This is a genomic window from Kitasatospora sp. NPDC015121 (assembly GCF_055562955.1).
In genome coordinates, this window is the sequence record NZ_JBVHEH010000020.1 from 1 (window position 1) to 54,356 (window position 54,356).

Consider the following 54,356-nt stretch of genomic DNA (forward strand, 5'->3'; position numbering starts at 1 on the left):
CCCGGTGGAATTGCCCCGGTGAATTCCGGGCCGATTTCCGAGGCGGTGGAGCCGGGGGGGGGGGGGCGGGGGCGCCCCCCCCCCCCCCCGGGGGGGGGGGGGGGGGGGGGGGCGCCCCCCCCCCCCCCCCCCCGCCTCCGCCGTTGACGCGCCGGTCGGTGTCCAGCTAGCAGGGGGAGTCGGCGGTCACCAGGGGAGCGGTCACCAGGGGGAGGGGCGCGGCCTGGTGTCGTCCAGCAGCGGCGGGGAGAGCGGCTGCCACTCGATCATCATGATGGTGGCGTCGTCGGTCAGGTTCTCGTCCTGGTGCTCCAGGATCGCGTGCATCAGCCGCCGCAGCGTCTCCGGCGCGGTCTCCCCGGCCCCGGCGGCCCGGATCACGAAGTCGGTGAACCGCGCCAGCCCGAAGAACTCGTGGTTGGAGCCCTTCGCGTCCACCACCCCGTCGGTGTAGAGCAGCAGCCGGTCGCCCGGCTTGAGCGAGAGGGTCCGCACGGTCCGCGGCCCGCCGGTGTAGTGGCCCAGCCCCAGCGGCAGCTCGCCCGGACCGTCGAGCGCGCCCTCGACCACCACGCCCGAACGGATCAGCAGCGGGTGCGGGTGCCCGCAGTTGGCCCAGTGCAGGGTGCCGGTGGCGATGTCCAGGCGGAGGAAGACGCCGGTGGCGAAGCGGTCCGGGAACCAGTCGTGCAGGGCGCGGTCGATCGTGTCCACCAGGTCCGGCAGGTCGGCGCCGTTGCGGCGCGCGTTGCGGCAGGCCGCCAGCGCCAGCGCCGCGGTCAGGCCGGACGCCAGGTCGTGGCCCATCGCGTCCAGCACCGCCGCGTGCAGCACCCCGTCCGCGAGCGAGTGCTCGAACGCGTCCCCGCCCAGCCGGTAGGCCGGCTCCAGCACGGCCGTGGACACCGCGCGGTCGGTGCAGACCGTGCGCGGCGGCAGGAAGGCCCGGAGCATCTCGGACGGCAGGCTCATGGTGTCCGCGCGGGTGCCGTGCGCGTAGCTGTCGCTGGTGTCCCGCTTGGAGGTGATCACCATGGCCAGCACCGACGTCAGCAGCCGGCAGCGGCGGACCGCCTCCCGGTCCAGGGACTGCGTGCGCAGCCCCAGCACGCCCAGCCGCTCGGCGCCGTCGGTCAGCGGGAACCAGGCCACCAGCCCCGCCCCCTCGTCCTCGGCGACCCGCATCGACCCCGTCCGGAACGCCCAGCCGGCCAGCGTGCCGTCGATCGGCAGGTCCGGCCCCTCGGCCAGGGCGACCAACCGGTGCTGCTGGATGTCGGTCAGGTACACGGCCGCCGAGCCCAGGCCCAGGGCGTGCGCGTACTGCTCGGCGAAGCGTGGCGCGTCCCGCGGGTCCAGGGTGCGGCCGGCGGTCAGGAACTGCTCCAGCAGGCGCTCGCCGAGGTTCAGCGGGGGAGTCACGCTCTCGTCGTCAGGCATCTCTCAAGCCGATCCCCGGGAGCGGGCGCGGGCGACCCCGGCGCGCCGTTCCGTCCCCCCGGATCCACCGGACGGCGCAACGCCCCCGCGCGGGGCGGGGACGTCGAGCGGGACGGGCATGTCGAGCGGGACGGGCATGTCGAGCGGGACGGGGAGGACGAGGCCGCCCAGGTCGAGCTCGCGTTCGAGCTCGTCGATCCGGGCCGCGACCGCGGCCGGGTCCGGCCGCCTCACGACACCGGTTCGGCCGCGGTCCAGCGCCACCGCCCCGACCAGGCCGTGCAGCGCCATGGCCGGCAGCGCCACCGGCCACAGCGCGCCCGCGCACAGCGCGAACGCCTCGGTCTGCTGCCGCTCCTGCCGTTCGAACCGGTGCACCAGCCGCTCGTCCGCCACCGCCCGCCCGGCGGCCGCCCGGAGGAAGCGCTCCCGCTCCCGCCGGAAGACCGCCCGGGCCGTCAGCAGCCCGCCGAGCAGGTAACCCGCCACCGCCCCCAGACACAGCACCACCACCGCAGACCGCCTCCTCGAACGTCCAGAGCCTCCGGATACGTCGCACGTATGCCCGACATCCCGGCCCGCAACGGTCGGCCGTCGAAATCGACCGGCCCCGGACGACGGCCCGTCAGTGCTCGTACGGGCCGTTCGCGCCGCGCGGGGGAGCGGTCCGACCCGACTCCTCGCCGTCCGGCGTGCTCCAGGAACCGGCCCGCTCAGCGGCGGGACCCGGCGCCGCCGGAGGACGTCGGCGGTTCCGTCGGCGGCTGCCCCAGACGAACGCCCCGATCAGCAGGGCGACGATGATCAGCGCCGGAATGATCACCACCAGGAGGTGCGGACCGCTCGACTCCGCCTCCGCCAGCACCAGCGCGTCGACCCTCATGACCTGCTCCTTCCGCTCCGGTGGACCCGCCCGCGCGGGTCCACGACGCCCGGGCGCTTACCCCGTGCTCCGCGATGAATGCCCGATACGTGGAGATATGAGTGTGTTGTTCCCGGCGGCTCGGGTAGGCGGTACGACTGTCGAAGCGGAACGGCCGTCCCGGCCGGGTCCGACGCCTTCTCGCCCCATCGGGGAACTCCCATGAAGAATTCGAAACTGGCAGCCGCCGTAGTCGCGGGTTACTTCCTCGGGCGCTGGCGCAAGGCCCGTTGGGCGCTGGCCCTGGCCGGCATGGCGGCCGGAAAGAAGCTCAGTACCAATCCCGGCGTCCTGGTCGGCCAACTCATGGAGTCCTCCCCGCAGTTGCGCGGCCTGGTGGACGAGATGCGGGGCGACCTGACGGAAGCCGGCAAGAACGCCCTCGCCACCGCCGCGGGCAACCGGATGGGCGCCCTCACCGACCGGCTCCAGGAACAGACCGAGGCCATCCGCGACCGCACCGCCGGGCGCGGCCGGGACGAGGACGAGGACCAGGACGAGGGCGAGGAGCGCGACGAGGACCGCGACGAAGAGCAGGACGAGGAGCCGGACGAGGAGCAGGACGCGCCGGAGGACGACGAGGACGACGGGTCCGACGAGGACGAGTCCGATGAGGACGACGAGCCGGACGAGGAGGAACCACCGCGCCGCCGGCGGACGGCGTCCCGCGCGAGCAGTGCCGCGAAGAAGAAGGCAGCGCCGCGCAAGGCGACCGGAAGCAGCTCGGCGTCCGCCCGGAAGAGCACCAGGAGCGCCAAGAGCACCGGAACGCGGGCGTCGGCCCGGAAGACGAAGACGGGGTGAACGGCGATGGCCAGGCGGTCCGATGACGACAAGGGCGGTTCGGGCGGCGTGATGGAGGCGCTGCCCACCGAGCAACTGATGAGCCAGACCCGTGAACTGGTGTCGGCGCTGGGGGAGCGCGCGGTCGCGGCGGCGGGCGACAAGGTCGGCGCGGTGACCGAACGCCTCGTCGAGTACGTCGCCAACGGGGGTGGGGGAGGGGGCGGAGACGGCGGCGGTCCCTCGATGGCGAAGACCCTGCTGAAGACGGGCGCGTCCGGGGTGAAACAGGCCGTGACCGGAAAGCTCGGCGGCGGTGGGGGCGGAGGAGGGAAGGGCGGGGGCGGCGGCAAGGAGACCAAGGTCACCAACATCGTCGAGCAGATCGACGTCGGCGTGCCCGTCCGGGTCGCCTACAACCAGTGGACCCAGTTCCAGGACTTCCCGAAGTACACCAAGCGCGTCGAACAGGTCGACCAGTCCTCCGACAACAAGCTCAGCTGGAAGGCCGGCATCTTCCTCTCCCACCGCACCTGGGAGTCGACGATCGTCGAGCAGGTCCCGGACGAGCGGATCGTGTGGCGCTCGAAGGGCGAGAAGGGTTCGGCGGACGGCGTGGTGACGTTCCACGAACTCGCCCCCAACCTGACCAGGATCCTGGTCGTCCTCGAGTACCACCCGCAGGGCATGTTCGAGCGGGTCGGCAACCTGTGGCGCGCCCAGGGCAGGCGCGCCCGACTGGAGTTGAAGCACTTCCGCCGCCACGTGATGACCCGGACCATCCTCGACCAGGAGGGCGTCGAGGGCTGGCGCGGCGAGATCCGGGACAGCGAGGTCGTCCGCTCGCACGAGGACGCGCTGCAGGACGAGGAGGACGAGAACGAGAACGACAACGGGGACGAGGGCGAGGACGAGGAGACCGACGCGGAGGACTACGAGGACGAGGAGGAGCCGGAGGACGACTACGACGAGGAGCCCGAGGACGAGGAGGAGGAACCGGAGGACGACTACGACGAGGAGCCCGAGGACGAAGAGGACGAGGACGAAGAGGACGAGGACGAAGAGGGCGAAGAAGAAGAGGAGCCAGAGGAGCGCCCGGCGCGGCGCGGCTCCCGCCGGACGTCCTCGCGGAGGAGGTGAGCCCGGTGACCGTCTCCCCGCGATCCGGTGGTGGTAACTACATCTCCCGGCCTTCCTCGGCCGGCCTGGTCGACGTCGTGGACCTGATCCTCGACAAGGGCCTGGTCATCGACATCTACCTGCGCGTGTCCCTGGTCGGCATCGAACTGCTGACCGTCGACGCGCGCATCGTGGTGGCGAGCGTCGACACCTACCTGCGTTTCGCCGAGGCGGTCAACCGGCTCGACCTGGCGAACGACGACAAGAGCGAGGGGCTGCCCGAGCTGGTGAAGGACATGCAGGAGGGCGGCGCCCGGCACAAGACCCGCGGTGCGCTCGAAGGCGTCAAGGACAAGGTGTCCGGCCTGATCGGCGGCGGTGACGAAGACCGGGATGACGCGGACGAGGTCGACGAGGAGCGGGAGGAGCGGCCCCGCCGTCGCTCCCGGGCGGCCGGCACCAGGAAGGGGCGGGAGCGGTGAACGGCACCGACCCGGCCGAGCAGCAGGCCTGCTACGTCTACGGGATCGTCCCGGCCGACGCCTCCGGGCCGGACGGAGCGGTCGGCGTCGGCGACCCGCCCGCGCCGGTGGCCCTGGTGCGCCACCGGGAACTGGCCGCCCTGGTCAGCGGGATCGACACCGCCCGCCCGCTCGGTACGCCGCAGGACCTGATCGCCCACGCCCGGGTGCTCGACGGGATGGTGGCGGACGGGACCGCCGTGCTGCCGTTCCGGTTCGGCGCGGTGGTCCGCGACCGGGCGGCCGTCGTCGACGACCTGCTCGCCCCGCAGGAACAACGCTTCCAGGCCGCGCTGGAGGACCTGGCCGGCCTGGCCCAGTTCACCGCCCGCGGCGTCTACCGGCAGGACCGGGTGCTGCGCGAGATCGTCGGACAGCGCCCGGACATCGCCCGCCTGCGCGAGGAGGCCGCCACCCTGTCCGGGGAGGCCTCCCGGCTCCGGCAGATCCGCCTCGGCGAACTCGTCGCCGAGGCACTGGTCGCCCGCGGCCGCGCCGACACCGACCACCTGGTGGCCGCGCTCGGCCCGTACGCCGCGGCGATGACCCGCGCCGAGCCCGGCGCCGACCAGCCCGTCACCGCGTCCTTCCTGGTCGACGTCGACCGCCGGGCGGAGTTCGAACACGCCGCGGACACGCTCGGCACCGACTGGGAGGGCCGGATCGACCTGCGGCTGCTCGGGCCGCTCGCCCCCTACGACTTCGCCTCCCAGCTCATGGACGCACAGGGACGCCAGTCATGGGACTGATCACCGGCCTGCTCACCCTGCCGCTCGCCCCCGTCCGGGGCGTGGTGTGGCTGGCCGAGCAGCTGCACGAACAGGCCTGGCGGGAACTCCACGACCCGGCCGCCGTCCGCCGCGCCCTGCTGGACGTCCAGGCCGCCCGGGAGGCGGGCACGATCAGCGAGCCGGAAGCCGCCGCCCGGGAGGCGGAACTGGTACGGCGGCTGCTGCCGCCGACCGAGGGCTGGGAGGTGTGAGCCGTGTCCGCACCGCGAGCCCGCCGTCCGGACGACGACCGCCCGGACGAGGACCGTGCGGAGGAGACCCGTGCGGAGGAGAGCCGCCCGACCCGACGGCGGCGCCGCCCCCCGGACGGGGACGAACCCGCCGCCGCCCCCCGGCGCCCGGCGTCCCGTCGGAAGGCGCCCCCGCCCGATCCCGCCGAGAGCGAGCCCGACGAGTCCGACGAGCTGGACGAGCCCGACGAGCGGGACGAACGCGGTGGTGCCGGTGGCGCGCGGATCGGGGTGGCCGAGGCCGCCGGGCGGGCGGCCGCCCAGGTGCGGGCGATGACCGGGCGCAGCCCCGAGGGCGTCACCTCGGTGGAGCGCACCGAGGAGGGCTGGCGGGTCGGCATCGAGGTGGTGGAGAGCCGGCGGATCCCCGACACCACCGACATCCTGGCCCTCTACCGGGTGGACCTCGACCGGGACGGCGAACTGCTCGCCTACCACCGGGAGGACCGCTACGCCCGCGGCCGCTTCGCCGACGGAGGGGAGGGACCGTGAGCACCCCGACCCCGTGGCGCGGCACCGGCGCGGTGCCCGCCGCCGGACCCGGCACCTCCGCCGCGCCGCAGCCGGCCAACCTGGCCGACCTGCTCGAACGCGTCCTCGACAAGGGCATCGTGATCGCCGGGGACATCAGGATCAACCTGCTGGACATCGAACTGCTGACGATCCGGATCCGACTGCTGATCGCCTCCGTCGACCGGGCCCGCGAGATGGGCATCGACTGGTGGGAGCACGACCCCACCCTCTCCTCGGGCGAACGCGGCCGCGACCTCGCCGAGGAGAACCGCCTGCTGCGCGAGCGCCTGGGCGAACTGGAGGCCGCCCGCTCCCGGGACGCCGAACCCGGCGCCGGACCCGAAGCCGAATCCGCCGCTGCCGACGCCGAAGCGCCGCGCCGCCCCGCGCGGAAGGGCGGCGGCACCCGACGGCGGGAGGCACCGTGACCCGCACCTGGCTGTACGCGCTCGCCCCGGCCGGCCCCGGACCGGACGCCCCCGCCGGGGTGGCCGGCGAACGTCCGCGCACCGTCGGGGCCGACGGGCTGCTCGCCGTCGTCGGAACGGTGCCCGCCCCGGACTTCGACACCGACGAACTGCAGCAGCACCTGCGCGACCCGCAGTGGCTCGAACGCGCGGTGCGCGCCCACCACGCGGTGGTCACCGCCGCCGGCGCCCTCCCGGTGCGCTTCGGCACGGTCTACCGCGACGACGACCGGGTCCGCGCCCTACTCACGGCGCACGCCGACGCGTTCCGGGCCGCCCTGGCCCGCGTCGCCGACCGCACCGAGTGGGGCGTCAAGGCGTACCTGGACCGCACCACCCCGCCGGACGGGGACGCCCCGCCCGCCGACCAGCCGCCCGCCGACCGCCCGGGCACCGCCTACCTGCTGCGCCGCCGCGCCACCCGCGACCGTGCCGCCCGGACGCTGGAGGACGCCGCCGAGCGGGCCCGCGACATCCACCTCGCGCTGGCCGCGCTCGCCGCCGACAGCGCCGAGCACCCGCCGCAGCCGCCGGAGGCGACCGGCGTCCGCGACCCGATGCTGCTCAACGGCGCCTACCTGGTGGACCGCGCCCGGGAGGCGGAGTTCGCCCGCGCGGTGCTCGGCCTGCACGACCGGCACGCCCCCGTGCTGCGGCTGGAACCCACCGGGCCCTGGCCCCCGTACTCCTTCGTCGATGCCGTGGACGCCGTGGACGCCGTGGACGCCGTCGACCCGCCGGCCGGGGACGGCGCGCGGTGACCCCCGCCGACCGGCCGTCGCCGCTGCCGCCCGCGTTGCGGCAGCAGGACGTCGCGCTGGTCGACCTGCTCGACCGGGTGCTGGCCGGCGGGGTGGTGATCGCGGGCGAGATCACCCTCTCGATCGCCGACGTCGACCTGGTGCGGATCAGCCTGCGGGCCCTGATCGCCTCGGTCCGCACCCTGGCCGCCGAGTCCACCCGGTCCGTCGAGGCCGCCGACGTCCCCGGAGCGGCGCCGTGAGCGGACCGGCCCGGCGGCTCGACCTCGACCCCGAGACGGTCGGGCGGGACCTCGCGTCCCTCGTCCTCGCGGTGGTCGAACTGCTGCGGCAGCTGATGGAGCGCCAGGCGCTGCGCCGGATCGATCAGGGCGACCTGGACGAGGAACAGGTCGAGCGGCTGGGCCTGACCCTGATGGCGCTGGAGCAGCGGATGACCGAACTCCGCGAGCGGTTCGGCCTCACCCCCGAGGACCTCGACCTCGACCTCGGCCCGCTCGGCCACCTGCTGTCCACCGACTGACGCCCGACTGACCGACTGACGCCCGGCCGGAGGCCGACCGGGCGCCGGACGGACCGTCCCGCCCTCAGGAGGCCTTGCGGAGGGCGCGGCGCGGGCGGGCGGCGGCCTTGAGCGCGTGCTGCAACTGGTCGCGGGTCATCGTGGAGCGGTGCGGGACGCCGAGCGCGGCGGCCCGCCGGTACAGCTCGGCCTTGGTGAGCGAACCGAGGTCCTCCACGGCCGCCGCGGGCTCCGCCGGCTTCGCCCCGGCGCGCTTCCGGGCCGTCGCGAGGTCCTTCGTCCCGGCCGGGGCCTTCGCCTTCGCCCGCCCCTGCGGCCCGGCCTGCCCGGCTCGTCCGGCCTGCCCGGCCCGCCCGGCGGGCTTGGCCGCCTTGGCGGCCGGCTTCGCGGGCTCCGCCCGGCCGACGGACCTGCGCGCGACGGTCCCCTTCCCGCCGGAGCTCCGGCCGCCGCCCGCCTTCGGCCCCGCCTTCGCGCGGGCCTCGTCGAGGCTGCGGCGCAGGACGTCCATCAGCTCGGTGAGGTCGGTGGCCTCCGGCGCCGCGCCGGCCGACAGCGCGACCTCCCGGCCCTCGGCCTTGGCCTCGACCAGGGCCCGGACCCGCTCCTCGTAGGTGTCGTGGTAGTCGTCCGGGCGCCAGTCGACGGCGAGCATGTCGATCAGCTCCTCGGCGGCGGCCAACTCGGTCCGGTTGAAGTCCCGCCGCCGGCCGGGCAGGTCGGGCACCTCCCGGCGCGGGTCGCGCAGCTCGTCCGACCAGTGCATGGTGTGCAGTTCGAGCAGCCCGTCGACGGAGTCGATCGCCGTCAGGTACTCCCGGCCGCGCATCGCGAACACCGCCAGCCCGGCCCGGTGGGCGTGGCCGAGCGCCTCCACGACGAGCTGGTAGACCTTCGCGGTCTCCCGGTCCGCCGGGCCCAGGTAGTACGTCTTGTCGAAGAAGACCGGCTCGATCTCCTCCAGGTCGGCGAAGCCGCTGATCTCGATCGTCCGGGAGCGCCCGGGGGAGAGCTCCTCCAGCTCGGCGGGCTCCACGACCACGTACCGCCCCTCGGCGACCTGGTAGCCCTTGACCACCTCGGCGAAGGGCACCTCCTCGCCGGTGCGCTCGTTCACCCGCCGCTGCCGCACCCGGTCGGTGGTGCCGCGCTGCAGCTGGTGGAAGCGCACCGCGTGCGACTCGGTCGCCGGGTACAGCGCCACCGGCAGGCTCACCAGCCCGAACGTCAGCGTGCCCTTCCACACCGGCTTCACCATCGTGCTCACCCTTCCTCCGCCGGCCGGACGGCGCGGCAGCGCCGCCCGCGACCGGACCGCGTCCTGCCCGCGCGGCTGCCCGATCGGCTCCAGCCCACACCCCGCCCGGCCCACTCCGCACCCGGACGCGTTCCGGCGGGCCCGACAACCCGGGCCGGGCCCCTCCGTGCGCGCACGGCCCGGGTGTCGGGCCCGCCCGGCGGGGTAGGCGCGGCGCACACCGGCGAGGAGGGAGCGGGGTACGCCATGACCACGACCGAACTCCGGGCGGGCGGTCGCACCGTCCGGCTCGAACGCGCCGACAAGGTGCTGTTCCCGGCGGACGGGGGCGACGGCGGCGCCCTCACCAAGGCCGACCTCGCCGCGCACTACCGCCGGGTGGCCCGGCGGATCCTGCCGCAGCTGCGCGGCCGCCCGCTGATGCTGGAGCGCTACCCCGACGGCATCGACGGCCCCCGGCTGGTGCAGAAGGACACCCCCGGGCACTTCCCGGCGTGGATCCACCGCAGCGAACTGCCCAAGGCGGGCGGCACCGTCGACTACCCCGTCTGCGACGACCTGGCCACCCTGCTCTACCTGGTCGGCCAGGCCTGCGTCACCCCGCACCGCTGGCTCGCCCGGGCCGACCGGCCCGACCACCCCGACCTGCTGGTGATCGACCTGGACCCGGCCGGCGACGACTTCGAACCGGTCCGGCGGGCCGCCGCCGCGACCCGCGTCCTGCTCGACGAGCTCGGCCTCCCCGCCGACCTGATGACCACCGGCTCGCGCGGCCTGCACGTCCTCGTCCGGCTCGACCGCGCCGCGGCCTTCGACGAGGTCCGGGCCTTCGCCCGGGACGCCGCCGCCGTGCTCGCCCGGCGCCACCCCGACCTGCTCACCACCGAGGCCCGCAAGGCGGCCCGCGGCGGCCGGCTCTACCTCGACGTCCAGCGCAACGCCTACGGCCAGAACGCCGTCACCCCCTACGCCGTGCGCGCCCTGCCCGGCGCCCCGGTCGCCACCCCGCTGGCCTGGGACGAACTGGACGACCCCGGCCTCACCGCCCGCCGCTGGACCGTCGCCACCCTCGCGGAGCGCCTGGAGGCCCCGGACCCCTGGCGGCCCGCCCGCCGCGGCCGCTCGCTGGGCCCGGCCCGGCGGCGGCTGGAACGGCTGGGCTGAGTCCCCGGGAGCCGCGGGGCTTCACGGCCCGTCCGGGTGCCAGGCGGTGAGCAGGACGGTGGCGTCGTCGCGCAGCCGGTCGCCCTGGTGGGCGGTGATCCGCCGGACCAGCCGGCGCAGCGCCTCGGGGGCGGGCAGGCCGTCGGCCATCGCCCGGGAGACCACGTCGACCAGGCGTTCCTCGCCGAACGGGACGCCGGCCGCGTCCCGGCCCTCGGTCACGCCGTCGGAGTGGAGCAGCAGCCGGTCGCCGGGCTCCAGGCGCGCGGTGTGGACGGCCGGGGTGGTGCGCGGGATCCCGGCGGGCAGGCCCAGCGGCGGGTGCGGGGTGCGGGCCAGGGCGTGCGGGACGATCCGGCCCCGCCGGACCAGCAGCGGCGTCGGGTGGCCGCAGTTGATCCAGGACAGGGCGCCGGTGACCAGGTCCAGGTCGGCGACGACGCAGGTCAGCAGCCGTTCGGGGATCCACCGGGTGAGCGCGGCGTCGATCGCTTCGGCGATGTCGGCCAGGGTGCCCCCGGCCCGGCGGGTGGAGCGGCAGGCGGCGATCGCGACGGCGCTGCAGCCCCCGGAGGCCAGGTCGTGGCCCATCGCGTCGACCAGGGTCAGGTGCAGCCGCTGCCGGGCCAGGTTGTGGTCGAAGGCGTCGCCGCCGATGTCGTAGGCGGGCTCCAGCACGGCGCTGGAGGTGACCAGCCGGCTGCCGATCGTCCGGGGCGGCAGGAAGGCCCGGACGAGTTCGGCCTGCAGGGTCATCGGCCGGCGCCGCCCGGTGGCCACCAGCAGGTCGCTGTACGGCGTCTTGGCGACGACCAGCAGCGCGGTCGCGCCGGCCAGCGCCCGGCAGGCGGCCAGCCGGGCCGCGTCCAGGGCGGGCGCGGTGACCTGGAGGACCCCGAGCCGCCCGATGCCGTCCACCAGGGGCACCCAGCCCACCGCGTCCGGGCCGGGGCCGCCGCCGGTCCGGACGGTCTCGGTGCGGTAGGCGCGGCCGGCCAGCGAGTTGTCGACGTCCAGCACCCCCGGGCCGACCGGCCCGTCCGGGGGCGGGCACTCGGCCGGGACGGGCAGCGCCGTCAGGCACTGCTCCTGCACGTCGGCCAGGTAGATCCAGGCACCGGTGAGGCCGATCCGGCGGGCCGCGTCCCGCACCAGCAGCGGCAGGTCCCGGGGCCCGGCCCGGTGCGAGGCCTCCAGCAGGCCGAGCACCGCGGGCCCGGCCGCCGCCTCCTCCTCGTCGCGCACCGCCGGTCACCTCCGCTGTCGTCCGCCCCCGCCGCCCCGCGCCGGTCCGAACCCGCCGGGACCTCAAGCGTCCCGCCGCCGGGCCGGGTCGGCGCGCCAGCCGGGTGCGGACCGGTCGGGCGCGTACCGGCGGGTAGCTCCCGCGGGCGGGGCCCAACGAACTGACTGTCCGTCAAGTTCCTTGCGATTCCGTGTTGTTCGTCAAATCATGAATCCGGCAAGCCGCTCCTGCGCCGCCGTCGCGCACGTAAGCTGGAACGGCGCGGCGACCGGGCCGGGCGGAACCGGGGGAGACGGGGATGGCCGGGAGCGGTACGGCATGGGGCGGGCGGTTCGCCGTCCTGCTCGCCGTCGTGCTCGCCGCCGTGCTCGCCGTGCTCACGGCCGGCCCGCCCGCACAGGCCCGGGCGCCCCGGCCGCCCGCCGCCTCCGTCGCCGAGGAGCACGTCGAGTGCGGTCCCCAGGACGAGGCGCAGGCCCCGATCGGACGGGGCACCGGACGGCACCGGGGGAACGGCGGCCCGCCCGCCCGCGCCGGCGCCCGGCCGGACGAGGACGCCGCGAGCGGCCGCCCGCGCGGGCCGCGGCCCGTCGGGCCGGTGCCGGTCGCCGGCGGGTCGAGACCGGCCGCGCTGGCGCGCATCCAGGTCTTCCGCTGCTGAGGGGCTCCGCGAGCCGATCGTGACGAGACGAGTCGAGGGGCTTCCGCCCCCCGGCCGCCTCCGCCTGCCCTGACGGCGGGTCGGCTCGCTCCGCTGCCCTGACCGCAGCCCCCGTCCGGCCCTCGACGCCGACGGGCGGAGAAGGAGACACCGATGCGCTCGCCCTTGCCCTGCCACGCCCCCGTCCTTTCGAACCGGGAGGACCGGTCGCTGTGAACATCCAGAACATCCAGAACGACAAGAACAAGAACGAGAACGGGAACGCGGACGGCGCCGGGACGGCCGGCCCCGGCACCGGCGGCCTCCTCCGCCGGGCGTTCGCCCACTGGCGGTACGACCTGCCGGCCTCGCTGGTGGTGTTCCTGGTCGCCGTCCCGCTGTGCGTGGGCGTCGCCGTCGCCTCCGGGGTGCCCGCCGAACGCGGGCTGGTCACCGGGATCGTCGGCGGGCTCGTGGTGGGCCTGCTGCCCGGCAGCAGCCTCCAGGTCAGCGGCCCGGCGGCGGGCCTGACCGTGCTGGTCTTCGACGCCGTGCAGCGCTTCGGCCTGGGCTCGCTCGGCGTGCTGGTGCTGGCCGCCGGGCTGCTGCAGATAGCGATGGGCCTGCTGCGCACCGGTCGCTGGTTCCGGGCGATCTCGCTGTCCGTCGTACACGGCATGCTGGCGGGCATCGGCCTGATCCTGATCCTCGGCCAGCTGTACGCCGTCTCCGGGCGGAGCGCGCCCGGCAGCGGCGGCGGGAAGATCGCCGGACTGCCCGGGCTGGTCGCCGACTGGTTCACCGGCCGGGCCGCGACCACCGCGCTCGTCATGGCGGCCGCGACCGTCGTCCTGCTGACGCTGTGGAAGAAGCTGCCCGGTCCGGTCCGCGCGGTGCCCGCGCCGCTGGCCGCCGTCGCCCTCGCCGCCGCGGCCACCGCCGCGTTCGGCCTGGACGTCCCCCGGGTCCGGGTCGACGGCCTGCTGGACGCCGTCGCCCTGCCCACCCGGGACGGCCTCGCCGCCGTCACCGGCCTCGCCGGGCTCGGCACCGTCCTCGCGTTCTCCCTGATCGCCTCCGCGGAGAGCCTGTTCAGCGCCGCCGCCGTCGACCGGATGCACCACGGGCCGCGCACCGACTACGACCGCGAACTCACCGCCCAGGGCATCGGCAACGCCCTCAGCGGCCTGCTCGGCGCGCTCCCGCTGACCGCCGTCATCGTCCGCAGCGCCGCCAACGTCCAGGCCGGGGCCCGCAGCAAGACCTCGCGGGTCCTGCACGGACTGTGGCTGCTGCTGTTCGCCGCCCTGCTGCCCGCCGTCCTCGGACTGATCCCGCTCGCCGTGCTCGGCGGCGTCCTCGTCCACGCGGGGGCCAAGCTGATCCCCGTCCGGCAGACCGTCACGCTGTGGCGCGACCACCGGGGCGAACTCGCCGTCATGGCCGTCACCACCGCCGCGATCGTCTTCACCACCCTCTTCGAGGGCGTCCTGATCGGCGTCGCCCTCGCCGTCGCCAAGAGCGCCTGGCAGACCTCCCAGCTGCACATCGACCTCACCGACACCGGCCCGGACGGCCCGCTGCGGATCAGCCTCAGCGGCAACGCCACCTTCCTCCGGCTGCCCCGCCTCCTCGACACCCTCGAAGCCCTCCCGGCCGGCCGCGCCGTCGAACTCGACTGGACCGGCCTGCGCCACCTCGACCACGCCTGCCACACCGCCCTGCACACCTGGGCCGCCCGCCACGCCGCCCACGACCCCACCACCGTCAGCTGGGAGCCGCCCCTCACCGTCACCTGAACCACCCGGCCCGGGCCCCCGACCGGGGGCCCGGGCCGGGCCGGCCGCGGCGCGGATCCGTCAGCTCCTCGGCTGCTCGCCCGCCGGCAGGATGTCCCGCACCCTGTTGTCCACCAGCCTGGTGATGATGTGCTGGGAGGCCCCGAACACGATGGACCACGCCAGGATCTGGGCCGTGCTGTCCAGGTCGGAGAGCCCCGGTATGAACGAGGCCCGGATCAGCACCATCCCTATCAGCGCGGCCAGGGCCCCGGTGGGCACCTTGAGCGTGGCGGACGCCAGCTGGATCGCGTAGGAAACCCCTCCGCCCTTCCACGCGTGCAGGGAGAGGATGGCGGTCATGGCGGCGCCCAGCATCCCGCTCACCTCGATGGCTATCAGATCCTTGGTCGAGTCGCCGTACTTCGGATCGAACGGGAACGGATGCCCGCCCGACGCGCAGAACACGGTGTCGTCGAGGGGGTTCTGGCCGGCCGGGTGGAAGCACAGGTCGATGGGCGGGATGAATTGGAAATGCACCGCCACCGTCACGGACGCCACCAGAAGGAAGGTCAGGCCCGTCGACATCAACAGCACCTTCCGGACGTTCCGCACTCTGACGAAATATCCGTCGCGGGCCCGGTAGGCCTCTATCAGTGTTCCGGAGAGGAATCGCAGTTCGTTCTCCGAAAGCTCTGCGGAGGGGTCGGAGATGACCTTTTCGCAGAGGGACTCCGCCAGCTCCCGCTGTCGGGAGGAGGGCGGTAAGTAATTCAGCAGTGCGTGGGCGGGGGAAATACTGGAACCGATGGGGTCGTCATGGAGTTTCGCCTCCATCATCAGGACTTCGGCGACATGTATCCTCGACCAGATCCGTTCCCTGTTGTGCCAGGAGGAAGAGGTCTTCGCGATCGCGTCGTCCGCTTCCTCCAACACGACGGCCGCGTGGGAGAGCAGCTGGCAGTCCACCCTCCGTGCCCTCCTGGTCCGCCAGGTGCCGGAGAGGCGCCCCCGATCGGCTTCGAGATGGGCCCGGAGATAGTCGATCCGGGCATCCGCGTGAGCCCGCCAACTGCTCCGATCCCGGCGCCAGGAGAACCTCCCCCGGCCCGTTCCGGTTTCCTCGTGGTGTGCACTCATGGCTGTCCGGCAGAACGTGTGGCGCGGTGAACTCCTTTCACCTTGCCACGACGTGTGTCCGCGCGCACCCCTCGGCGGCCCCTTCCGGGGGGTGCGCGCGGACAACGCCACGACTCGTCCCGGGACGGGTCAGAAGCGGCGCCAGCGCGCCGAGACGAAGGAGAACACGCCGTACAGCACCAGGCCGGCGGCCACCGCGGCCAGCAGCCAGGGGCCGGCCGGGCTGGTGGCGAGGGCGCGGAGGGTGTCGTCCATGCCCTTGGTCTGGTTGGGGTCGAAGCGGACGGCGGCGACCACGGCGAACACGCCGGCGGCGGTGTAGACGATGCCCCGGGCCACGTTGCCGGACACGCCCGTGCCGGTCACCGCGGTGCGGGTGCGCGGGTCCATCCCGGTGGTGTCGAGCTTGCGCAGGAAGCGCCGCTGCAGGGCCCGGACGGCGATCGCGACGCCGACGCCCGCCAGGGTGAGTCCGGCCGCGCCGACCAGCCAGCGGCCGCCGGGCCAGCCCAGCACGGTGGCGGTCCAGTCCCGGGAGGCGGTGTCGCTGTCGGAGCCGCCGCCCGTCCCGGCCGCGTACGCGGCCGTTCCCCAGGCGACCGAGGCGTAGAAGACCGCCCGCCCGGCCGACAGCACCCGCGAGCCGGTCTTCTTCTCCCCGCCCTCGCCGAACACCGCCGTGGCGGCCCGCCACAGGGCCATCCCGACGAACCCGACGGCCAGCACCCACAGCAGCACCTCGCCGAACGGCCGTACCGCGACCTGGTGCAGCGCGCCCTGCCGGTCGGCGTCCTCCCCGCCCGCGCCGAACGCGATCCGCAGGGCCAGCACCCCGACCAGGGCGTAGACCACGCCCCGGGCCACGAAGCCGGACCGGCCCGCGACCCGTACCGCCCGGGCCGGCGCCGCGCCGCCCGTTCCCGCCTCGGCGGCCGCTCCCGTTCCCGTTCCCGCTCCCGCTCCCGCTGCCGTTCCCGTCATGACTGCTCCTCCCTCTTCCGCCGCTCTCCGTGCCCCGCCTCAGTCGAGGGCGCGACCACGGGTGACCAGGTTGCCGATGACCACGTAGACGACGGCCGGGAGGCCGTAGTCGAGCAGGATCTGCACCGTCCGGTTGGAGACCGTGAACAGGCCGCGGGACCAGCCGGCCAGCCAGTCGGCGGCGGTGTGGAACCAGCGCACCAGCGCGTTGTCCTGGTTGGCCTCGAAGAGGTCCAGCAGGATCCAGATGACCAGGATGGCGGCGACGGCGTGCGCCACCACCGATATGACCGAGGTTGTCCGTCTCATGAGCCCCGCCTTGCCCCGCTCGGTTTTCCCAAACCCGTTGCCTTCCAAGGGAGTTCGCGCGTACACGGCCGATCTCAGAGGAAGTGCCGGATCGGCGCGGTGGCCGTCTCCAGGGCCCGCAGGCCGAGGCCGCGGCGGTTCCAGCGCTCCGGGGCGACGGCCTCGCTGCGCGTCAGGTCCTCGTCGAAGTGCCGGTCCAGGACGGCGGTGAACTCCGGGTCGACCACGGCCAGCACCACCTCCTCGTCGTGGTCCAGCGAACGGCGGTTGAAGTTGGCCGAGCCGACCACGGCGGCCGTCCCGTCGACGGTCAGCACCTTGGCGTGCATCATCGTCGGCCCGTACCGCCACACCGTGACCCCGGCCGCGGCCAGCCGCCCGAAGTGGCGCTCGCCCGCCAGCTGGCACACCCGCTTGTCGGTGTGCTCGCCCGGCACCAGCAGGTCGACGGCCACGCCGCGCCGGCCGGCCGCGCACAGCAGGTCCACGAAGTAGTCGTCGGGCGCGAAGTAGGCCGTCGCCAGCCGCAGCCGCCGCTCGGCGGAGGAGATCACCACCCGCATCAGGGTCTGCAGGTCCTGCCAGCCCACGGCGGCCGAACCCCGCACCACCTGGACCACCGAGTCGCCGGGCTGCTCGTGCTCCTCGAACCGGTCCGCCTCGTCGTACAGCGTGCCGGGGGCGCACTCGGCCCAGTTCTGCGCGAAGGCGGCCGCGATGCCGTCCACGGCCGGGCCGACCACCCGGACGTGGGTGTCGCGCCACTCGCCCGGGTTCCGGGCGTCGCCGCACCACTCCTCGGCGATGCCGACCCCGCCGGTGAACGCCGTCCGGCCGTCCACCACCAGGACCTTGCGGTGGCAGCGGTGGTTCTGCTTGAACGGCGACAGCCGCACCGGGCGGCGGAACCAGCAGATCCGGACGCCCGCGGACTCCATCAGGTCGAGCAGCTCCGGTTCGATCAGCCGGCAGCCGAACCCGTCCAGCAGCAGCCGCACCCGCAGGCCCTGCGCGGCCTTGCGGGCCAGGGCCTGGGCGAAGATCCGGGCGATGTCGCCGCGCCAGTAGACGAACGTCATCAGGTCGACGGTCCGCCGCGCCCCGTCGACGGCCTCCAGCATCGCGGGGAAGATCTCGTCGCCGTTGCGCAGCGGCGTCAGCAGGTTCCCCTCGGTGGCGGCGATGCCCAGCAGGCCTTCCAGTCGGCGGCGCAGTGCCCGGCCCCGGTCCCCCGGCAGCGCGGCGGGGTCGGAAGAGGGAGCGGGCGCGCTCGCGGGAACGGTCTCGGTGGTCATGGGTTCCTCCGATCGGAACGGACGGCCGTGGCGGCCGCTCGGCTACCCGGTGGGCCGGAAACGACGCCTGCCGAGCGGATCGGGATGAAAACCGCCGATCGGGGGACACGGGTGCCATGACGAGGACCAAGAGACGGGCGGCGGCGCTCGGCGCGCTCGCCGCGGCGGCCGTCCAGGGGATGCTGCTCTTCGCGCTGGGCGTGCTGGTCACCCACCCGCCGGGCGGCTGGTGGGACCCGCGCGAGGAGACGGTGGTCCGCTGGCTGGCCGAGCACCGCACCCCGGCGCTGACCACCGTCAGCTCCTGGCTGTCGGGGCTCGCCTTCACCCCGGCGATCGTGACCGTCACCGCGGTCGTCGCCGTCCTGCTGCTGCTCCTGCGCCGCCCGCGCTCCGCCGCGCTGCTCGCCGGGGCGGTGGCCCTGCAGGCGACGCTGTTCGTGACCGCCGCCCACCTGGTGGACCGGGCCCGCCCCGACGTCCTCCGGCTGGACGGGGCGCTGCCCACCTCCAGCTTCCCGTCCGGCCACGTCGGGGCGGCCACCGCCCTGTACGGCGGCCTGGGCCTGCTCGCGCTGCGCGCGCCGCGCGGACGGTGGCGGGTGCCGCTGTGCGCGCTGGCCTGGACGGTGCCGGTGCTGGTCGCGGCCAGCCGGCTCTACCGGGGCATGCACCACCCCAGTGACGTGGTCGCCGGGGCGCTGAACGGCGCCGCCGCCCTGTGGGTGCTCTGGCGGGCCCTGTCCGCGCACGAGCCCCGCACCCAGGCCGCTCCCGCCCGGGCCGCCGGGACCGACGCGCTGCCGATCGCGCTGGTCTACAACCCGGTCTCCGTCGACGACGACCTGCTGGCACGGCTCTCCGCCGTCGCCGTCGCCCACGGCCACCGGCCGCCCCGCCGCCTCCCCGGCGACGCGGACGACTGCGGCCGCGCCGCAGCCGAACGCGCCCTCGCCGACGGCGCCCGGCTGGTCGCCGCCTGCGGCGGCGACGGCACGGTCACGGCCTGCGCCGAAGCGCTGGCCGGCAGCGGCGCGACCCTCGCGGTCGTCCCGTGCGGCACCGGCAACCTGCTGGCCCGCAACCTCGGCCTGCCCACCGACCCGGAGGCCGCGCTCGCAGCCGCCCTGGACGGCCGCACCCGCCGGATCGACCTGATGCGCGTCGAAGGCGACGGCCTGCCCGCCCGGACCGCCGCCACCATGGCCGGCATGGGACTGGACGCCGCCGTGATGGCCGACACCGGCCCCGCCCTCAAGCGCCGCCTCGGCTGGCCCGCCTACCTGGTCGGCGCCGCCCGGCACCTCGGCGACCGGCGCTTCGCCCTGACCGTCCGGGTGGACGACGCCCCGCCCCTGCACCGCCAGGTGCGGACGGCCGTCGTCGGCAACGTCGGCAGCCTCCAGGGCGGGGTGCGGCTGCTGCCCGCCGCCACCCCCGACGACGGGGTGCTCGACCTGGTCCTGGTCGGGCCGCACGGCCTCCTCGGCTGGTGGCGGACCCTGCGCGCCCTCCTCACCGGCACCCGCCCCCCGGGCTCGGACGCCCCGCTGGAACACCACCGGGGCCGGCGCATCGAACTGACCGCCACCCACGCCCGCCCCCGCGAGTGCGACGGTGACCCGGTCGGCGAGGGCCGGACCCTGGTCCTGACCGCCCGCCCGGACGCCCTCCTGGTCCGGGTCCCCGGCCCCGCCGCGCCGGACCCGGCCACGGCGGGGGTAACCGGCGGGGGAGCGGCCGCCCGGACCGGCGCGCGCCCCTCGCTCGCCGGCACCGCCCGGTTCGCCGGGACGGGCGGCACGGGCGGGACGGGCGGCGCGCACGGCGCGGCGCAGGACGGAACGGACCGACCCGCCGGGCCCGCCGTGCGCTCGGCCGGCGCGGAGGTGGGCTGATGGGGACCGCGAGCCGGGTCAGGCCCGGCCGGGAGCACCTGTCCGCCGACGAGGCGGTCGGGACGCTGCGGCGGCGGTCCTGGTGGCCGCTGGCGCGGGACGCCTTCCTCCGGTTCCGGTACGCCGACGGGTTCAGCCACGCCCGGGCCCTGGCCTTCCAGGTGGTGCTGGCCCTGGTGCCGTTCGCGATCGCGGTGGTCGGCCTGGCCTCCTCGCTGCACGGCGGCCCGGTCGGGCGGCTGGTGGCGGGCGTCATCGAGCGGGTGGTGCCGGAGCCCAGCGCGGACCTGGTGCGCCAGGTGCTCGACCGGGGCCGGGAGCACACCGGCGGCACCCTCGCGCTGTGGTTCGGCGCGCTATTCGCGCTCGCCAACCTGGTCACCGCGATGTCCCAGATCGAGCGCGGGGCGAACCGGATCTACGGCATCGAACGGGACCGGCCGTTCGAGCGCAAGTACGGACGCAGCCTGCTGATGGCGGCGGGCGCGGGCCTGCCGCTGGGCGTCGGCTTCCTGGTGCTGGTGGCCGGGCCGCAGATCGCGGCGACCGCCGACGAGGTGTTCGGGCTGGGCCCCGGCACCGCCGCGGCCTGGACGCTGCTGCGCTGGCCGGTCGGCGTGCTGCTCACCCTGACCTCGGCCGCCGTGGTCTTCCGCCGGGCCCCGCGCCGCCGCCAACCCGGGTACAGCTGGCTGGCGTTCGGCGCCGGCGTCTACCTGGTGCTGTGGCTGGCGGCGACCTGGCTGCTGAGCCTGTACCTGCGCCTGAGCGGCTCGTTCGACGCCGTGTACGGGCCGCTCAGCGCCCTGTTCTCGCTGCTGGTCTGGTCGTACCTGACCGCGATCGCGCTGTTCCTCGGCCTGTCGTTCGCGGCCCAGCTGGAGGCCGACCGCACCGGCCGCTCCGGCCCCGTGCTGCCCGACCCGCTGGCCCCGGCCGAACAGGACACCGGGCAGGGCGCCGAGCAAGGCGCCGAAGCGGAGCCCGAGCAGGAGCCCGCGCAGGAGCCCGCGCACGAGTCCGAGCACGAGGAGGCCCGGTGATCCGTCGACCGACCCGTCCGCGCCTGGTGGACCCGCGCACCGCCGACCTGCGCCTGGGCGAGCGGCTGCTCGCCGCCGTCGCCGCGTTCGGGGTGGCCGCGGTGCCGACCGCGCTGCTGCTGGTGCTGATCGAGGCCAACTGGGCGCCGTTGCACCGGCTCGACGCCGGGGCGGCCCGACGGCTGCACGCGGCGGTGCGCGAGCACCCGGCCGCGCTGTCGGTGCTGCGCACGCTCAGCGACCGGGTGTGGGACCCGGTGACGATGCGGCTGCTGGTCGCGGCGGCCGTCGCCTGGCTGCTGTGGCGGCGGGCCTGGCGGCTGGCCGTGTGGGCGGCCGCCACCGTGACCGCCTCCGGGCTGATCGGCTGGGGCGTGAAGGCCGCCGTCGCCCGGGCCCGGCCCGCGCTGCCCGACCCGGTGGCGCACGCCCCGGGGTTCTCGTTCCCGTCCGGACACGCGATGACGGCGGCGACCTGCTGCGCGGTGCTGGTGCTGGCGCTCTCCCCGGCGCTGCGGCCGCCGTGGCGGTGGGCGGCCCGGGGGGTAGCCGCCCTGAGCGTGCTGGGCGTGGGGTTCACCCGGGTCGCGCTCGGCGTGCACTGGGTCAGCGACGTGCTGGGCGGCTGGCTGCTCGGCCTGGCCCTGGTCGCCGCCACCGCCTGGGCGTTCGAGGGCTGGCGGCGCGACACCGGCCGACCCGTGCCGCCGCTCGCGGGCGGCCTGGAGCCCGAACTGGCCCCGCACGGACCGGCCCGACCGGAGGGGTGAGCGCGGGATCAGCCGTACGGGCGCAGCGCGCCGACGGCCGCGTCGACGCTCCCGTGCCGGGGCAGCAGCCGGTCCAGGCCGGTCATCGCGAGCAGCCGCTCGACGTCCGGGGTGGTGCCGACCAGGGCCAGCGAGGTGCCGGCGATCTGGGCGCGGCGGAACGCGAAGATCAGTTCGGCGACGCCCAGGGAGTCGCAGAACCGCAGCAGCGCGAGGTCCAGCACCATCGGCAGCGTCGGAACGGTCCGCTCCACGGCGCGGTGCAGGCGCGGCGCGGTGTGGTAGTCCAGCTCGCCCGCGAGCACGACGACGGTCGCCCCCGCGGGATGGGTGCGGACGTCGATGGTCAGGTCGTACTCGGGCACGGGAGCTCCGAACGGTGCGGGGAGGGCTCGACGGTCAGTGCAGGCGGGCGATCAGCAGCGCGACGTCGTCGGTCTGCGCCCGGGCGAACGAGGACAGCAGCAGGTCGGCCGCCCGGTCCAGCTCCGGAGGGGTGTCGGCGAAGACGTCCCGCAGGGCGTCCAGGCTGGTCTGGAGGTGCTCGCCGGGCACCTCGATCAGACCGTCGGTGACCAGCAGCAGGGTGCTGCCGGGAGGCACCGGGTACTCGGTGGTCGGCGGCTGCGGCACGTTCAGGCCGAGCAGGATGCCGTGCTCGCTCAGGTAGCGGGCGGAGCCGTCCGGCAGCCGCAGCAGCGGCGGCAGGTGGCCGGCGTTGGCGACCCGGACGCTGCGCCGGTCGGGGGCGATCAGCACCAGGCAGACCGTCGCGGTCAGACCCGGACGCAACCGGGTCAGCAGGGTGTCCAACCGGTGCAGCAGGGTCTGCGGGTCGTGGCCCTCGATCGCGTAGGCGCGCAGCGCGTGCCGCAGCTCGCCCATCGCCATCGCGGCCTCCAGGGAGTGGCCGGCCACGTCGCCGATCGCCAGCAGCAGCCCGTCCGGGGTGTCGATCGCCTCGTAGAAGTCACCGCCGATCTCGTTGCGGGCCGAGGCCGGCTCGTAGCGCACCGCGAGTTCGACGCCGGGGACGGCGGGCAGCCGGCCGGGCAGGAAGCTGCGCTGCAGGGTGAGCGCGAGGGCGTGCTCCTCGGCCTGGCTGCGCTGCGCCTCCAGGGCGAGCGCGGCGGCCTGGGTGAGCTGGGGGAGCAGGCCGCGCTCGTCCGGGGCGGCGACCGCGTCCCCGTCGACGACCACCGCCAGCGGCGGCCGGCCCGGCTTGGTGCGGGCCGTCACCACCGCGACCGGCCCGGCGGGCAGGCCGGTGCCGGCCAGGCCGTGGTCGGCCAGCACGGCGCCCCACGCCTCGGCGTCCAGCAGGGCGGTGCCGGTGCCGGTGGCGTCGCCCAGGGTGTGGTGGGCGAGCAGGTCGAGCAGGACGGGCGGGGCCTCGAACAGGCGGACCCCGGTGTCGTCCGGGAGGTCCGGGTCGTGGTGGGCCAGGTGCAGGGTGTCGCGGTCCGGGCCGAGCGCGATCGCGGTGGCCCGGGCGGCGCCCAGCCGGACCGCGCCCAGCGCCGCCGAGGCGGCCAGCGCGTCCGGGTCGGTGGCGCCGTACAGCGCGAGGGTGCTGTGGTGCAGGGCGGCGACCCGGGCGGCCAGCCGCTCGGCGCGCCGGCGGGCCCGGGTGTAGCGCAGCACGGCGGTGACGGTGGCCTGGAGCTCGGCCGGGTCGATCGGCTCGGTCAGGTAGGCGTCCGCGCCGCGGTGCAGGCCCTGGGTGCGGTCGCTGGCCTCGATCGCGGTGGCGGAGATGTGCACGACGGGCAGCGCCGCGGTGCGCGGGGCGCCCTTGATCCGCTCGCACACCTCGAAGCCCGTCATGTCGGGCAGGCTGATGTCCACCACGGCCAGTTCGGGCAGCTCGGCGGCGGGGGAGCGCTCCAGCAGCGCCAGTGCCTGGGCGCCGTCGACCGCCTCGACGACGGTGTGCCCGGAGCGGCGCAGCCAGCTGCCCACGACGTACCGGGTGGTGTCGTTGTCGTCGAGGACCAGGACGGTGGCGGGTCCGGCGTCGAGGGTGGGGCTCACGATCCGTCCTCGGGCGGGAGCGGCCGCCGCGGCGCGGCGGGGCGCGGGGCGGACAGGGCGGCGGCGATCCGGCCGCCGTCCACGGCGGACTTGGGCAGCACGGCGCGGGCGTGCGACAGGCGGCCGCGGTCGACGCCGGACAGCGAGGCGGAGGTCAGGACGACCACCGGCACCTGCCGCAGCACGGGGTCGGCCCGCAGCCCGGCCAGCACCTGGTAGCCGTCGACCTCGCCCAGGTGCAGGTCCAGGACGACCGCGTCCGGCCGGGCCGCGCGGATCGCGGCGAGCGCGTTCGCGCCGTCCGGGACCTCCACCACCCGGTCGGCGATCTCCCGCAGCACCGGGCGCAGCACGTCCCGGAACGCCGGGTCGTCGTCGACCGCGACCAGCACCGCCAGCCGCGGGCCGGCGGTCGGCGCGGGGGTCGGCGCCGAGGGGTGCACGGGCAGCCGGACGGTGATCGTGGTGCCCCGGCCCGGCTCGCTGTCCAGGTGCAGCGTGCCGCCGAGGATCTCGGTCAGCCGGCGGGCGTACGGCAGGCCGAGGCCGGTGCCGCGGCGGCCCCGCTGGTGCGGTCCCCGCACCTGGTAGAACTCCTCGAAGACCCGTTCGTGCTGGTCGGCCGGGATGCCGACACCGGTGTCGGCGACGGTCAGCACCAGCGACGGCGCGCCGTCCGGGCCCGGCTCGACCAGGGCCTCCAGCCGCACCGAGCCCCGCTCGGTGAACTTCAGCGCGTTCGACAGCAGGTTGCGCAGCACCCGCACCAGCATCGTCTCGTCGCCGAGCAGCGCCTCCGTCCCGGCCGGCGCCGGGCCGATCCGCAGCGCGACGCCGGGGCGGGCCAGGCCGCGCAGGGTGCCCTCCAGGTGGGAGAGCACGGCGCGCAGGTCCAGCGGCGCCCACTGCGGTTCCAGCGCGCCGGACTCCGCCTTCGCGACGTCGAGCAGCTCGTCGACCAGGGCCAGCAGGGTGCGGCCGGAGTCCGCGATCAGCGACAGCTGGCGGGCCCGCTCCTCGGCCGGCGCGTCGGCGTCGGCGCGCAGCAGCTCGGCCAGGCCCACGACCGCGTTGACGGGCGTGCGCAGCTCGTGGCTGACGTTCGCCCAGAACCGGCTCTTGGCCTCGCTGGCCTCGCGCAGCTGCCGGGACTTCTCGTCGAGCTCGGCGTACAGCGCGACCACGCCCCGGTTGGTCTCCTCCAGCTCCTCCGACAGCTCCGAGTACAGCGCCAGCACGCCCCGGTTGGTCTCCTCCAACTCGCTGTTCAGGCGCCTCAGTTCCTCGCGCTGGGCCCGGGTGTGCTCCAGCACGGCGATCAGGTCCCGGGTCTGCGCCCGGGAGTCCTCCTCCTGGGCGCTCGGCCCGGTGTGCCCGGTGTGCCCGGCCAGCACGTCGCGGGCCCGTCCGGCCAGCTCCGGGAGCGCGCCGGGCACCGGCCCGATCCGCTGCTCGACCCGGACCAGGCCGCTGTCGCCGCCGTGCTCGTGGTGGGTGGGCAGCAGCCGGCCGGACGCCTCCAGCGCCTCCGCGGGCAGCTGGTGGCCGCCCCGCCAGGCCAGGGTCACCCGCAGCGCGGCCGGCGGCCCCGACAGCAGATCGAACGCGGCGGTCAGCCGGTCCGCGCCGAGCAGGCCCCGGCCGAGCTCGCTCAGCGCGGTCGCCAGCCGGACGGCGTCCTGCCCGTCCATGCCGAGCAGGTCGGCGACGGCCCGGGCGCCGCGGCGCAGCCCGAAGGTGTCCCGCGCGCTGTCCACCGGCACGGTCTCCAGGCGCACGGGCGGCCCCTCGGGCAGCGACGGCCCCTCGGGGAGCGGCGGGACGGGCCGTGCGGGCGGGGCGGGAGGATTGGGGGAGTTCACCAGGCACCCTTCGCGACCACTACGCCGGCGTCGTCCCGGCGCACCCCCGCCTCGCGCAGCAGCAGCGCGGCGGCGGTGACGGGCAGGTGGGAGAAGAGGCCAGGCACGTCCGGGGCCCGCCAGCGGTCGGTCAGCCCGTCCGAGTGCAGCACCACCGCGCTGCCCGGCGCGAGCTGCTGCCGGACGGTGTGCGCGCTGGGCAGCTGGTGGCCGACGATGCCCGGGGCGGACGGCAGCGCCCGCCGGGTGCCGCCGACCGGGTCGACCACGAAGGCGCTGACGTTGCCGACCCCGCAGAACTCCAGCCGGGCCTCGGCGGGCTCGACCAGCGCGACGGCGACCGCGCCGCCGCGCCCGGAGCGCAGCGCCCGGTGCAGGTCGGCCAGCACGTCCTCGGGCCGGTGCGCCGTGGTGCGGTGGAACGCGGCGACGGCGTCCGCGGCGGCCCGGGCGGCCAGCGGGCCGTGGCCCAGTCCGTCGCAGAACATCAGCAGGAACGCCCCGGGGCCGGTCCCCGGGCCCGATCCGGCACCGGCAACGGCACCCGCGCCGGTGGCCGGTGCGGCGGGGGAGTGGGTCCGGGACGTCCGGTTGGTCAGCACCGACCAGTCCAGGCGCGCGGCCACCGGCAGGCCCCGGTCGGCGGCCTGCGGCAGCGGGGCCCCCACCGGGCGCACCGCCCACGCGTCGCCGCACAGGTCCTGGCCGCTCATCGGGCGGGTCAGGCCCGCCGTGACCGGTTCGCCCGCGGCGGCGGCCGCCCGTCCGGACGGGGTGCGGTTCCAGAACCGGGCGGTCAGCACGGTGCCACGGCCCGGCAGCGAGTGCAGGTCGAAGGCGTCGGCGAGCCGGGCGACCGCGCCCAGGCCGATGCCCAGGGTCGGGCCGGAGGAGTAGCCGTCGGCGAGCGCGGCGGGCACGTCCGCCATCCCGGGCCCGCTGTCCACGGTGAGGAACTCCAGCGCCGCCTCGGCGTCGGTGCGCACCACCCGCAGCACCATCGCCCCGTCGACGGCGTGCCGGCGCAGGTTGGTGGCGGCCTCGCTGACGGCGAGCTCCGCCTCACCGGCCCGCTCGGGCAGCAGGCCGATCCGGTGCGCGAGCTGGCGGGCCGCGCTGCGGGCGGCGGCGGGCAGCGAGTCCGAGTGGCGCAGCCACAGGGTGTCCTCGCACACGGCCACCGCGGGGACCGCCGGGGGAGTCACCGCGCCCACTTCGTCACTCCCACCCTGGTCCCGGCGCCGGGCTCGCTGTGCAGCTCGAACTCGTCGACCAGTCGGCGCGCCCCGCTCAGGCCCAGGCCCAGACCGCCGCCGGAGGTCCAGCCGTCGGTCAGGGCGAGGTCCAGGTCGGGGATGCCCGGCCCGCTGTCCTCGAACACGGCGTGCACGCCGGTCCGCGCCCCGCTGCGGACGGCGGCGCAGCGCATCAGGCCGCCGCCGCCGTACACCAGGGTGTTGCGGGCGAGCTCGCTGGCGGCGGTGACGAGCTTCGTCTGGTCGACCAGCGACAGCCCGCACTGCTGGGCGTACGTCCGGACGGTCTGCCGGGCCCGCACCACGTCGTCGTTGGACCCGATCGGCACGGTCTGCTCGTTCTCCACCACCCGGGGCCCGGTCACGGGCGGCCCGTACGCGCGGTACGGTCCCGTTCCAGCAGCGCCAGACCCTTCTCCAGGGTGAGCGCGGTGCGCACCCCGCCCAGCGAGAGCCCCAGCTCGACCAGGGTGATGGCGACCGCCGGACGCATCCCGACGACGACCGTCTCGGCGTCCAGCATCCGCGAGATCGCGGCGGTGTTGGCCAGCATCCGGCCGACGAAGGAGTCGACGATCTCCAGCGCGGTGATGTCGATGACCACCCCGTTCGCGCCGGTGGCGACGATCCGCTCGGCCAGGTCGTCCTGGAGGTCCAGGACGATCTGGTCCTCCAGGTCGACCTGGATCGACACCAGCAGGACCTGGCCGATCTTCAGGACCGGGACGCGGTCGCTCACCGGGCACCGCCCGCGGGCGCCTGCGCGCCGCTGAGCTGCAGGACGTGGCGCAGCGCGTCGGCCAGCGTGGCCTTGGTGACGATGTCGCCGAACTGGACGCCCAGCGCGACCAGGGTCTGCGCGATCTGCGGGCGGATGCCCGAGATCGTGCACTCCGCGCCCATCAGCCGGGCCGCGACCACGGTCTTCAGCAGGTGCTGGGCGACCTCGGTGTCCACGGCGGGCACGCCGGTGATGTCGATGATGGCGTGCTCGGAGCCGGAGTCCACCAGGCTCTGCAGCAGCTTCTCCATCACCACCTGGGTGCGGGCCGAGTCCAGCGTGCCGACCAGCGGCACCGCCACCACGTCCTCCCACAGCTTGACCACCGGCGTCGACAGTTCGAGCAGCTGCTCGGCCTGCGCGCTGATGATCTCCTCGCGGGTGCGGGCGTACGCCTCGATGGTGAACAGGCCCAGCGCGTCCAGCAGCCGGGTCAGCTGCAGGTACGCCGCGATGTCCTCGCCGGTGCTGGTCGCGGTCGGCTCCAGCACGTCCTTGCAGGCGAACACGCTGACGGCCGTCTCGGTGGGCGTGAAACCGTACCGGGCCCGGCTGCGGGAGAGCTCCACCAGCAGGGCGCGCACCTCCGAGTACGCCTCGTCCTGCCAGTCCAGCCCGCCCTTGTCCAGTGCCTGGACCAGCGCCTGGTAGAGGTCCGACAGCTCGCGCTCCAGCTCGGCCCGACTGATCCGCGCGCCCAGGGTCGCGGCCACGGCCGCCACCCACTGCTCCTGCACCGCATCGTCCCGGGTCAGCAGCTCGACGAGCCGTTCGGACGCTTGCTCCACCGCCATCAGGCGTTCTCCTCGCTGGTCAGGCCCCGTTCGGGGGCCTCGGCCGTCGCACGACGGCGCGCGGCACCCGGCCGGTCGGCCGGGTCACCGCGCGCCGTCTGCCCCGGTCGCCGCGCGGTATGCACGACGGCCGGGATTTTTTTTCCGGGCCGGGTTCAGGCCCGGTTCTCGGCCCGGAACATCCAGCTGTGCTTCTCCAGCGCCGAGGTCACTCCGATCAGCAGGTCCTGGGTGACGGGGTCGGCCTCCCCGGTCTTCGCGATCCGCTCGCGCATCCGGGCGACCACCGCCGCGAGCGCCTGCACCAGCCACTCGACGACCGCCGCGTCGGCCTGCCAGCCGGCCGGCGCGGCGGGCAGGCCGCTCGCCGCGACCGTCGCGGCCCGCCCGTCCGGGCTGACCCCGATCGCGGCGGCCCGCTCGGCCACCTGGTCGGCGTAGTCACGGGCGGTGGCCACCACCTCGTCCAGGTGCAGGTGGACGGAGCGGAAACGGGGGCCGTACAGGTTCCAGTGCGCCTGCTTGCCGACCAGGGACAGGTCCACCAGATCGACCAGGGCGCCCTGCAGCGCCTCCCCGGCCGTGTCGCGGTCGTGTGCGTCCAGCGGGCTGCCGGTGGCGATGTCCATCATCAGTCCTCTCCACGTACGTCGGGGGCGGCCGGCGGGCACCGGCCGCCCCCTCGGCTGCCCGCCCGTGCCGGACCGAAACGTCCCGGTTCCGGATAACGGTTCGGCAACCCCGGCGTGGACCGCCCGGTCCCGGGTAGCCGCGCCGGCGACACCCGGCCGCCCAGGCCACCCCCTCGGGGTGCACCCCGCACCGGCACACCCGCACGAAAAACAGGAAACAGGAATGGGGACCCGCATGCCCGTCGCCGTGTTCAGGTCGTTCTCCGTCACCCTCCCGGAGAGCCCCCACCCCCACACCTGGGTCACGGCCCAGTTGCGCTTCGATCCGGCCCTGCCCTACGGAGTGGAGCTGGCCTTCCCGCCGCACCACCCGGGCGGCGAGGAGATCACCTGGTGGTTCGGCCGCGACCTGCTGGCCGAGGGGCGCCGCGCGCCGGTCGGCGAAGGGGACGTCCGGGTCGCCCCCGGACCGGACGGCCGGGTCCTGATCACCCTGGGCGCCCTCGGACCGCAGGCCGAACGGGCGCTGATCAGCGCCCCCGGCACCGCCGTCGCCGCGTTCCTCGCCGAGGCCTACGCCGAGGTGCCGCCCGGCAGCGAGAGCGCCCACCTCGACCTCGCCCCCAGCCTCGCCCGCCTGCTGGCCTGAACGCCCGGGGCCGATCGTCCGGGGCCGAGCGCCGGGGCCGTTCGCTCTCCGGCCCGTTCCCCGGCGCGGCCGCTCAGCCGGTCAGGGTGACCCGGATCCGCTTGCCGCCGCCGGGCAGCGGGTGGATCTCCCAGCTGCGGCTGACCAGCTGGACCAGCGGCCAGCCCCGGCCGCCCAGCCGGGTCGGGTCCTGCAGGTGGGCGGCGTCGCCGTGCGGGCGGGCGTCGGCGGCGTCCTCGACCTCGATCGTCAGCACGCCGCCGTCGTCCGTCCGCACGGCGAACCCGGTCACTCCGCCGGCGTGCCGGATCGCGTTGGTGACCAGCTCGGTGACGGCGAGGCAGGCGTCGCCGAGCAGCCGCTCCCCGGCCCCGGGGTGCCCGGCGAGCGCCTCGGCGACGGCCACCCGGGCCTCGGCCGCGGTGCACACCGGCGGACGGGCGGGCAGGGCGGGCCGCCGCGTCTGGTCGGTCTCGGCACCGGACATCTGAGGACCTCGCATCGGTCGGGACGGGGTGGGGAACGGCGCTCCGGACAGTCGGCTGCCCGGACGGCGCGCTATCACACCGGAGGGCCGGGCACGTCGCAGCGCAGCGCGGCCGCCACGTCCGGCGCGACCGGTAGGTAGCCGCCGGCGGCGGCGAGGTCGATCAGTCTGCGGACGGCCGCCTGGAGCGGCCCGGCCAGCACCAGCCGTCCGCCGTCCTCGGCCATCCGCCGCCGGGCGACGAGCAGGCCGTTCAGCACCGAGGAGTCGGCGAACGTGACCTCCGAGAGGTCCACCACGAGCAGCCGCGGCCGGCGGTCGAGCGCGGCCGTCAGCCGCTGGGCGAACTCCTGGGCGTCCTCCCAGTCGAGTTCGCCCCGCGCCCGCACCGTCTCGACGCCCGGCGGGCCCGCCCCGGGGGCACCACCGGCGGTGCCCCCGGCGGCACCGTGCGTGTGATCGGTCATGACCGGCATGGTAGCCCGGGCCCCGCCCCGGGCACCCGGCGCCCACCGTCACCGGCCCCCGCCGGGGCCGCGGCGACGGCCCGCAGCCCCCGGGACCGCCGGCCGGACCGGCAGGTCACCGGGCGGCGGTAGCATGGCGGTTCGGGTGCAGCCCGTCGGATCCCCCCCGGGGCCCGCAGGCCGCACCAAACCCGCCCACCCCAAGGGCCCACGGGCCCGGCGGCGCCGGCGGAAACCAATTGCGAGGTGAGGACCCGTCAAGGTCCGGACGATGGCATCTTCGACTTCCCCCGCGGCCACCACCGACGGGCACTACCTCGCCGGTTCCCCCTACCCGGTGGCGCTGCTCGACCCCGACGGCCGGCTCCTGCACGCCAGCGCCAGCGCCCGCCGCCTCCTGGCGGGCCCGGACGGCGGACCCGGCGGCGGCCCCCACGGCGGCCCGGGCGACAGCCCGGCCTGGCTGCGCCGGGCGCACCTGGACCTGCGGGAGGACGACCCCCGGCCGCAGGTCGTCCGGCACGCCCACCCCGTGGCCGGCGCGGTCGAGGCGCACCCCACCCGCCGGCCCGACGGCAGCGCGGTGTGGTGGTTCGTCACCCGCGAGACCCGCCCGGACGGGCCCCCGGCGGCCGACGGCGGCCCGCACGACTGGGAGCTGCTGACCCGGCTGTCCGGCCTGCTGCTGTCCTCGCTGAACGCCGACCGGGTCCTGGAGACGGCCGCCCGCCAGGCGGCGCTGCACCTGGCCGACGCCGCCGTGCTGATCGCCCCCGGCTCGGGCCGGGTGCTGCGCTTCGTGACCTGCCTGCGCGGCGACGCACCGGCGCACGCCCAGGTGCGGGCCGACGCCGCCGAGGTCCCCGGCCTGGCCGAGGCGCTGCGCGGGTTCCCGCCGGTCCCCTCGCGCTGGATCGACCCGGGCGCGGCGCCGCACTGGCTGGTGCCCGACGGCTTCGGCCGGGTCGGTTCGGTGCTGGTCACCCCGCTGCCCGGGCACGGCGTCCCCGCCGGGGCGCTGGTGCTGCTGCGCACCCCGGCCGCCGGCCCGTTCGCCCCCGGCGAGGAGGCCTTCGCCCGGATGTTCGCCGTCCGGGCCGGCGCCGCCGTCTCCGCCGCCGTCATGTACTCCGAGCAGGCCGCCATCACCGACCTGCTGATGCGCGAACTCCTCCCGCCCCGGCTCGAACACCTCGATGGGGTGGACTTCGCGGGCGGCTACCGCGCCTCGGTCGACCGCGACCGGATCGGCGGCGACTTCTACGACGTCCACCCCGCCGCCGACCCCGGCGGCGAGACCCTCGCCCTGCTCGGCGACGTCAGCGGCAAGGGCCTGGAGGCCGCCGTCATGACCGGCAAGGTGCGCAACACGCTGCACGCGCTGCTGCCGCTGGCCGACGACCACCAACGCGTCCTGCACCTGCTCAACCGGGCCCTGCTGACCTCCCACCACACCCGCTTCGCCAGCCTGGTGCTCGCCTCGGTGCGTCGCGAGGACGACCGGGTCCGGGTCCGGCTCTCGGCCGCCGGGCACCCCGCGCCGATGGTGGTCCGGGCGGACGGCCGGGTCACCGAGTCCACCACCCTGGGCAGCATCGTCGGCGTCCTGCCCGAGGCCACCACCCGGACCGACACCGTCCTGCTCGACCCCGGGGAGGCGTGCGTCCTGTACAGCGACGGCATCACCGAGGCCAAGGGCGGCCCGACCGGCGACGAGCAGTTCGGCGACGACCGGCTGCGCCAGGCCCTCGCCGAGTGCGCGGGCCTGCCCGCCGAGGCGATCGTGGAACGGGTGCAGATGCTCACCGCGCAGTGGCTGCGCGAGGGCCGGCACGACGACATGGCGGTCATGGTGATCGCCGCGCCCCCGCACGGCCACGTCCCCGTGATCGGCGGACAGCGAGGAGCCGAGGCATGAACGACCACGCACCCACCGGCACGCTCACCCCGCAGACCGGCACGCTCACCCCGGAGACCGGCTCCGCGACCGGCTCCGCACCCGGGACCTGCGCCGACCTCGCCGACCGCACCGAGGAGCTGTGGGAGGCCGTCCTCGGCGGCGACCAGGCCCGGGCCGTCGCCCTCGCCGTCGCCGCGCTGGAGGAGGGCCTGCACCCGGAGGCGCTGCTGCTCGACGTGATCGGCGCGATCCAGGCCCGGATCGGCCGCGAATGGGCGGCCGACCGGATCACCGTGATCCAGGAGCACGCCGCGACCGCCGTCAACGAACGGGTGGTGGCCGTCGTCACCCACCACCCCGCGTTCGCCGCCGCCACCGCCCCCCGCCGCCCCGGCCGGATCACGGTGGCCTGCGTCGACGGCGAGTGGCACGCCTTCCCGGCCCGGCTGCTGGCCGAGGTGCTGACCCTGCGCGGCTGGCGGGTCGACTACCTCGGTGCCCAGTGCCCCACCCCCCACCTGATCGCCCACCTGCACCGCACCGCCCCCGACGTGCTCGCGCTGTCCGCCTCGCTGCCCACCCGGCTGCCCGCCGCGCACAGTGCGATCACCGCCGCCCAGGCCGCCGGCGTGCCCGTCGTCGTCGGCGGCGCGGCCTTCGGCCCCGACGGCCGGCACGCCCGGCTGCTCGGCGCCGACGCCTGGGCCCCCGACGCCCGCACGGCCGCCGCCCGCCTCGCCCGCGGCCTGCCGCTGCCGGCCTCCCCGCACCAGCCCGTCGACGACCTGCCCCACCTCGCCGACCAGGAGTACACCCTGGTCGGCCGCGACCCCCGGGCCCTGGTGGCCAACGTCCTGGCCGCCCTCGCCGACCGGCACCCCGCCGTCCGCTCCTACACCGGCGTCCAGCGCGAGCACACCCTCGACGACCTGACCCACGTCGTCGAGCACCTGGCCGTCGCCCTCTACACCGGGGACGCCGAACTGTTCACCGCGTTCACCGGCTGGACCCGGCACGTCCTGCTCGCCCGCTCCGTCCCGGACGTCCTGCTCACCTCCGCGCTGACCGTGCTGCGCGAGCAGCTGCGCGACCTGCCGCGCAGCGTCGCGATCCTCACCGCCGCGCTGACCGCCGCAGTACCCGCCGCGCCGGTCCCCGCCCCGACCACCGGAACACCCGCATGAGCGCGCACCCCGCCCACCCGCCCCGCGCCGTCACCGTCCGGGTGGAGGGCGAACTCGACCACGAGAGCTGCGAGGAACTCGTCCGGGCGGTCGTCGGCCACCTGGCCGCCCGCCCGCCGTACGACGAGGTCCGGGTCGACTGCGCCGCCATGTCGCTGTGCGACTCCATGGGGCTGTCCGCGCTGCTGCAGATCCGCCGCGACACGGACGCGGCCGGCCGCCGCCTGCTCCTGGAGCACCGCCCCGCCCACCTCGACCGCCTGCTGCACCTCACCGGCACCGCCGACTACCTGCTCGCCGACCTCGCGCCCTGAGGTCGCCCGCCCGGGGGAGGGCCGGTTTCCGATCTCCGGGCCGGGGCAGCCGACGGCCATGGACCGACGACAGCACCCCTGGCGGGACAGCACCCTCCCCCTGTTGACGCGCGGCTACGCGTGGCTCCCCGACCTGCGCCGACGGCAACCCGGCCCGGTGACGCGGGCCAGGTTGGCGGGGCGGCCCGCGGTCGCCCTGCACGGGCCGGAGGCGGTCCGCTTCTTCTACGACGAGCGCCACGTCCGGCGCGCGGGCGCCCTGCCCGAACCGGTGCGCAGCACCCTCTTCGGGCACGGCGCCGTGCACGCGCTGGACGGCGAGGCGCACCGGCTGCGCAAGTCGATGTTCGTGTCGCTGCTGGCCGACCCGGCCCGGGTCCGCGCCCTGGTCGACGAGGTCGGCGCGGCCTGGGACGCGGCGGTGCCCGGCTGGGCCGAACGCCCCCGGGTGGTGCTGCTGGACGAGGCCGCCCGGACCCTCACCGAGGGCGTCTGCCGCTGGGCCGGCCTGCCGCTGCCCGCGGACGGCGCCGGGGCGTTCGCCGCCGACCTGGTCGCCATGGTCGACGGCTTCGCCACCCCGGGACCCCGGCACTGGCGCGCCCGGGCCGCCCGCCGCCGCCGGGAGGACTGGATCGCCGGGTACGTCGACCAGGTCCGCGACGGCAGCGCGAGCCTGCCGCCCGACTGCCCGGTCGACCGGGTGGTGCGGCACCGGGACGCGGACGGCGAACTGCTGCCGTCGCGGGTGGTGGCCGTCGAGGTGCTGAACCTGGTCCGCCCCACCGCCGCGGTCTGCTGGTACGTCGCGTTCGCCGCCCACGCCACCCGCCGGTGGCCGGAGACCCGGACCCGCCTCGCCGACGGCGACCCCGCCTACGCGGAGGCGTTCGCCCAGGAGGTCCGCCGGTTCTACCCGTTCGCCCCCTTCGTCGGCGGCCTGGCCGCGGCCGACCTCACCCACCGCGGCGAGCCGATCGCCGAGGGCACCACGGTGCTGCTCGACCTGTACGGGCAGAACCACGACCCGGAGCTGTGGGACGACCCGTACGCCTTCCGCCCCGAACGGTTCCTCGACCACCCCGACGACGTCGGGAAACTCGTCCCGCAGGGCGGCGGCGACCCGGCGACCGGCCACCGCTGCCCCGGCGAGGCCGTCGTGGTCGGCCTGCTGACGGACCTGTCGGTGCGCCTGGCCCGGCTGGAGTACGTCCTGCCTGCGCAGGACCTGTCCATCCCGCTGGGCCGGATGATCGCCCGCCCGCGCAGCGGCTTCGTCATCGAGGCCGTCCGTGCCCGCTGAGCGCGCCGCAGCAGACCGAGAGGGGACCGGCATGCCGGACCGCAAGCAGGACGGGCAGCACGACGGGTCGTACGACGGGCCGCGGGACGCGTCGCGGGACCCGGGCGACGCGCGGGCCGCGCCGGAGGGGCCCACCGACATCCCGCCCCGCGGGCAGTGGGCGGTGCTGCGCCGCACCGCCAAGGAGTTCCTGGACGACGAGCTGCCGGACCGGGCCGCCGCGCTCACCTACTACGGGGTGCTGGCGGTCTTCCCGGCCCTGCTGGTGCTGGTCTCGGTCCTCGGCCTGCTCGGCCGCTCGGCGACCGACACGGTGCTGGACAACCTCCAGCAGCTCGCCCCCGGCCCGGCCCGGGACGTGCTGCACAGCTCGGTCGAGCAGCTGCAGGACGGGCGCGGCGCCGGCGGGGTGCTGGCCGTGATCGGCCTGCTGGGCGCGCTGTGGTCCGCCTCGGGCTACGTCGCCGCGTTCATCCGGGCGTCCAACGCGGTGTACGACATCCGCGAGGGCCGGCCGGTCTGGAAGCTCACCCCGTTGCGGGTCGGCCTGACCCTGCTGCTGATGGTGCTGCTGCTGGCCAGCGCCGTGATCGTGGTCTTCACCGGCCCGCTGGCCGAACGCGCCGGGGACATCCTCGGCATCGGCCCCACCGCCCTGACGGTCTGGTCGATCGCCAAGTGGCCGGTCCTGGTGCTGCTGGTCTGCGTGATGATCGCGCTGCTGTACTGGGCGGCGCCCAACGTGCGCGGCCGGGGCTGGCGCTGGGTCTCCCCGGGCAGCCTGCTGGCCGTCCTGCTCTGGCTGGTCCTCTCCGGCGGGTTCGCCGCGTACGTCGCCAACTTCGGCTCCTACAACCGCACCTACGGCACCCTCGCCGGGGTGGTGGTCTTCCTGGTGTGGCTGTGGCTGTCCAACCTGGCCGTGCTGCTCGGCCTGGAGTACGACGCCGAACTCGCCCGCGAACGGGCCGTCGAGCACGGCCTCCCGCCCGACGAGGAGCCCTACCTGCCGCCGCGCGACACCCGCACCTGGCCCGAGGGCGCGACGGCACCCGACACCGAGACGAACCGATCCGAGGAGACGTGATGACCGAGTACGGGTTCTTCCTGTCCTGCGAGGAGTTCACCCCGCAGGAGCTGATCGACCAGGCCCGGCGGGCCGAGCGGGCCGGGTTCACCCGGCTGGCGATCTCCGACCACTACCACCCGTGGAACGAGGCGCAGGGCAACAGCGCCTTCGTCTGGTCGGTGATCGGCGCCCTCTCGCAGGCCGTCGACCTGCCCGTCACCACCCTGGTGACCTGCCCCACCGTCCGGCTGCACCCGGCGGTCACCGCCCAGGCGGCGGCCACCTCCAGCGTCCTGCTGGACGGCCGCTTCACCCTCGGCGTGGGCACCGGCGAAGCGCTCAACGAGCACGTCCTGGGCGACCGCTGGCCCTCGTTCGAGGAACGCGCCGAGATGCTGGAGGAGGCCGTCGAGGTGATGCGAGAGCTGTTCACCGGCCGCCGCACCAGCCACCGGGGACCGCACTACACCGTCGACAACGCCCGCCTGTACACCGCGCCCCGGGACCCGCTGCCGATCCTGGTCTCCGGGTTCGGCCCCAAGGCCGCCGCCATGGCCGCCCGGATCGGCGACGGCTTCGTCACCATGACGCCCGACGCCGACCTGGTCGCCGCCTTCCGCGACGCGGGCGGCGCCGGCAAACCCGTCGTCGGCGGGCTGAAGGTCTGCTGGGGCGCCGACCGGGACGCGGCGATCGACGAGGTGCACCGCAAGTGGCCCACCGAGCTGCTGCCCGGCGAACTCGCCCAACTGCTCCCCACCCCCGCGCACTTCGAGCAGGCCAGCCAACTCGTCACCCGCGAGATGGTCGCCGATGCCGTGGTCTGCGGCGACGACGTCGAGGCGCACGTCAGCGCGGTGCGCGCCTACGCCCGGGCCGGCTTCGACGAGGTCTACGTCGGCCAGATCGGCCCCGACCAGGACGCCTTCTTCGAGGCCTACCGGACCAAGGTGCTGCCCGCCCTGCGCGGTGACGGCGGCGGTGGTGACGGCAGCAGCAGTGGCAGCAGCAGTGGCAGCGGGGGCAGCGGTGACGGCGCCGACCGTCCGGTGGAGACCCCCGAGGCCCGGATGACGGCCGAGGGCGCCCCCGCGCCCGACGAGCGCGCCAAGGGCGCCGAGGACGGGCCCGAGTACGCCCCCACCGATCCCGGGAACTGACGGCCGGAAGGGTGCATGACCTGCGGCGGGGCGGTTAGACGGCGGTTGTTCGATTCTCTCCGTTCGGAAGGCACCGTCGTGACCATGGTCTCCCGCCTCCCCGGCGCACAGACGCACCACTGGGACTGGCAGCTCGAAGGCTCCTGCCGCACCGTCGGCGGCGAGGTCTTCTTCCGACCCGCGCACGAGGGCCGGGTCGAGGCCCGGGAGCGCGAGCAGGCCGCCAAGCGGGTGTGCGCCGGGTGCCCCGTCCGCCTCGAGTGCCGGCGCCACGCCCTCGCCACCCGGGAGCCCTACGGGGTCTGGGGCGGCCTGACCGAGGACGAGCGGCGCGCCCTGCTGGTGCGCCGGGGTTCCGGGACCGACCTCACCTCCACCGCCGCCTGAGGGCACCCGTACCGCGCGGGCCGGCCGGACTCCGGCCGGCCCTCGGTCGTTCCGGCGGCCCGCTACGGTCCGCGCGGCGGCGCCCCCGCAGCGGGCCGCCGCTCTCGACCGGCAGGTACGGCGCGGACCGGGTGAGCTCCAGCACCCGGCGCACGCAGCGCGAGGGCGAGTCCAGGGCCAGCGCCACCCCGAGCACGCGGGCCGCCAGCCCGGCCCGCAGCAGGGCGTCCAGGCCCGCCGAGGTGAACAGGTCGACCGCGCGCAGGTCCACCGAGAGCCGGTCCGGGCGGGCCCGCAGCCCCCGGGCCAGGGCCCGGACGAACGCCTCCTGGTTGTCCTGGTGCAGGGCACCGACCAGCGCGCACCGGACGGTGCCGCCGCTGCGCCGGGTCTCGATCCGCAGGTCCGGGGCCCGCACCACGCACACCCGCACCACGCGCACCCGCGCCCCGGCGGCCCTCCCCGGGGCCGCCCGCGCCCGCCCCGCCGTCCGGCGCCGACCGCCGCTGCGCCCCGGTCCGCCACCTCGGCATCCGGGCCGCCCGCCGTGGCACGTGGGCCGCCCGCCGTGGCACTCGGGCCGGGTCAGGACGCGGGCACCGGGTCGGGCACGGGGACGGCCACCGCCGCCGCGCGCAGGGCGTCCCAGAGCGCGACGGCGTTCTCCCGCAGGTGGCCGGCGGCCGGGGCGCCGTCCTCGACGGCCGCGAGGTAGGCGGCCACTCCGGCGATCGCGTACCGCAGCTGCGGCGGCAGGGCCGCGACGGCACCGGTGCCGCCGGTCAGCACGGCCGTGAACTGTTCGAGCTGGGTGCGGGTCGGGCACTCCACCACTTCGCCTCCTGGTGCCGCGGGGGACCGGCACGTCCCACTCTCCCCGCCGGGCTGATACACGTCAATGAATGCACGAAAATTATGTCATGCATGCGAAGTCGTGAATCACCGTACCTATCCTTGGAACGTGCAGAGAACCACCGAAACCAGCCGCCAGTGGACGTTCCTGACCAACCACGCGAGGGTGCTGATCCAGATCTACCGCGACCCCGGCATCCGGGTCCGCGACATAGCCGCCCGCTGCCTGCTCACCGAGCGGGCGGTGCAGCGCATCATCGCCGACCTCGAGGAAGCCGGGTACCTCTCGCACGAACGCCACGGCCGCACGAACCACTACCACGTCATCGACGGCCAGCTGCGCCACCCGGCCGACGCCGGGCCCACCATCGCGGAACTGCTCTCCGCCCTCCTCACCCCGCCGCCGGACGCCCCCTGACCGGCCGGTGCCCGGCCCCCACCGCAGTGGGGGCCGGGCACCGACCGGTCAGCGCGCCCCGGCGTCAGGGGGCCTGGCTGTCCGCCGCCGGCGGCTCGGGATCCTCGTCGCCGCCGTCCCGGCCCGCGGCCTTGGCCCGCACGTCCGCCGGGGTCGGCGCGGTGATCTCGCGCTCCTCGGCCGACCGCTCCCGCACGCTCTCGCCCGGTGCGTCCTCGGCGGCCCGGTCCTTGCCGTCGTCCCGCGTGGTCATGGCTGCTCCTCTCCTGTCCCGTCTCGCCCGTCTCGGGGGCATCCGGCGGCTACCCCCGACCGCCCCGTCCACACGGGGCCGACTGGGTGATCCCGCCACCGGCCCGCCGCACTCAGCCCCGGCCGGTCGGCCACACGCCCGTCGCCCGGCGCCAGGCCGCCGCCCCCGAGCGGTCCAGCGCCGCCTTCACCAGCGCGAACACCGCCCCCTGGAGCGCCGCCGCGACCAGCACCTCCCGCCAGCCCCGGTCCTCGTCGGTCGCGTCCGGGGCGTCGTCCTCCCGGGCGACCCGCCGCCACACCCACTTGAACACCGCCCCGGCCGCCACCCCGCCCAACGCCCCCACCGCCATGCCGACCGGCTTGTACACCACCGCCGCCGCCTTCATCGCGCCCGTCACTCCCTCCGGTCTCCGTCACTTGCCCGGCGGCTGCCCGACCCCCCGCTCCCGCAAACGACCGCCCGGATTGCCCCGTCCTGTCCGGGGTAGCCGACGGCCGTCCGCCCCTACGGAAGAAGGAGCGCCCTCATGGACGCGATCGTGCTGCTGAAGGAAGACCACCGGACGGTCGAGAAGCTCTTCAAGGAGTTCGAGGGAGCCGGTGACCGGGCCTTCGTGACCAAGCGCCGGATCGTCGACCAGGTGATCGAGGAGCTGACCGCGCACACCGTCATCGAGGAGGAGGTCTTCTACCCGGCCGCGCGCGAAGCCGCCCCCGACACCTCCGACCACGTCCTGGAGAGTGTCGAGGAGCACCACGTCGTGGTGTGGCTGCTGGCCGAACTGGCCGGCCTCGACCCCGAGGACGAGCGGTTCGACGCCAAGATGACGGTCCTGATGGAGAACGTCCGCCACCACGTCCAGGAGGAGGAGCAGGACTGGTTCCCCGAGGTCCGCAAGGCCATGGGACGCAACCGCCTCCTCGAACTCGGCGAACGCCTGACGGCGGCCAAGGAGACCGCCACCCGCGACCCGCTCCAGGTGCCCAGCGCCGCCCGCTGACCGGCGGGGCCCCACGACGGCCCGGCCCCACGACCTGGTCGGTCGTGGGGCCGTCGCCGGTCGCGGGTCGCGGGTCGCGGGGCGCTCACCGATCGCCGTCGCGGCGCTCCTCCCGGTGCAGCACCAGGAAGGGCAGCGCCAGCCAGGTCAGCCCGAAGTAGGCGGCCGTTCCGCCCGCCACCGCCGCGGCGAGGGTCGCGTTCCCGGTCGCGGTGCGCAGCAGCAGCAACAGGGCGCAGCCGATGGTCAGGGCGAGGAGGGTCAGTCCGAGGCCGATCAGGCGGGAGCCGGTGCGGATCAGGACCGGCTTCAGGCGGTGCCCGGCCAGCAGCCGGTGGAAGGAGACCGGGGCGATCAGCGACGCGGTCGCGCAGGCGCCCAGGACCACGGTGAGCGTGTAGAGGTTCCGGTCGAAGGCGTCCAGCGAGGCGAAGCGCGGCGTGAAGGCGACGCTCAGCAGGAAGCCGAACAGGATCTGGGCGCCGGTCTGGGCGACCCGCACCTCCTGCAGCATCTCGTTCCACTGCCGGTCGGCCCGCTCCGCCGGGCTCTCGTCCCGGCCGGGCCCACCGCCCGAACCCGAGGAGTCGTTCACGGGATCCCACCTCTCGATCGACGCACCGGACCAACGGGACGGACGCCGGACGCCGGTCGCCGGCCGGTCGCCGCCCGGACACCGGCTGCCCGGTGGGAGCGGGCTCCATGCCGCGCAGCCGCCCGGCCGGCACGGGCACCGGGCGTGGACGGCGCCGGGCCGGGCATGCGGGGGGTGGCATCGGTTCCGACCAGGAGGTGCGTGCATGGACGACGGGGAACGTCGGCTCAACGACTACCGGACGAGGGCGCGGCGGCGCTCGCCACGCCACGACCGGCGGGGGGAGGCCCGGCTGCCGGCGGTGCTCGCCACGCTGGCGGCGATGCTGCTCTACCTGGTGCTGCCGGAACAGCTGCTGTTCGTCCCGCGCTTCGTCCTGCCCGGCCTGGAACTCCTGCTGCTGATCCCGCTGATCGCGGTCAACCCGCGCCGGATGACCCGGCAGAACCGCTTCTCCCGGATCGGCTCGCTGACCCTGGTCGCCCTCATCGGCATCAGCAACCTCGTCTCGCTCGGCCTGCTGGTGAACGCCATGGTCACCAGCAAGGCCCAGGAGGGCGGCCCGCTGCTGCTCGCCGCGCTCCAGGTGTGGGCCACCGGCATCATCGTCTTCGGCCTGGCGTTCTGGGAGCTCGACCGGGGCGGCCCGGTGGTGCGCACCCAGGCGGAGCGCTCCGAACTCCCGCTCGCCGACTTCCGCTTCTCCCAGGACGAGAACCACGACGCCGTCGAGGAGGTCGCCGACGGCGCCAGCCGCAGCAGCGACTGGGTCCCCACGCTGATGGACTACCTCTACGTGTCGGTTACCAACTCCACCGCGTTCAGCCCGACCGACACCATGCCGCTGAGCACCCGGGCCAAGGCCCTGATGGCGGTCGAGAGCGTCGCCGCCCTCATCACCTCCCTGCTCGTCATCGCCCACGCCGTCGGCATCCTCGACCAGTAGCCCCGAGCCCAGGCCCTCGAACGCCCTGGGCGCCCTTCGGGTGCCGGGCCGGTGCGCCGGGGGACGAGAGCTGCAGGTGCGGATGGTCGGGGACCGGCGTGCGGGCGCTGCCGTGCTGCTGCCGGCGCCGGTGGCGTCGGCCGGGTGCGGACAGCTCGCCGAGCGGCAGCAGGCGGCGGCCGACCCGGACGCCTGACCCGGCGGCGCGGCCGCCCGCACCGAGGTGTGGAGCGATCAGGCGCAGGTGGTCCTCGCCGACGACACCCTGTTCCCCGCCCGGCTCCAGGACGGCTGGCAGGTGACCTCGGCCGGTTGCGAACCGCAGCCGGCCAAGCCCTTCCAGCGCGACCTCAAGGCGAGATGACCCGTACGGACGATGTTCACGACCGTCCTGCTCGCCGTCCTCGCCGGACTGGCCTTCGTCACCCTGGTGGGACACCGATGCACCGGTGACCCCGGCCCCCGGACGGGCGGCGGCTCCCCGCCCCGGCGCGCCGGGCGCTTCGTCCGCCACAAGGCCCTGGCACCGGGCTTCGGTGCGGCCTTCCTGCTTGCCCTCGTCGGACAGGCCCTTCGCGGGCTGGGCAGAGTTCGACGACCAGTCGGTCATCGACAGCCTGGACTCGATCGGCCCAAACACCTGCCTGACGTCCTCCGATTTCGCCGTCGAGGTCACCGAGAACCGGCAGTCGCCCCGGGTGAGGAGATCCCCGGTCTCCTTACAATGCTCGGCTCCGAAGCTGCCGAAGGCCGCCTACGGGGCTTTGCGGCAGCTCTGGATCAATCCTCACCACCAGGGCGGTACGACCGCGGCCGGGGCACTTGCTCCAAGGGGACGAGGAACCGCTGACGATTCGAGGGCAGCACGACGTACCCGGCGGACCGGACGATCCAGACTGCCCGGCAAGCGTTCACGGACGACCTGCCTCTCCTGCTCCCGCTTCTGGACAGCCCCGACCCCGAGGCCCGCTCCGTGACCGCCTACGTCTTGGCGGGGGCGACCGGCGAGACCCCACGCGTCTCCTCGGCCCTGCGGTTGAGGCCGGCGAACGAAGACGACGCGGTGGTTCGGGTGGGCCTGATCCCGGAGATCGCCCAACTCGCCCGCGAACACCAGGACGACCACGCTCCCGGATGGTCCCGGAACCCCTGGTCGGGCCCGGGACGACCGCCCGAGGTACGCATCGGCGCCGGTCCGGCCTGGCTGGGCCTGGTCACCGACCCCCGCCACCGACGAACTCCGTACTCTCCTGACTGACCCCGACATCAGCCGGTACGACGACCTGCTCCGGTCCGTGCGGCCCGTGCCCGCGGAGCCGTCACGCGCGCAAGGGCCCCGACCGCGTGCCCATGGCAGGTGCACGCGCGAGGGGACCGCAGGTGATCCGCGGCAAGCAGGTTCCGCTTCGACGTTTTGCCGATGTTTAGTCAACTCCGGTTCTATGGTGATGATTTGGTCGGCATTCGCGATGTCCTGACCTGTCCGAAGGGCAGGAGTCGCGGCGCACTCGCGGACCCAGGCGAGAGCAGGGGAGGGGCGAACGCTATGAAGCACCTGGTGGAGCTTCCGGTCGGCAACACGTCGGTGAAGGTGGAGGTCTCGGTCGAGGAGGACGGGCTGGTGCAGGTGTCCCGGCCCGAACGGCTGGCACGCCGCGCCGCCAGGTCACTGGGCGAGATGCTCGCCGATATCCGCCCCGTCGCCGAGGAGTTCGTCACGGGGCTCGGCTCCATGGCGCAGCGACCCGACGAAGTGTCGCTTGAGTTCGGTCTGACGATGTCGGCGGAGGCGGACTTGGTGGTCTCCTCGGCGGCTGCGGAGGCGAACTTCAAGGTCTCCATGACGTGGCGCCCCGCGCAGGGCGGTGCCGAGCCGGTCCTGCCCGCGTGAGGGCGCGGGGGGCCTCGGCGGGCAGTGACGCGGGCGCACTTGAAGCGGCGGTCGTACGTGTTCACAGCAGGTCGGCCGGTCCGATCGGTGTCGGGTTCCTGGTCAGCGAGCGGCTGGTCCTCACCTGCGCGCACGTGGTGAGCAGCGCGTTGGGCATCCCGGTGGGCGAGAGGCCGCTGGACGGCGTCGAGGTGGCTCTCGACGCCCCGCTGTCGGGGCCGCGCCCTGGTGAGGCGGTGGAGGGCCGGGCCACCTTGAAGGTCTGGGGGCCGGCGCAGCCGGTGGGCGCGGACCTGGCGATCCTTGAACTTGACGCCCCGCTTGCCGGGACCCGGCCAGTGCGGCTCCTCCAAGCGGGCCCGCAGGAGGTGTGGGGGCACTCGGCGAGGGTGTTCGGTCTTCCGCAGGGCCGGCCGGGCGGGGTGTGGCACGCGGGAGTGCTGCGCGGGCGCCAGGCCGACGGCTGGGTGCAGCTGGACCTCGCAGGCGAGGGCTACCGGGTGTCAGGCGGGTTCAGCGGCGGCGCGGTCTGGGACCAGGAGCTGGGCGGGGTGGTGGGCTTGATGGCGGTTGCCGAGGCCGGCAACCCTCCCGTCAGCTACCTCCTGCCGGCGTCGACGCTCTTCGCCTCCTGGCCCGAGTTGCAGGAGCTGGCTCTGCCGCCGTCGCCGTTTCGGGGGCTGTCGCCGTTCCGGGAAGCGGACGCGGCGGTGTTCTTCGGCCGGGACGCGGACGCCGACGAGGTCGCTGCGGTCGTCGGCACCGAGCGGTGGACCACCCTGGTCGGGCCCTCGGGCTGCGGCAAGTCCTCCCTCGCCATGGCGGGTGTCGTCCCCCGCAGGCGCAAGCGCGGCGATGTGACAGCGGTGGTCAGGTTCGCCTGGTACCACAGCGGTCTGCGGGCCCTGGCCGCTGCCCTGCTGCCCCTTCTCGGGCCGGAGCCCACCGAGGCCGAACGGGCAGAGCGGATCTCCGAGTTGGCCGCAGAGCTGCAGCAACGGGGCCTGCGGGAGACAGCACATCGCATCCTGCACCTGCACTCCGGGCAGCGACTGCTCTTGGTCGTCGACCAGCTGGAGGAACTGCTCGCGCTCGCCGACGAGGACGTCGACGCCGTCGCGGAGGTGCTTGCCGGGCCAAACGCCACGCCGGCGGTGGCGGTGCTGGCCACGCTCCGCGCCGACCTGTTGGACGCGGCCCTGGTCCACCCCCGGCTGGGCCCACTGGTGAGCCGACGCGTCCAGGCGCTCGACCCGATGACTCCCGACCAGCTCGGCGAGGCGGTCCGCCGCCCGATCGACGCCGTGCCGGGTGTCGCTTACGAGGAGGCGCTCCCCGAGCGCATCCTCGCTGACGCCGGCACCGGGCCCGGGGTCCTGCCCCTGCTCGGCTTCACCCTCGACCTGCTGTGGAAGGCACGCGGCGGAGCGCTCATCGCCCACCGCGACTACAGCGCACTGGGCGGAGTCGCGGGAGCCCTCGGCAGGTACGCGGACGAGGCGTGGGCTGCCGCGGTCGGGGCAGAGGACACCGTTGGCGGCGAACGGCTGCTGACCCGGCTCGTGAGCCTACCGCTGGGAACTGCGGCACCGGTGCGCCGCACCGTGCTGCGCCGGGAGACGGACCCTGCGGAGTGGGAGGTCGCCGAACGCCTCGCGGCCAGTCGGCTTCTGGTGATCCGGGGGGCCGGCGGGGCGGAGAGCGCAGAGCTCGTCCACGAATCACTGATCACCGCTTGGTCGAAGACCCGGGACCGCGTGGTGACTGATCGCGCCTTCCTGGCCTGGCGCGAGGGCGCCCAGCGCGACATGGAGCGCTGGGCGAGCGCGGGCGGGCCCGACGACATGCTGCCCCGGCGCACCGCTCTGGCCGCCAGCACCCAGTGGCTGCCTTCGCGCCAGGGCGAACTCGGCGAGGCGGTGAGGGAGTTCCTCTCCCGCGGCCGTCGGCGCCAACGCCGACGGCGAGCCCTGCTGGCCGGTGGTCTCGCCGCCGTCTGTGCGCTGGCGTTGATCACGGCCAATGTTGCCGCGGACGCGCGGCGAGCGGACCGTGAGGCCGCCCGGAACGTCGCCCTCACCCGCGCCGACGCCCTCGCCGCCGATGCCGCCAACCTCGTTCGGACTGATCCCGGTAGCGCCGCGCAGCTCGCGGTGGCCGCCTACCGGACCGCACCGACCCCGAGAACCGCGAGCCAGCTCTACGCGGCGCTGGGCCAGCCCGTGGACCGGGTGATCGCCGCCACCGGAAGCCCGGTGCTGCGCGTCGCGGCTCAAAGCCGCGGTCCGCTGATTGCCGCAGCGGGTGAAGACGCCTCGGTCCGCGTGTGGACGGCCGACGTGGGGGCCGTCCCGGTGCTGCAAGCCACGCTCGCCACCCGCAGGGCATCTGCGATTGCCTTGGCGCCCGCCAGCCCCCTGCTGGCCGCCGCGTGCGTCGACAAGAGTGGACTGTGCCTCACCTCTGTCGCCGATCCCCAGCATCCCCGTGTCCTGTCAGCACTGCCGCCGGCCCCCGTGGAGCGTCTGGCCGTCGACGACTACCGCTTCTCCTCCCTGGCCTTCAGCCCGGACGCCTCCCTGCTGGCCGCCGCCACGCTGAAGGGTCCGACCCTGTTGTGGTCGCTCGCCGACCCCGCTCACCCTCAGCTCGTCGATCTGCTGGCCGGCGACGGCAGCGGGAATCTGGTCGGCGCAGTCGCCTTCGCGCCGAACGGACGGCTGCTGGCCACGACGAACCAGGGGGGAGCAACCAGGCTGTGGGACCTCACCACGCCCACCGCACCGCGTGCCGGAGCGACGATCGCCCGCGGCTACCAGTCCCTGGCGTTCGGACCCGACGGCACATGGCTCATCGCGGTCGGCGATTCGCACATGGACGTCTGGAACCCCGCGGACACCGCCAAGGCCGTCATCGACTACCCCCAAATCGACTCCACGGACTTCAGCAGCGTCTCTGTCAGCACCAGTGGCCTGTCGGTCGCCTACGGCGCGATCGACGCCTCCAACGGCAGGGGCTCGCTGTGCGGATTCGACACCGCGGAGATCGGGCCCGATGCGACGTTCCCCAGTGCCTGCGCCGGCATCGGGTTCGGCGTCTCCACCCTCGCCCACACCCGCGACGGCCGCATCGTGACCGGCGGAGCAGACGGGGCCGTGCGCTTGTGGACGGACCCGCTGCCGCACATCAGCGGCGCCCGGGTGTCGGACTCCCAGGAGTGGGCGTTCAGCCCCGACGGGCGGCTGGCTGCCGTCAGGAGCGGACCGAGACCGAGCTTTCGCACCACCGACATGCCCCGCGAGGTACGCCTGTGGAACATCACCGGCACCGGCCAGCCCGAACCGCTCGGCACGATCACCACCGAGGCATCACCGCAGCTCGTGCTCTTCGTGGGGCCGACCGTCCTGCTGACCGTCGACCACGACGGTGCCGTCCGGCTGTGGGACATCAGCGACCCGAGCTCCCCCGCCCCGGGCCTCGCCCTCGACCACGCCGACTTCAGCGTCGGCACCAGCGGTTTCATCTCCTTCATCGGCGTCACCACGGAGGGCGACAAGGTTGCCGTCCAGACCGCGAGCGAACTCCACCTGTGGCAGGTCGCCAACAGCCGGACAGCCCACCGGACCGGCACCCTACCCATTCCCGTCAAGGACAAGGCGGCCGGAATCGCCGACCGTGACACCGCCTTCGTCGTCACAGCGGACAACATCGCCTGGTGGGACATCGCCGACCCCGGGAATCCGCAGCACTCCGGCGACTCCCCGGTAGAAGGTGCCCTCTACGGGTCGCTTGCCACTGTGCCGGGTCTCGCCGTCGGCACCGGACACAACAGCCGCAACAACGTCCCGCTCCAGCTGTACGCGCTCGACCACGGACACCTGCGCGACACCGTCCGGCTTTCCGAGAACTCGGGCAGCCAGCTGACACTCGACAGCGCTCTCCACCTGGTCGCGGCGTCCGGCCCCTCCAACACCACCGTCACCCTGTTCGACATCAGCGATCCTGCCCACCCCAGAACCATGTCGACCTTCGCCACCTCCGGCATCGGCAGCCTCCAGACCCTCGTTCTTCACCCCGAGAAACACCTCCTGGCAGCATCGGGCAGCCAAGGCATCCAGCTGTGGGACATCCGCGACCCCGCAAACCCGAAAGCGATCACGGCTTTCCAACCAGACAGCAGCATCGGCACCGACATACAGCTCGTCCCCCTCTCCGGCCGTGTCTCCCTCTCCGGAGGAAACGAATCCGTCACCTTCCTCGACCACGACCCCGCCGCTGTCGCAGCCCAGCTCTGCACCCTCGTCGGCGGCGACATCACCAAGGACGAATGGGCCCGCCACGCCCCCGGCATCCCCTACGCGCCCGCGTGCCCACGCTGAACCAACCAGTGCACAGCCATAATCCGAACAACAGGCCAGTTCTCCGAATCGACCTGCTCGCGCGAGTCGAACCGGTGGGTCTCGAAGTAGTCGGCGATGGAGTACGGGCGGCGGCTGTCGGTCAGCATGCGGTACACGAACTCGCTCGCCGAACAGTCGAAGCACGCCGCCAGCAGCCATTAGTCGCCGGGAAGGGAGGGGCCCAGCCGCTCCTCGATCGCGGCGAGACGGGCGGTGGTCTCCACCCCCAGGAGTAAACCTCATGGCGCGGACGGCGCCATCGCCGTCAGCGCCGGGAGTTCCGTGTCCGCAGGAGCATCCGAGCCCCGGTGGTGACGACAAGCACGCCTCAGTGGCAGATCTCAGGCTCCGGCACGTGTACCGAAGCACGGTAGGTATCACCACCGGTGTCCACTGACGTGGAGATTCGGTCGCGCAAAGCATGACGGTTGTCACCGGGTCGGCGCGCTATCTGTCACCTCCTGGGCTCACCCTGGCCGGGGCCCTCGTTGAAGCAGGGGCGCCGGAAACGGGCCGTGCCTTGTGCCCGTCAGTGGTCGTGGGCACCCGGAACGAGCCTCTGCGGGACGATGGTTGCCCGACAGGCGCGGAGGGGATGGCCCTGAAAGATCTTGGTCGACCTTGTCGTCCGTTCGCGTGGGCTCCCGCACACGTACCGGGTGAATGACCGACCGATCCCCGGTGCGGCACGATCCGCGGAGGCCCTGATGACCCCGTCCCACCCTGCCTGCCTGTCCTGTGAAACCGAGCGGTCCGATGCGCGCCCGCCTGCTGATGCGCACGCCGACCCGCTGCGCTGGTGCGGCAACTGCTGGCGCGTCACCTCCGCCTTCGCCCGGTTTCACCTCCTGCAGGAGCGCCGGATCACGGCCTTCGTGCGGCGCCGGGCCGGCCACCTCGGCGACCAGGTTGTGGAGGACGTCGTCCAGGAGACCTTCGTGGAGGTCTGGAAGGGCATGGACACGATGCGCTTCCCCGAGCGGGTCCAGTACACGATCGCCCGCCGTGCTATCTGGGGGAGGGCGAAGGAGTACACCGAGGAGCACGTCTCTTATGACGGCGAGCTGCCCGACGCCCCGGCACCGGAGGACGCGATCTCGGCGGAGGAGGGCATCGACATCGAGAAGGCGCTCGCCGAGCTCCCTGAGAAGGAACGCGCCTACCTGGTCGACCACAAGATGCACGGTTACTCGGCGGAGGAGACGGCCCGTCGGCATGGGGTGAGCAAGGGCACCGTCACCACCAGCGCAGGGCGCGGCCTCGCCAAGCTCAAGAACAGCCGTTGGCTGGCCGCCGCGCAGTTCGTCATCCGCCACGCCGGGCCGGCCATCATGATCCTGGAGCAGATCATGCGCCACCGGTGACGGGTCGCCGGAAGGTCCGGGGGCGGTCGGACAAGGTAGGACACGGCGTCCTCTCGGCTCGGGGCGGGCGTTCCGCGGCGCCGGCGCCACCTCTGCCCTCGGTCCACCGTCTGCCCTGACTTCCCGGAGGATCCGGTGGCCGGCGCCACAAGCCGACAGGCCGAGCTGTCAGGCATCGCGCCGCCAGGCCTGGAGCTGCGAGCCCCGGCGTGTCAAGGCACAAGAACTGTCCCGACGGTCAGACTGGCGCGCTCCATTCGGCGTACCGGTCGGTCACAGCGCGCCTGCCTCGGTGGCGCCTATCGTGCTTCGGCACAGCACGGACCGCTGTACTCCCGGTACCGGGCCGACGACATGACAATCGAGCGTCCGTTCACCTTGGTCGGGGGCGGGTGTGGACGGTTACCCTGGGACGGGTGAACGAGCAACGTGGATGGCAGGTGGCGACCGACCGGGGACTCGTCGTCCAACCGGTGTGCGAGCACCTGGACGGACTCGGGGACGTGCCCGCCGACCCGGCCGCCGGCTGCCAGGACTGCCTGAGGGAGGGCAGCACGTGGGTGCACCTGCGGGCCTGCCTGAGCTGCGGGCACGTCGGCTGCTGCGACAGCTCGCCCCGACAGCACGCGCACCGGCACGCCTGCACTAGCGACGGCCACCACATCGCCCGCTCGCTCCAGCCGGGCGAGGACTGGGCCTGGTGCTACACCGACGAACTCTTCCTCCGCCCCGCCTGACGGCACGGCCGCGGCGGACCCCCTGCGCACCCGTACGAACCCACCGCCGCGCGAGGACGGCCGGCGGCGGCGGGTCAGGACTCCCGCCGGCGGCGGGCGGCCACCAGCGCACCGGCGCCGAGCGCGAGCGAGCCGGCCGGGGCATCCGTGCCGGTGGACGCGAGCTGCGTGTCGGTGCTGGTGGTCGTCGTGGTGGCGGTGGTGGTGCCGGTCGTGCCGGCGGCCGCCCGGGTGTCGGAGGCCGGGGTCGGTTCGGCGTCGGGGACGGCGGCATCCGGGGCGGACCGGCCGGTCGGGCTGGTCTCAGCCATCGCCTGTGCGGTGCCGAAGACGGTGGGTGCGGAGACGGCCGCGACGAAGACGGCGGCGGCCATCGACCGACGGATGCTCAAAACTCCCCCCAGGGGACGTGACGTGCGCAGGTGCCACCGCCGTGGCCGTGGTGATCACGGCGGCCGCACCGCGTGGGAACATGGCGACCATGTCAGGTCAGCTCAGGTCTGGGTGTCCCTCATATCCCTGGGCGGCGTGGTGCTCGGCGACATGCTGTCCTACCTCGTCCAGCACAGGACCCAGTCGTCGGCGGAACGTGCCGAGCGGCAACGGCAGTCGAGCGCGTTGTCGGAGGCCCGGCGGGCGGAACGGCTGGCGCTGCTGGAGCGGTTCATCGAGGTGGCGGCCGAAGCCGAGCGTTCCGCGTTCAGCCGGCCCCCCGCGTGGGACGACACCCACGCCTGGTACCTCACGACCCAGGGCGTCATGAACAGGCTGTGGGTCGCGGAGCGGCTCATCCGCGTCCAGTTCCCCCTCCCCGTGCACGACGCGGCACGCGCGTACTTCCTCGACCTCAACCGGACGGTGTGGGAGGGCCTGCCCGACGGCGAGAGCGTGCGGGACTACCTGGAGGACAACCGGCCGGCGTTCCTCGACGCGGCCCGGTCGGTCATGGCCTAGGCCCTCTCGTTCGGAATGCCCTCGGGGCGGCGGTGGTTGGGGTCCGGTGCACCCCCGGCGCGGCAGCCGCCCGCCGGAACGACCCGCGCCGGAGCCGCAGATGACCACCCGTTCGTTCCTCTTCCTGCTCGGCAGCGCCCGCACCGGCGGCAACACCGAGGCGCTGGCCCGGGCCGCCGCCGAGCAGCTGCCGGCCGGGACCGGGCAGCGCTGGCTGCACCTGGCCGCGCTCGACCTGCCCGAGTACGTCGACGCCCGCCACGCGCCGGACGGTCCGGCGGCCGTCCCGGCAAGCGGGGACGAGGACCTGCTGCGGGAGGCCACCCTGGCGGCGACCGACCTGGTGATCGCCTCGCCGCTGTACTGGTACTCGCTCTCCTCCGCGACCAAGCGCTACCTCGACCACTGGTCGAAGTGGCAGCGCACCCCGGACCCGGGTTTCCGGGACCGGATGGCCGGCCGCACCCTGTGGGGCGTCACCGTGCTGGCGCACACCGAGGAGGAGGTCGCCCGCCCGCTGGAACTGACGCTCCAGCACACCGCCGCCTACATGGGCATGCGCTTCGGCGGCGTCCTGCTGGGCAACGGCAGCGCGCCCGGCCAGGTCCTGGCGGACGAGCGGGCGCTGACCCGGGCCAAGACCTTCTTCGCCCGGCAGCCGGAGGTCGCCCGCTTCCCCTACGAGCGGTAGCGCCCCGGCCCCGGTCTCAGCGCACCTCGATGCCGACCAGGCAGGTGTCGTCGTCGGTGTCGGCGCCGCTGAAGCGCAGCAGGTGGTCGAGGTGGGAGTCCAGCGCGAGGGCGCCCTCGCGGGGGGCGGCCTCGGAGAGGGCCACCAGGTTGGCGAGCGAGGCGTGCAGGCCCTGGTCGCGGCGTTCGATCAGGCCGTCGGTGTACATCACCAGCCGGTCGCCCGGCTCCAGCGCGATCTCGCTCTCCTGGTAGTCGGCCCGGTCGACCACCCCCAGCAGGATGCCGTCCACCTGCGGCAGGCACTCGGCCGCCCCGCCCCGGGTCAGCACCGGCGGCAGGTGGCCGGCCCGGGCCCAGCGCAGCCGGCGGCGCTCCGGGTCGTACAGGCCGCAGACCGCGGTGGCGGTGACGTTGTCGGTCAGGTGGTGCGTCACGCTGTTCAGCCAGGACAGCAGCTGCGCCGGGCCCGCCCCGGTCGCGGCGAGGCCGCGCAGCGCGTTGCGCAGCGCGACCATCCCGGTGGCGGCCTCGATGCCGTGCCCGGCGACGTCGCCGACGCACACCAGCACCTGCCCGGAGGGCAGCGGCAGCGCGTCGTACCAGTCCCCGCCGACCAGGTGCTCCTTCTCGGCCGGGCGGTAGCGGACGGCCACCTCCAGGTTGTTCAGCATCCGCGGGCCCGCGCTGGGCGGCATGATGGCGTGCTGGAGCTGCAGCACCAGCCGGTGCCGCTCGGCGGCCTGCTGCTCGGTCTGCGCCAGCTGGTCGCGGGTCGCCGCGAGGGCGACCTCGGTCCAGTGCTGCGCCGAGACGTCCTGGTAGGCGCCGCGGACCGAGCCCAGCCGCTGCGAGCGGTCGTCGTGCACCGGCTCGGCCACCACCCGGATGTGCCGGGTCACCCCGTCGGCGCGCTGCAGGCGGAAGGCCGTGGACGCCGGCCGCCGGTGGTGCAGCAGGGTGCGCAGGAACCGGCCCACCGCGTCCCGGTCGTCCGGGTGGGCGTGCTCGGCCAGCAGGCCCAGCGGGATCGGCGCCGCGGTCGCCGGCAGCCCGTACAGCTCGAACAGGGTGTCGTTCCAGACCACCTGGCGGGCGTCCAGGTCCTCCTCGAAGCCGCCGATCCGGCCCAGGCGCTGCGCGTGGTGCAGCAGCCGGGCGATCTTCGGCGTGCTGTCCTCCAGCCGCCACAGCACCGTGACATGGTCGCCGTGCCGGCTCACCGACACGTACGCGTCTGCGGTCAGCGGCACCCCGTCGACCTGCGCCGCCAGCTGCATCCGCGGGTCCTTGAACGGCGCCCCGGTGGCGTACACGTCCTCCACGGCCTCCAGCAGGTTGCCGGGCCGCGCGGCCAGCGGGTACGCCTCCAGCAGCGGCGAGCCGACGACGGCGCCCGCCGGGCGGCCCGCGAAGTCCACGAACGCCGGGTTGGCGTGCCGGATCACGAAGACCGGCACCGCACCGCCGTCCGCCGCCTCCAGCACCATGCACGGGTCGAGCAGGCCGTCGACCAGCCGGGCCAGCTCGTCCAGCCGCCGGGACCCGGGGCCGTCCTCCCCGGCACCGTCCGGCCAGGTCTCCAGGGTCGCGGCGCACAGCCCGGCCAGCACCTCGAACTGCCGCTCCAGCGACTGCGACCAGGTCGGCAGCTCCTCGCGCCAGCACACCTCCAGGACGCCGGTCAGCCGGCCGCCGACCCCGGCCGGCACGGCGACCCGGCCGCCGCCCGCCTCGTGCCGGCCGATCGTCGGGACAGCCGTGTCCGCCAGCGTCCGGTACGCCACCGGCTCGCGCTCGTCCAGCGCCCGGCGGGCCGCCGTCACCACCCCCGGCGGGACGTGCCGCCAGCGGCGGGCCTCCGCCTCGGCGAAGCCCGCGCTGCCCGCCAGCGCCAGCGACTGGTCCGGCCGGGCCGCCCAGATCGCCACCGCGACCGCGCCGAGCGGGCGCAGCGCGTGCTCCAGCATCGCCCGGGCCGCCGCCGCCGTGTCCGAGCCGCTCAGCGCGTCCGCCTCGGTGCTGCGCAGCCGCACCCCGACCTCGGCGGACTCCGGGTCCGCCGCCCGCGCCACGAACTCCCGGGCCGCCTCGGAGATCTTGTCGGCGGCGGACTGGTTGACCAGCCCGGCGGCCAGCTCCAGCGGGGTCGTCCCGGCCTGCTCCGCCAGCAGCCGCAGCTGCCCGGCGGCCTCGGTCGGCCCGCAGCGCAGCCGCTCCACCAGCACGCCGACCGCCATCTCCACCACCGACCGGCCCGCGGCGTGCGCCTGCGCCTCGTCGAGCTGCCGGCGCAGCTGCTCCACGGTGCCCGCCAGCCGGCCGATCGCGCCGGCCGCCGCGGTCTCCACCGCGCCCGCCCCCGCGGCCTCCGGCACCGCC

Annotated in this window: 59 protein-coding genes and 1 pseudogene (1 of these 60 running past the window's edge); 34 read left to right on the top strand and 26 right to left on the bottom strand. The window is 75.1% G+C overall.

Annotated features, from left to right (window positions below):
• Positions 1-201: 201 nt before the first annotated feature.
• From ACZ3J7_RS27555 to ACZ3J7_RS27565, 3 genes are all read right to left on the bottom strand, one after another.
• Positions 202-1,440 carry a PP2C family protein-serine/threonine phosphatase gene (locus ACZ3J7_RS27555; protein WP_465625573.1) on the bottom strand — a complete coding sequence of 413 codons (1,239 nt, stop codon included), beginning with the start codon at positions 1,438-1,440 and terminating at the stop codon, positions 202-204.
• 3 nt (positions 1,441-1,443) lie between these two features.
• Complete coding sequence (locus ACZ3J7_RS27560; RefSeq protein WP_465625575.1) at positions 1,444-1,953, bottom strand: hypothetical protein; 510 nt, start codon at positions 1,951-1,953, stop codon at positions 1,444-1,446.
• A 112-nt stretch (positions 1,954-2,065) separates the two neighbouring features.
• The gene (locus tag ACZ3J7_RS27565) at positions 2,066-2,323 is read right to left on the bottom strand and encodes a DUF6479 family protein (protein ID WP_465625576.1); all 258 of its coding nucleotides are present in this window, start codon (positions 2,321-2,323) and stop codon (positions 2,066-2,068) included.
• A gap of 201 nt (positions 2,324-2,524) precedes the next feature.
• Between ACZ3J7_RS27565 and ACZ3J7_RS27570 the strand changes: the two genes are divergently transcribed.
• The 10 genes from ACZ3J7_RS27570 to ACZ3J7_RS27615 are packed head-to-tail and all read left to right on the top strand — an operon-like array spanning position 2,525 to position 8,070.
• Complete coding sequence (locus ACZ3J7_RS27570) at positions 2,525-3,166, top strand: hypothetical protein (protein WP_465625578.1); 642 nt, start codon at positions 2,525-2,527, stop codon at positions 3,164-3,166.
• A gap of 6 nt (positions 3,167-3,172) precedes the next feature.
• Positions 3,173-4,285 (top strand): SRPBCC family protein, encoded by a 1,113-nt coding sequence (locus ACZ3J7_RS27575; RefSeq protein ID WP_465625580.1) that lies wholly within the window; start codon positions 3,173-3,175, stop codon positions 4,283-4,285.
• 5 nt (positions 4,286-4,290) lie between these two features.
• Positions 4,291-4,746, top strand: a complete 456-nt coding sequence (gvpJ, locus tag ACZ3J7_RS27580) for a gas vesicle protein GvpJ (RefSeq protein ID WP_465625582.1) — start codon at positions 4,291-4,293, stop codon at positions 4,744-4,746.
• Entirely contained in the window at positions 4,743-5,534 is a 792-nt protein-coding gene (locus ACZ3J7_RS27585) for a GvpL/GvpF family gas vesicle protein (RefSeq protein WP_465625584.1), read from the top strand. The genes gvpJ and ACZ3J7_RS27585 overlap by 4 nt, the downstream gene beginning before the upstream one ends.
• The gene (locus ACZ3J7_RS27590) at positions 5,525-5,767 is read left to right on the top strand and encodes a gas vesicle protein GvpG (protein ID WP_465625586.1); all 243 of its coding nucleotides are present in this window, start codon (positions 5,525-5,527) and stop codon (positions 5,765-5,767) included. Before ACZ3J7_RS27585 ends, ACZ3J7_RS27590 begins: the two co-directional genes overlap by 10 nt.
• Positions 5,768-5,770: 3 nt before the next feature.
• Positions 5,771-6,298 (top strand): gas vesicle protein GvpO, encoded by a 528-nt coding sequence (gvpO, locus tag ACZ3J7_RS27595; RefSeq protein ID WP_465625587.1) that lies wholly within the window; start codon positions 5,771-5,773, stop codon positions 6,296-6,298.
• On the top strand, positions 6,295-6,747 hold the full coding sequence (locus ACZ3J7_RS27600) for a gas vesicle protein (RefSeq protein WP_465625589.1): 453 nt from the start codon (positions 6,295-6,297) through the stop codon (positions 6,745-6,747). The genes gvpO and ACZ3J7_RS27600 overlap by 4 nt, the downstream gene beginning before the upstream one ends.
• Complete coding sequence (locus ACZ3J7_RS27605) at positions 6,744-7,547, top strand: GvpL/GvpF family gas vesicle protein (protein ID WP_465625591.1); 804 nt, start codon at positions 6,744-6,746, stop codon at positions 7,545-7,547. The genes ACZ3J7_RS27600 and ACZ3J7_RS27605 overlap by 4 nt, the downstream gene beginning before the upstream one ends.
• Positions 7,544-7,789, top strand: coding sequence for a gas vesicle protein (locus tag ACZ3J7_RS27610; RefSeq protein ID WP_465625593.1), 246 nt, complete (start codon positions 7,544-7,546; stop codon positions 7,787-7,789). Before ACZ3J7_RS27605 ends, ACZ3J7_RS27610 begins: the two co-directional genes overlap by 4 nt.
• Complete coding sequence (locus ACZ3J7_RS27615) at positions 7,786-8,070, top strand: gas vesicle protein K (RefSeq protein ID WP_465625595.1); 285 nt, start codon at positions 7,786-7,788, stop codon at positions 8,068-8,070. The genes ACZ3J7_RS27610 and ACZ3J7_RS27615 overlap by 4 nt, the downstream gene beginning before the upstream one ends.
• A gap of 64 nt (positions 8,071-8,134) precedes the next feature.
• Here the strand turns inward: ACZ3J7_RS27615 and ku are convergent, their stop codons facing one another.
• Complete coding sequence (ku, locus tag ACZ3J7_RS27620) at positions 8,135-9,328, bottom strand: non-homologous end joining protein Ku (protein ID WP_465625782.1); 1,194 nt, start codon at positions 9,326-9,328, stop codon at positions 8,135-8,137.
• Between the two features lie 246 nt (positions 9,329-9,574).
• Here ku and ACZ3J7_RS27625 point away from each other — a divergent pair, with 246 nt between their 5' ends.
• Positions 9,575-10,492: a DNA polymerase domain-containing protein gene (locus ACZ3J7_RS27625; RefSeq protein ID WP_465625597.1), complete on the top strand. Its 918-nt coding sequence runs from the start codon at positions 9,575-9,577 to the stop codon at positions 10,490-10,492.
• Between the two features lie 21 nt (positions 10,493-10,513).
• On the opposite strand, the gene ACZ3J7_RS27630 is transcribed toward ACZ3J7_RS27625, so the two are convergent.
• Complete coding sequence (locus ACZ3J7_RS27630) at positions 10,514-11,737, bottom strand: PP2C family protein-serine/threonine phosphatase (protein ID WP_465625599.1); 1,224 nt, start codon at positions 11,735-11,737, stop codon at positions 10,514-10,516.
• Positions 11,738-12,036: 299 nt separating this feature from the next.
• Between ACZ3J7_RS27630 and ACZ3J7_RS27635 the strand changes: the two genes are divergently transcribed.
• Both ACZ3J7_RS27635 and ACZ3J7_RS27640 read left to right on the top strand, forming a co-directional pair.
• Positions 12,037-12,399, top strand: coding sequence for a hypothetical protein (locus ACZ3J7_RS27635; protein WP_465625601.1), 363 nt, complete (start codon positions 12,037-12,039; stop codon positions 12,397-12,399).
• A gap of 338 nt (positions 12,400-12,737) precedes the next feature.
• Entirely contained in the window at positions 12,738-14,177 is a 1,440-nt protein-coding gene (locus ACZ3J7_RS27640; protein WP_465625784.1) for a SulP family inorganic anion transporter, read from the top strand.
• Between the two features lie 60 nt (positions 14,178-14,237).
• On the opposite strand, the gene ACZ3J7_RS27645 is transcribed toward ACZ3J7_RS27640, so the two are convergent.
• The 4 genes from ACZ3J7_RS27645 to ACZ3J7_RS27660 form a co-directional block, all read right to left on the bottom strand.
• Complete coding sequence (locus tag ACZ3J7_RS27645) at positions 14,238-15,125, bottom strand: hypothetical protein (RefSeq protein WP_465625603.1); 888 nt, start codon at positions 15,123-15,125, stop codon at positions 14,238-14,240.
• Positions 15,126-15,425: 300 nt separating this feature from the next.
• Positions 15,426-16,277 (bottom strand): DUF1206 domain-containing protein, encoded by an 852-nt coding sequence (locus tag ACZ3J7_RS27650; RefSeq protein ID WP_465625605.1) that lies wholly within the window; start codon positions 16,275-16,277, stop codon positions 15,426-15,428.
• 39 nt (positions 16,278-16,316) lie between these two features.
• Entirely contained in the window at positions 16,317-16,586 is a 270-nt protein-coding gene (locus ACZ3J7_RS27655; RefSeq protein ID WP_465625607.1) for a hypothetical protein, read from the bottom strand.
• Positions 16,587-16,660: 74 nt separating this feature from the next.
• Positions 16,661-17,881, bottom strand: a complete 1,221-nt coding sequence (locus tag ACZ3J7_RS27660) for a phospholipase D-like domain-containing protein (protein WP_465625609.1) — start codon at positions 17,879-17,881, stop codon at positions 16,661-16,663.
• 116 nt (positions 17,882-17,997) lie between these two features.
• Between ACZ3J7_RS27660 and ACZ3J7_RS27665 the strand changes: the two genes are divergently transcribed.
• Genes ACZ3J7_RS27665 through ACZ3J7_RS27675 form a run of 3 tightly spaced genes read left to right on the top strand, consistent with a single transcriptional unit; the run spans position 17,998 to position 21,592 of the window.
• Positions 17,998-19,779 (top strand): bifunctional phosphatase PAP2/diacylglycerol kinase family protein, encoded by a 1,782-nt coding sequence (locus ACZ3J7_RS27665; RefSeq protein WP_465625611.1) that lies wholly within the window; start codon positions 17,998-18,000, stop codon positions 19,777-19,779.
• Complete coding sequence (locus ACZ3J7_RS27670; RefSeq protein ID WP_465625613.1) at positions 19,779-20,822, top strand: YihY/virulence factor BrkB family protein; 1,044 nt, start codon at positions 19,779-19,781, stop codon at positions 20,820-20,822. Before ACZ3J7_RS27665 ends, ACZ3J7_RS27670 begins: the two co-directional genes overlap by 1 nt.
• Positions 20,819-21,592, top strand: coding sequence for a phosphatase PAP2 family protein (locus ACZ3J7_RS27675; protein WP_465625614.1), 774 nt, complete (start codon positions 20,819-20,821; stop codon positions 21,590-21,592). Before ACZ3J7_RS27670 ends, ACZ3J7_RS27675 begins: the two co-directional genes overlap by 4 nt.
• A gap of 8 nt (positions 21,593-21,600) precedes the next feature.
• On the opposite strand, the gene ACZ3J7_RS27680 is transcribed toward ACZ3J7_RS27675, so the two are convergent.
• From ACZ3J7_RS27680 to ACZ3J7_RS27715, 8 genes are all read right to left on the bottom strand, one after another.
• Positions 21,601-21,957: an STAS domain-containing protein gene (locus tag ACZ3J7_RS27680; RefSeq protein ID WP_465625616.1), complete on the bottom strand. Its 357-nt coding sequence runs from the start codon at positions 21,955-21,957 to the stop codon at positions 21,601-21,603.
• A 34-nt stretch (positions 21,958-21,991) separates the two neighbouring features.
• Complete coding sequence (locus ACZ3J7_RS27685; RefSeq protein ID WP_465625618.1) at positions 21,992-23,626, bottom strand: SpoIIE family protein phosphatase; 1,635 nt, start codon at positions 23,624-23,626, stop codon at positions 21,992-21,994.
• Positions 23,623-25,404, bottom strand: a complete 1,782-nt coding sequence (locus ACZ3J7_RS27690; RefSeq protein ID WP_465625620.1) for a hybrid sensor histidine kinase/response regulator — start codon at positions 25,402-25,404, stop codon at positions 23,623-23,625. Before ACZ3J7_RS27690 ends, ACZ3J7_RS27685 begins: the two co-directional genes overlap by 4 nt.
• Before the next feature lie 80 nt (positions 25,405-25,484).
• Entirely contained in the window at positions 25,485-26,702 is a 1,218-nt protein-coding gene (locus tag ACZ3J7_RS27695) for an ATP-binding SpoIIE family protein phosphatase (protein ID WP_465625622.1), read from the bottom strand.
• A complete protein-coding gene (locus ACZ3J7_RS27700) occupies positions 26,690-27,109 on the bottom strand; it encodes an anti-sigma regulatory factor (protein ID WP_465625624.1) in 420 nt (139 codons plus the stop codon). The genes ACZ3J7_RS27695 and ACZ3J7_RS27700 overlap by 13 nt, the downstream gene beginning before the upstream one ends.
• On the bottom strand, positions 27,106-27,483 hold the full coding sequence (locus ACZ3J7_RS27705) for an STAS domain-containing protein (RefSeq protein WP_033252802.1): 378 nt from the start codon (positions 27,481-27,483) through the stop codon (positions 27,106-27,108). The genes ACZ3J7_RS27700 and ACZ3J7_RS27705 overlap by 4 nt, the downstream gene beginning before the upstream one ends.
• Positions 27,480-28,319, bottom strand: coding sequence for an STAS domain-containing protein (locus tag ACZ3J7_RS27710; protein WP_465625626.1), 840 nt, complete (start codon positions 28,317-28,319; stop codon positions 27,480-27,482). Before ACZ3J7_RS27710 ends, ACZ3J7_RS27705 begins: the two co-directional genes overlap by 4 nt.
• Before the next feature lie 155 nt (positions 28,320-28,474).
• Positions 28,475-28,951, bottom strand: coding sequence for a Dps family protein (locus ACZ3J7_RS27715; protein WP_465625628.1), 477 nt, complete (start codon positions 28,949-28,951; stop codon positions 28,475-28,477).
• A 223-nt stretch (positions 28,952-29,174) separates the two neighbouring features.
• On the opposite strand from ACZ3J7_RS27715, the gene ACZ3J7_RS27720 reads away from it, so the two are divergent.
• On the top strand, positions 29,175-29,600 hold the full coding sequence (locus ACZ3J7_RS27720) for an SsgA family sporulation/cell division regulator (protein WP_465625630.1): 426 nt from the start codon (positions 29,175-29,177) through the stop codon (positions 29,598-29,600).
• A 73-nt stretch (positions 29,601-29,673) separates the two neighbouring features.
• Here the strand turns inward: ACZ3J7_RS27720 and ACZ3J7_RS27725 are convergent, their stop codons facing one another.
• A complete protein-coding gene (locus ACZ3J7_RS27725) occupies positions 29,674-30,087 on the bottom strand; it encodes an ATP-binding protein (RefSeq protein ID WP_465625632.1) in 414 nt (137 codons plus the stop codon).
• 74 nt (positions 30,088-30,161) lie between these two features.
• A complete protein-coding gene (locus ACZ3J7_RS27730) occupies positions 30,162-30,554 on the bottom strand; it encodes an STAS domain-containing protein (protein WP_465625634.1) in 393 nt (130 codons plus the stop codon).
• 271 nt (positions 30,555-30,825) lie between these two features.
• Between ACZ3J7_RS27730 and ACZ3J7_RS27735 the strand changes: the two genes are divergently transcribed.
• The 7 genes and pseudogenes from ACZ3J7_RS27735 (at position 30,826) to ACZ3J7_RS27765 (ending at position 37,871) form a co-directional block, all read left to right on the top strand.
• Complete coding sequence (locus ACZ3J7_RS27735) at positions 30,826-32,472, top strand: PP2C family protein-serine/threonine phosphatase (protein ID WP_465625636.1); 1,647 nt, start codon at positions 30,826-30,828, stop codon at positions 32,470-32,472.
• Positions 32,469-33,638: a cobalamin B12-binding domain-containing protein gene (locus ACZ3J7_RS27740; RefSeq protein WP_465625638.1), complete on the top strand. Its 1,170-nt coding sequence runs from the start codon at positions 32,469-32,471 to the stop codon at positions 33,636-33,638. Before ACZ3J7_RS27735 ends, ACZ3J7_RS27740 begins: the two co-directional genes overlap by 4 nt.
• The gene (locus ACZ3J7_RS27745) at positions 33,635-33,952 is read left to right on the top strand and encodes an STAS domain-containing protein (RefSeq protein ID WP_465625640.1); all 318 of its coding nucleotides are present in this window, start codon (positions 33,635-33,637) and stop codon (positions 33,950-33,952) included. Before ACZ3J7_RS27740 ends, ACZ3J7_RS27745 begins: the two co-directional genes overlap by 4 nt.
• A gap of 58 nt (positions 33,953-34,010) precedes the next feature.
• Positions 34,011-35,255: a cytochrome P450 gene (locus ACZ3J7_RS27750; protein WP_465625642.1), complete on the top strand. Its 1,245-nt coding sequence runs from the start codon at positions 34,011-34,013 to the stop codon at positions 35,253-35,255.
• Between the two features lie 31 nt (positions 35,256-35,286).
• Entirely contained in the window at positions 35,287-36,342 is a 1,056-nt protein-coding gene (locus ACZ3J7_RS27755) for a YihY/virulence factor BrkB family protein (RefSeq protein ID WP_465625644.1), read from the top strand.
• Positions 36,342-37,289: pseudogene (locus ACZ3J7_RS27760) on the top strand (TIGR03557 family F420-dependent LLM class oxidoreductase); the annotation flags it as partial. The gene ACZ3J7_RS27755 and the pseudogene ACZ3J7_RS27760, both read left to right, overlap by 1 nt.
• Positions 37,290-37,562: 273 nt before the next feature.
• On the top strand, positions 37,563-37,871 hold the full coding sequence (locus ACZ3J7_RS27765; protein ID WP_465625646.1) for a WhiB family transcriptional regulator: 309 nt from the start codon (positions 37,563-37,565) through the stop codon (positions 37,869-37,871).
• Here ACZ3J7_RS27765 and ACZ3J7_RS27770 read toward each other — a convergent pair.
• A complete protein-coding gene (locus ACZ3J7_RS27770) occupies positions 37,852-38,313 on the bottom strand; it encodes an STAS domain-containing protein (RefSeq protein ID WP_465625648.1) in 462 nt (153 codons plus the stop codon). The genes ACZ3J7_RS27765 and ACZ3J7_RS27770 overlap by 20 nt on opposite strands.
• 143 nt (positions 38,314-38,456) lie before the next feature.
• On the bottom strand, positions 38,457-38,702 hold the full coding sequence (locus tag ACZ3J7_RS27775) for a hypothetical protein (RefSeq protein ID WP_465625650.1): 246 nt from the start codon (positions 38,700-38,702) through the stop codon (positions 38,457-38,459).
• 130 nt (positions 38,703-38,832) lie between these two features.
• Between ACZ3J7_RS27775 and ACZ3J7_RS27780 the strand changes: the two genes are divergently transcribed.
• Positions 38,833-39,141 (top strand): helix-turn-helix transcriptional regulator, encoded by a 309-nt coding sequence (locus tag ACZ3J7_RS27780; RefSeq protein WP_465625652.1) that lies wholly within the window; start codon positions 38,833-38,835, stop codon positions 39,139-39,141.
• 64 nt (positions 39,142-39,205) lie between these two features.
• Here ACZ3J7_RS27780 and ACZ3J7_RS27785 read toward each other — a convergent pair whose 3' ends face one another.
• Together ACZ3J7_RS27785 and ACZ3J7_RS27790 are read right to left on the bottom strand one after the other, a co-directional pair.
• The gene (locus ACZ3J7_RS27785) at positions 39,206-39,394 is read right to left on the bottom strand and encodes a hypothetical protein (RefSeq protein WP_465625654.1); all 189 of its coding nucleotides are present in this window, start codon (positions 39,392-39,394) and stop codon (positions 39,206-39,208) included.
• A 112-nt stretch (positions 39,395-39,506) separates the two neighbouring features.
• Positions 39,507-39,782, bottom strand: coding sequence for a DUF4235 domain-containing protein (locus ACZ3J7_RS27790; protein ID WP_465625785.1), 276 nt, complete (start codon positions 39,780-39,782; stop codon positions 39,507-39,509).
• 141 nt (positions 39,783-39,923) lie between these two features.
• On the opposite strand from ACZ3J7_RS27790, the gene ACZ3J7_RS27795 reads away from it, so the two are divergent.
• Positions 39,924-40,397: a hemerythrin domain-containing protein gene (locus ACZ3J7_RS27795; RefSeq protein ID WP_465625656.1), complete on the top strand. Its 474-nt coding sequence runs from the start codon at positions 39,924-39,926 to the stop codon at positions 40,395-40,397.
• Between the two features lie 85 nt (positions 40,398-40,482).
• On the opposite strand, the gene ACZ3J7_RS27800 is transcribed toward ACZ3J7_RS27795, so the two are convergent.
• On the bottom strand, positions 40,483-40,992 hold the full coding sequence (locus ACZ3J7_RS27800; protein ID WP_465625658.1) for a DUF6328 family protein: 510 nt from the start codon (positions 40,990-40,992) through the stop codon (positions 40,483-40,485).
• 205 nt (positions 40,993-41,197) lie between these two features.
• Between ACZ3J7_RS27800 and ACZ3J7_RS27805 the strand changes: the two genes are divergently transcribed.
• From ACZ3J7_RS27805 to ACZ3J7_RS27830, 6 genes are all read left to right on the top strand, one after another.
• Complete coding sequence (locus ACZ3J7_RS27805; RefSeq protein ID WP_465625660.1) at positions 41,198-41,938, top strand: hypothetical protein; 741 nt, start codon at positions 41,198-41,200, stop codon at positions 41,936-41,938.
• Positions 41,939-42,161: 223 nt separating this feature from the next.
• Positions 42,162-42,302, top strand: coding sequence for a hypothetical protein (locus ACZ3J7_RS27810; RefSeq protein ID WP_465625662.1), 141 nt, complete (start codon positions 42,162-42,164; stop codon positions 42,300-42,302).
• 1,182 nt (positions 42,303-43,484) lie between these two features.
• Positions 43,485-43,829, top strand: a complete 345-nt coding sequence (locus ACZ3J7_RS27815) for a CU044_2847 family protein (RefSeq protein ID WP_465625664.1) — start codon at positions 43,485-43,487, stop codon at positions 43,827-43,829.
• Between the two features lie 113 nt (positions 43,830-43,942).
• Positions 43,943-48,208, top strand: coding sequence for an nSTAND1 domain-containing NTPase (locus ACZ3J7_RS27820; protein WP_465625787.1), 4,266 nt, complete (start codon positions 43,943-43,945; stop codon positions 48,206-48,208).
• A gap of 728 nt (positions 48,209-48,936) precedes the next feature.
• Positions 48,937-49,593, top strand: coding sequence for an RNA polymerase sigma factor (locus ACZ3J7_RS27825; RefSeq protein ID WP_465625666.1), 657 nt, complete (start codon positions 48,937-48,939; stop codon positions 49,591-49,593).
• A gap of 473 nt (positions 49,594-50,066) precedes the next feature.
• Entirely contained in the window at positions 50,067-50,330 is a 264-nt protein-coding gene (locus tag ACZ3J7_RS27830) for a UBP-type zinc finger domain-containing protein (protein ID WP_465625789.1), read from the top strand.
• Positions 50,331-50,404: 74 nt separating this feature from the next.
• Here ACZ3J7_RS27830 and ACZ3J7_RS27835 read toward each other — a convergent pair whose 3' ends face one another.
• Positions 50,405-50,722: a hypothetical protein gene (locus tag ACZ3J7_RS27835; protein WP_465625668.1), complete on the bottom strand. Its 318-nt coding sequence runs from the start codon at positions 50,720-50,722 to the stop codon at positions 50,405-50,407.
• A gap of 151 nt (positions 50,723-50,873) precedes the next feature.
• Here ACZ3J7_RS27835 and ACZ3J7_RS27840 point away from each other — a divergent pair, with 151 nt between their 5' ends.
• Together ACZ3J7_RS27840 and ACZ3J7_RS27845 are read left to right on the top strand one after the other, a co-directional pair.
• Positions 50,874-51,284: a hypothetical protein gene (locus ACZ3J7_RS27840; protein ID WP_465625791.1), complete on the top strand. Its 411-nt coding sequence runs from the start codon at positions 50,874-50,876 to the stop codon at positions 51,282-51,284.
• Between the two features lie 100 nt (positions 51,285-51,384).
• On the top strand, positions 51,385-51,975 hold the full coding sequence (locus tag ACZ3J7_RS27845; RefSeq protein ID WP_465625670.1) for a flavodoxin family protein: 591 nt from the start codon (positions 51,385-51,387) through the stop codon (positions 51,973-51,975).
• Between the two features lie 16 nt (positions 51,976-51,991).
• Here ACZ3J7_RS27845 and ACZ3J7_RS27850 read toward each other — a convergent pair whose 3' ends face one another.
• Positions 51,992-54,356: the 3' portion of a SpoIIE family protein phosphatase gene (locus tag ACZ3J7_RS27850; protein ID WP_465625672.1), read on the bottom strand. 104 nt of this gene lie beyond the right edge of the window; only the last 2,365 of its 2,469 coding nucleotides appear in the window; its start codon lies off the right edge, out of view; its stop codon occupies positions 51,992-51,994.

Excerpts from the sequence above, each read along its gene's own strand:
- ACZ3J7_RS27555 (WP_465625573.1), bottom strand. The coding sequence starts at position 1,440 with ATGCCTGACGACGAGAGCGTGACTCCCCCGCTGAACCTCGGCGAGCGC.
- ACZ3J7_RS27565 (WP_465625576.1), bottom strand. The coding sequence starts at position 2,323 with ATGAGGGTCGACGCGCTGGTGCTGGCGGAGGCGGAGTCGAGCGGTCCG.
- ACZ3J7_RS27570 (WP_465625578.1), top strand. The coding sequence starts at position 2,525 with ATGAAGAATTCGAAACTGGCAGCCGCCGTAGTCGCGGGTTACTTCCTC.
- ACZ3J7_RS27575 (WP_465625580.1), top strand. The coding sequence starts at position 3,173 with ATGGCCAGGCGGTCCGATGACGACAAGGGCGGTTCGGGCGGCGTGATG.
- ACZ3J7_RS27590 (WP_465625586.1), top strand. The coding sequence starts at position 5,525 with ATGGGACTGATCACCGGCCTGCTCACCCTGCCGCTCGCCCCCGTCCGG.
- ku (WP_465625782.1), bottom strand. The coding sequence starts at position 9,328 with ATGGTGAAGCCGGTGTGGAAGGGCACGCTGACGTTCGGGCTGGTGAGC.
- ACZ3J7_RS27625 (WP_465625597.1), top strand. The coding sequence starts at position 9,575 with ATGACCACGACCGAACTCCGGGCGGGCGGTCGCACCGTCCGGCTCGAA.
- ACZ3J7_RS27635 (WP_465625601.1), top strand. The coding sequence starts at position 12,037 with ATGGCCGGGAGCGGTACGGCATGGGGCGGGCGGTTCGCCGTCCTGCTC.
- ACZ3J7_RS27650 (WP_465625605.1), bottom strand. The coding sequence starts at position 16,277 with ATGACGGGAACGGCAGCGGGAGCGGGAGCGGGAACGGGAACGGGAGCG.
- ACZ3J7_RS27655 (WP_465625607.1), bottom strand. The coding sequence starts at position 16,586 with ATGAGACGGACAACCTCGGTCATATCGGTGGTGGCGCACGCCGTCGCC.
- ACZ3J7_RS27660 (WP_465625609.1), bottom strand. The coding sequence starts at position 17,881 with ATGACCACCGAGACCGTTCCCGCGAGCGCGCCCGCTCCCTCTTCCGAC.
- ACZ3J7_RS27665 (WP_465625611.1), top strand. The coding sequence starts at position 17,998 with ATGACGAGGACCAAGAGACGGGCGGCGGCGCTCGGCGCGCTCGCCGCG.
- ACZ3J7_RS27670 (WP_465625613.1), top strand. The coding sequence starts at position 19,779 with ATGGGGACCGCGAGCCGGGTCAGGCCCGGCCGGGAGCACCTGTCCGCC.
- ACZ3J7_RS27710 (WP_465625626.1), bottom strand. The coding sequence starts at position 28,319 with ATGGCGGTGGAGCAAGCGTCCGAACGGCTCGTCGAGCTGCTGACCCGG.
- ACZ3J7_RS27715 (WP_465625628.1), bottom strand. The coding sequence starts at position 28,951 with ATGATGGACATCGCCACCGGCAGCCCGCTGGACGCACACGACCGCGAC.
- ACZ3J7_RS27720 (WP_465625630.1), top strand. The coding sequence starts at position 29,175 with ATGGGGACCCGCATGCCCGTCGCCGTGTTCAGGTCGTTCTCCGTCACC.
- ACZ3J7_RS27725 (WP_465625632.1), bottom strand. The coding sequence starts at position 30,087 with ATGTCCGGTGCCGAGACCGACCAGACGCGGCGGCCCGCCCTGCCCGCC.
- ACZ3J7_RS27730 (WP_465625634.1), bottom strand. The coding sequence starts at position 30,554 with ATGACCGATCACACGCACGGTGCCGCCGGGGGCACCGCCGGTGGTGCC.
- ACZ3J7_RS27735 (WP_465625636.1), top strand. The coding sequence starts at position 30,826 with ATGGCATCTTCGACTTCCCCCGCGGCCACCACCGACGGGCACTACCTC.
- ACZ3J7_RS27740 (WP_465625638.1), top strand. The coding sequence starts at position 32,469 with ATGAACGACCACGCACCCACCGGCACGCTCACCCCGCAGACCGGCACG.
- ACZ3J7_RS27745 (WP_465625640.1), top strand. The coding sequence starts at position 33,635 with ATGAGCGCGCACCCCGCCCACCCGCCCCGCGCCGTCACCGTCCGGGTG.
- ACZ3J7_RS27750 (WP_465625642.1), top strand. The coding sequence starts at position 34,011 with ATGGACCGACGACAGCACCCCTGGCGGGACAGCACCCTCCCCCTGTTG.
- ACZ3J7_RS27755 (WP_465625644.1), top strand. The coding sequence starts at position 35,287 with ATGCCGGACCGCAAGCAGGACGGGCAGCACGACGGGTCGTACGACGGG.
- ACZ3J7_RS27785 (WP_465625654.1), bottom strand. The coding sequence starts at position 39,394 with ATGACCACGCGGGACGACGGCAAGGACCGGGCCGCCGAGGACGCACCG.
- ACZ3J7_RS27790 (WP_465625785.1), bottom strand. The coding sequence starts at position 39,782 with ATGAAGGCGGCGGCGGTGGTGTACAAGCCGGTCGGCATGGCGGTGGGG.
- ACZ3J7_RS27795 (WP_465625656.1), top strand. The coding sequence starts at position 39,924 with ATGGACGCGATCGTGCTGCTGAAGGAAGACCACCGGACGGTCGAGAAG.
- ACZ3J7_RS27805 (WP_465625660.1), top strand. The coding sequence starts at position 41,198 with ATGGACGACGGGGAACGTCGGCTCAACGACTACCGGACGAGGGCGCGG.
- ACZ3J7_RS27815 (WP_465625664.1), top strand. The coding sequence starts at position 43,485 with ATGAAGCACCTGGTGGAGCTTCCGGTCGGCAACACGTCGGTGAAGGTG.
- ACZ3J7_RS27825 (WP_465625666.1), top strand. The coding sequence starts at position 48,937 with ATGACCCCGTCCCACCCTGCCTGCCTGTCCTGTGAAACCGAGCGGTCC.
- ACZ3J7_RS27840 (WP_465625791.1), top strand. The coding sequence starts at position 50,874 with ATGCTGTCCTACCTCGTCCAGCACAGGACCCAGTCGTCGGCGGAACGT.
- ACZ3J7_RS27845 (WP_465625670.1), top strand. The coding sequence starts at position 51,385 with ATGACCACCCGTTCGTTCCTCTTCCTGCTCGGCAGCGCCCGCACCGGC.